The organism is Brachybacterium sp. p3-SID957, assembly GCF_025144775.1.
GTDB lineage: Bacteria > Actinomycetota > Actinomycetes > Actinomycetales > Dermabacteraceae > Brachybacterium > Brachybacterium epidermidis.
Genome location: NZ_JALXKT010000022.1, coordinates 1 through 43,711, shown reverse-complemented (window position 1 = coordinate 43,711; position 43,711 = coordinate 1). Strand labels below are relative to the sequence as shown.

37 protein-coding genes, 1 tRNA gene and 1 pseudogene are annotated in these 43,711 nt (G+C 71.5%); 25 read left to right on the top strand and 14 right to left on the bottom strand.

What is annotated here, in order from left to right; genetic code table 11:
- Window positions 1-438: 438 nt before the first annotated feature.
- The 6 genes from M3B01_RS06690 to M3B01_RS06665 all read left to right on the top strand — a co-directional run bounded on the left by M3B01_RS06690 (window position 439) and on the right by M3B01_RS06665 (window position 4,847).
- Window positions 439-1,440 carry a hypothetical protein gene (locus tag M3B01_RS06690; RefSeq protein WP_259790438.1) on the top strand — a complete coding sequence of 334 codons (1,002 nt, stop codon included), beginning with the start codon at window positions 439-441 and terminating at the stop codon, window positions 1,438-1,440.
- Window positions 1,437-2,666 carry a TadA family conjugal transfer-associated ATPase gene (locus tag M3B01_RS06685; protein ID WP_259790435.1) on the top strand — a complete coding sequence of 410 codons (1,230 nt, stop codon included), beginning with the start codon at window positions 1,437-1,439 and terminating at the stop codon, window positions 2,664-2,666. The genes M3B01_RS06690 and M3B01_RS06685 overlap by 4 nt, the downstream gene beginning before the upstream one ends.
- A complete protein-coding gene (locus M3B01_RS06680; RefSeq protein WP_259790432.1) occupies window positions 2,666-3,766 on the top strand; it encodes a type II secretion system F family protein in 1,101 nt (366 codons plus the stop codon). Before M3B01_RS06685 ends, M3B01_RS06680 begins: the two co-directional genes overlap by 1 nt.
- A 156-nt stretch (window positions 3,767-3,922) precedes the next feature.
- On the top strand, window positions 3,923-4,123 hold the full coding sequence (locus tag M3B01_RS06675; protein WP_193865283.1) for a DUF4244 domain-containing protein: 201 nt from the start codon (window positions 3,923-3,925) through the stop codon (window positions 4,121-4,123).
- A complete protein-coding gene (locus M3B01_RS06670) occupies window positions 4,120-4,518 on the top strand; it encodes a TadE family protein (RefSeq protein ID WP_259790429.1) in 399 nt (132 codons plus the stop codon). Before M3B01_RS06675 ends, M3B01_RS06670 begins: the two co-directional genes overlap by 4 nt.
- The gene (locus M3B01_RS06665) at window positions 4,515-4,847 is read left to right on the top strand and encodes an Rv3654c family TadE-like protein (protein WP_259790426.1); all 333 of its coding nucleotides are present in this window, start codon (window positions 4,515-4,517) and stop codon (window positions 4,845-4,847) included. The genes M3B01_RS06670 and M3B01_RS06665 overlap by 4 nt, the downstream gene beginning before the upstream one ends.
- 141 nt (window positions 4,848-4,988) lie before the next feature.
- Here M3B01_RS06665 and M3B01_RS06660 read toward each other — a convergent pair whose 3' ends face one another.
- Window positions 4,989-7,511 (bottom strand): DEAD/DEAH box helicase, encoded by a 2,523-nt coding sequence (locus M3B01_RS06660; protein ID WP_259790423.1) that lies wholly within the window; start codon window positions 7,509-7,511, stop codon window positions 4,989-4,991.
- Between the two features lie 39 nt (window positions 7,512-7,550).
- Between M3B01_RS06660 and M3B01_RS06655 the strand changes: the two genes are divergently transcribed.
- The 10 genes from M3B01_RS06655 (at window position 7,551) to M3B01_RS06610 (ending at window position 20,951) form a co-directional block, all read left to right on the top strand.
- A complete protein-coding gene (locus M3B01_RS06655; RefSeq protein ID WP_259790420.1) occupies window positions 7,551-9,194 on the top strand; it encodes a methyltransferase in 1,644 nt (547 codons plus the stop codon).
- Window positions 9,191-10,087: a phosphatase PAP2 family protein gene (locus M3B01_RS06650; RefSeq protein WP_259790417.1), complete on the top strand. Its 897-nt coding sequence runs from the start codon at window positions 9,191-9,193 to the stop codon at window positions 10,085-10,087. Before M3B01_RS06655 ends, M3B01_RS06650 begins: the two co-directional genes overlap by 4 nt.
- Window positions 10,088-10,187: 100 nt before the next feature.
- A complete protein-coding gene (topA, locus tag M3B01_RS06645; protein ID WP_259790415.1) occupies window positions 10,188-12,911 on the top strand; it encodes a type I DNA topoisomerase in 2,724 nt (907 codons plus the stop codon).
- A gap of 276 nt (window positions 12,912-13,187) precedes the next feature.
- Entirely contained in the window at window positions 13,188-14,537 is a 1,350-nt protein-coding gene (locus M3B01_RS06640) for an ABC transporter substrate-binding protein (RefSeq protein ID WP_259790412.1), read from the top strand.
- Window positions 14,522-15,703, top strand: coding sequence for a carbohydrate ABC transporter permease (locus M3B01_RS06635; RefSeq protein ID WP_259790408.1), 1,182 nt, complete (start codon window positions 14,522-14,524; stop codon window positions 15,701-15,703). Before M3B01_RS06640 ends, M3B01_RS06635 begins: the two co-directional genes overlap by 16 nt.
- The gene (locus M3B01_RS06630; RefSeq protein ID WP_259790406.1) at window positions 15,700-16,563 is read left to right on the top strand and encodes a carbohydrate ABC transporter permease; all 864 of its coding nucleotides are present in this window, start codon (window positions 15,700-15,702) and stop codon (window positions 16,561-16,563) included. The genes M3B01_RS06635 and M3B01_RS06630 overlap by 4 nt, the downstream gene beginning before the upstream one ends.
- 162 nt (window positions 16,564-16,725) lie before the next feature.
- Window positions 16,726-17,946 carry an RtcB family protein gene (locus tag M3B01_RS06625; protein ID WP_259790404.1) on the top strand — a complete coding sequence of 407 codons (1,221 nt, stop codon included), beginning with the start codon at window positions 16,726-16,728 and terminating at the stop codon, window positions 17,944-17,946.
- A 50-nt stretch (window positions 17,947-17,996) separates the two neighbouring features.
- A complete protein-coding gene (locus tag M3B01_RS06620) occupies window positions 17,997-19,073 on the top strand; it encodes a Gfo/Idh/MocA family protein (RefSeq protein ID WP_259790403.1) in 1,077 nt (358 codons plus the stop codon).
- Entirely contained in the window at window positions 19,070-19,798 is a 729-nt protein-coding gene (gene tmk, locus M3B01_RS06615; RefSeq protein ID WP_259790401.1) for a dTMP kinase, read from the top strand. The genes M3B01_RS06620 and tmk overlap by 4 nt, the downstream gene beginning before the upstream one ends.
- Before the next feature lie 13 nt (window positions 19,799-19,811).
- Entirely contained in the window at window positions 19,812-20,951 is a 1,140-nt protein-coding gene (locus tag M3B01_RS06610) for a DNA polymerase III subunit delta' (protein ID WP_259790400.1), read from the top strand.
- A gap of 12 nt (window positions 20,952-20,963) precedes the next feature.
- Here the strand turns inward: M3B01_RS06610 and M3B01_RS06605 are convergent, their stop codons facing one another.
- The 4 genes from M3B01_RS06605 to nth form a co-directional block, all read right to left on the bottom strand.
- Window positions 20,964-21,842 carry a DUF3027 domain-containing protein gene (locus M3B01_RS06605; RefSeq protein WP_259790398.1) on the bottom strand — a complete coding sequence of 293 codons (879 nt, stop codon included), beginning with the start codon at window positions 21,840-21,842 and terminating at the stop codon, window positions 20,964-20,966.
- A gap of 2 nt (window positions 21,843-21,844) precedes the next feature.
- The gene (locus M3B01_RS06600) at window positions 21,845-22,231 is read right to left on the bottom strand and encodes a cold-shock protein (protein WP_017823275.1); all 387 of its coding nucleotides are present in this window, start codon (window positions 22,229-22,231) and stop codon (window positions 21,845-21,847) included.
- Between the two features lie 186 nt (window positions 22,232-22,417).
- On the bottom strand, window positions 22,418-23,122 hold the full coding sequence (locus tag M3B01_RS06595) for a CoA pyrophosphatase (RefSeq protein WP_259790396.1): 705 nt from the start codon (window positions 23,120-23,122) through the stop codon (window positions 22,418-22,420).
- The gene (gene nth, locus M3B01_RS06590; RefSeq protein WP_259790394.1) at window positions 23,122-23,766 is read right to left on the bottom strand and encodes an endonuclease III; all 645 of its coding nucleotides are present in this window, start codon (window positions 23,764-23,766) and stop codon (window positions 23,122-23,124) included. Before nth ends, M3B01_RS06595 begins: the two co-directional genes overlap by 1 nt.
- Before the next feature lie 333 nt (window positions 23,767-24,099).
- Between nth and M3B01_RS06585 the strand changes: the two genes are divergently transcribed.
- On the top strand, window positions 24,100-24,777 hold the full coding sequence (locus M3B01_RS06585) for a Crp/Fnr family transcriptional regulator (RefSeq protein ID WP_311199685.1): 678 nt from the start codon (window positions 24,100-24,102) through the stop codon (window positions 24,775-24,777).
- Between the two features lie 130 nt (window positions 24,778-24,907).
- On the opposite strand, the gene M3B01_RS06580 is transcribed toward M3B01_RS06585, so the two are convergent.
- The 4 genes from M3B01_RS06580 to M3B01_RS06565 are packed head-to-tail and all read right to left on the bottom strand — an operon-like array spanning window position 24,908 to window position 26,782.
- Window positions 24,908-25,729: an MBL fold metallo-hydrolase gene (locus M3B01_RS06580; RefSeq protein ID WP_259790393.1), complete on the bottom strand. Its 822-nt coding sequence runs from the start codon at window positions 25,727-25,729 to the stop codon at window positions 24,908-24,910.
- Between the two features lie 3 nt (window positions 25,730-25,732).
- Window positions 25,733-26,242, bottom strand: a complete 510-nt coding sequence (locus tag M3B01_RS06575) for a RidA family protein (RefSeq protein ID WP_193865268.1) — start codon at window positions 26,240-26,242, stop codon at window positions 25,733-25,735.
- 3 nt (window positions 26,243-26,245) lie between these two features.
- Window positions 26,246-26,416, bottom strand: a complete 171-nt coding sequence (locus M3B01_RS06570) for a DUF4177 domain-containing protein (RefSeq protein WP_017823269.1) — start codon at window positions 26,414-26,416, stop codon at window positions 26,246-26,248.
- 42 nt (window positions 26,417-26,458) lie between these two features.
- Window positions 26,459-26,782 (bottom strand): WhiB family transcriptional regulator, encoded by a 324-nt coding sequence (locus M3B01_RS06565; RefSeq protein ID WP_259790386.1) that lies wholly within the window; start codon window positions 26,780-26,782, stop codon window positions 26,459-26,461.
- Between the two features lie 260 nt (window positions 26,783-27,042).
- Here M3B01_RS06565 and M3B01_RS06560 point away from each other — a divergent pair, with 260 nt between their 5' ends.
- The 6 genes from M3B01_RS06560 to M3B01_RS06535 all read left to right on the top strand — a co-directional run bounded on the left by M3B01_RS06560 (window position 27,043) and on the right by M3B01_RS06535 (window position 34,437).
- Window positions 27,043-29,460, top strand: a complete 2,418-nt coding sequence (locus tag M3B01_RS06560) for a penicillin-binding protein (RefSeq protein ID WP_259790383.1) — start codon at window positions 27,043-27,045, stop codon at window positions 29,458-29,460.
- A gap of 2 nt (window positions 29,461-29,462) precedes the next feature.
- Window positions 29,463-30,398, top strand: a complete 936-nt coding sequence (locus M3B01_RS06555) for a metallophosphoesterase (RefSeq protein ID WP_259790380.1) — start codon at window positions 29,463-29,465, stop codon at window positions 30,396-30,398.
- A gap of 111 nt (window positions 30,399-30,509) precedes the next feature.
- A tRNA-Pro gene (locus M3B01_RS06550) sits at window positions 30,510-30,583 on the top strand.
- Window positions 30,584-31,072: 489 nt separating this feature from the next.
- Window positions 31,073-32,209 (top strand): peptidoglycan-binding protein, encoded by a 1,137-nt coding sequence (locus M3B01_RS06545; protein WP_259790377.1) that lies wholly within the window; start codon window positions 31,073-31,075, stop codon window positions 32,207-32,209.
- Between the two features lie 217 nt (window positions 32,210-32,426).
- A complete protein-coding gene (locus M3B01_RS06540; protein WP_259790376.1) occupies window positions 32,427-33,836 on the top strand; it encodes a beta-N-acetylhexosaminidase in 1,410 nt (469 codons plus the stop codon).
- A gap of 1 nt (window position 33,837) precedes the next feature.
- A complete protein-coding gene (locus tag M3B01_RS06535) occupies window positions 33,838-34,437 on the top strand; it encodes a LytR C-terminal domain-containing protein (RefSeq protein WP_259790374.1) in 600 nt (199 codons plus the stop codon).
- 57 nt (window positions 34,438-34,494) lie between these two features.
- On the opposite strand, the gene M3B01_RS06530 is transcribed toward M3B01_RS06535, so the two are convergent.
- The gene (locus tag M3B01_RS06530; RefSeq protein WP_259790372.1) at window positions 34,495-36,441 is read right to left on the bottom strand and encodes an Ig-like domain-containing protein; all 1,947 of its coding nucleotides are present in this window, start codon (window positions 36,439-36,441) and stop codon (window positions 34,495-34,497) included.
- A 64-nt stretch (window positions 36,442-36,505) separates the two neighbouring features.
- On the opposite strand from M3B01_RS06530, the gene M3B01_RS06525 reads away from it, so the two are divergent.
- Entirely contained in the window at window positions 36,506-38,005 is a 1,500-nt protein-coding gene (locus M3B01_RS06525; protein WP_259790371.1) for a phosphotransferase, read from the top strand.
- Here M3B01_RS06525 and M3B01_RS06520 read toward each other — a convergent pair.
- From M3B01_RS06520 to M3B01_RS06510, 3 genes are all read right to left on the bottom strand, one after another.
- The gene (locus M3B01_RS06520; RefSeq protein ID WP_259790370.1) at window positions 37,968-38,477 is read right to left on the bottom strand and encodes a hypothetical protein; all 510 of its coding nucleotides are present in this window, start codon (window positions 38,475-38,477) and stop codon (window positions 37,968-37,970) included. The two genes, M3B01_RS06525 and M3B01_RS06520, sit on opposite strands and share 38 nt — an antisense overlap.
- A 147-nt stretch (window positions 38,478-38,624) precedes the next feature.
- Window positions 38,625-42,011: an ATP-binding protein gene (locus M3B01_RS06515; RefSeq protein WP_259790368.1), complete on the bottom strand. Its 3,387-nt coding sequence runs from the start codon at window positions 42,009-42,011 to the stop codon at window positions 38,625-38,627.
- Between the two features lie 51 nt (window positions 42,012-42,062).
- A complete protein-coding gene (locus M3B01_RS06510; RefSeq protein ID WP_259790367.1) occupies window positions 42,063-42,587 on the bottom strand; it encodes an aldehyde dehydrogenase family protein in 525 nt (174 codons plus the stop codon).
- An 86-nt stretch (window positions 42,588-42,673) separates the two neighbouring features.
- Here M3B01_RS06510 and M3B01_RS06505 point away from each other — a divergent pair.
- A pseudogene (locus M3B01_RS06505) lies at window positions 42,674-43,083 on the top strand (transposase); the annotation flags it as partial.
- A 33-nt stretch (window positions 43,084-43,116) separates the two neighbouring features.
- Here M3B01_RS06505 and M3B01_RS06500 read toward each other — a convergent pair.
- A partial coding sequence (locus M3B01_RS06500; RefSeq protein ID WP_259790366.1) for a transposase occupies window positions 43,117-43,711 on the bottom strand: 595 nt, incomplete at its 5' end.

Below are 43,711 nucleotides of genomic sequence, written 5' to 3'. Positions count from 1 at the left end.
ACGGGATCAGGCGTGCCATGTGTGATGGTTGCGGTGGCGCTTTCGACGCCTCGCAGCCGGTCCGTTGCGGGGACCAGTCGCACGTGGGTTCCGTTGACGGTATTCGTCGTTGTGCAGATCACACTACGTCGCGCCGGGCGAGCGCGCAAGGGGTGTGCGTGACCTCGGGTTCCTCCCCAATGCTGGGTTGTCCACGATCGGCGCGAAGCACTGTCGCCCTCCACGGGATGCAGCAACGATGGCTGCATGACCAGCACTTTCGCTCCATCGCAGGCCGCCGGCACCACAGCGGCGACCTCGGCGTGGGCCACCGGCGCGGCCAGGGACCTTCGTCCTGGATCACGGGGGCCCCGACCCCGGTCCCGCTTCCCCCGCCCGCATGCACCGCAGCGCCCCGTGGACGGCAGCGTCCAGGAACGGGGCACGTGCGCTCTATGGGTGGGGCCGGCTGGCCCGCTGCGCGAACTCGCCCACGACCATGCCACCGCCGTCGGCCTGGAGCTGGTGGACGCCGGATCGACCAACGTGAGCACGGTCGCCGTCGTGCTCGCCCAGGCGGAGCCGCCTCTGGCCGATGATCTGCCGACGGTTCCCGAGGCCGCACTGGTGATGCTCACGGACGCGCCCACCATCAGCCAGGAGCAGTGGCGCTCCGCTCTCGAGAACGGGGCACGAGCAGTGCTGCGGCTGCCGGCGGAGTCCGACTCCCTGCTCACCCATCTGGCCCGTGCCGCCCGCCCCCGACGCCGCTCCCTGCTGCTGGGCGTGGCCGGTGGCTGCGGGGGTGCCGGCGCTTCCAGCCTGGCGGCCCGCCTGGCCGCGGCCGCCACACGCCACGGGAACGCGCTGCTGGTGGATGCGGATCCGCTGGGTGGTGGGCTGGACCTGCTGGTGGAGGCACCCCAGCACCCGGATGTCGGCTGGCAGGACGTGGCCACCGTCGGCAGCACCGACGGCGAAGCACTGCGCCAGGCGCTGCCGGTGGTGGACGAGGTGCGTCTGCTGGTCGCCGGCGACGGCCCTGGCCCGGACCCCTCGGGGCTCGAGCACGCACTCCACGCCCTCGAGCCCGCTGGAGGCACCGTGGTGGTGGACCTCTCCCCCGCTCTGGTTCCCGTCGCCGCGACGCACCTCGACCGTCTGCTCATCGTGGTTCCCGCAACCGATCACGCCGTCCGGGCCGCCGCACGTCGTCTTCGCCAGTGGGCGCTCCCGCACGGACTCTCCTCCGTGGCGGTGCGCAGGCGCGGGCCGCTCTCGCCCTCCGAGGTGGCAACCGATCTGCGCCTCCCCCTCGCCATGTCGTTCCGAGACAGCGCCCCGGGCGCCGTCCCGCTGCTGGACGTGCGCCGAGGCGGCGCCGATCGGGCCTGCCGCTCCTTCCTGACCTCCCTGCTCGAGGCAGGCGGGAACGGGAGCACAGGAGGGCTGCGCTCATGACAGCTCCGTCCCTCACCCCGCCGCCGGCTCCCCCGGAGCTCGACCACCTGCTGGAACTGGTGCGCGAGGACCTGGTGCAGCGCCCCGGCACGGTGGACGTTCCCCGCGTCGCACGGCTGCTGCGTCAGGACGGACGAGTACTGGGCGCGGCCTCCACTCTCGAGCTCACGGCCAAGGTGCGGGACCACATCGACGGGCTGGGGCCACTGCAGTCACTGGCGGGCCCCGGAGTCACCGACATCCTGGTCAACGACGACGGCCGGGTCTGGGTCGACGGCGAGCACGGACTGCGGGAGGCAGCGGTCCAGCTCGGCCCCGCCCAGGCGCGCGATCTCGCGGTGAGACTCGCAACGGCCGGGGGTCGGCGCCTGGACGACGCCGTGCCATGGGCGGATGCCCACCTGCCGTCAGGGATCCGGTTCCATGCGGTGCTGCCACCGCTGTCCACCGGCGGGGCGATCATCTCGCTCCGCCTGCCGGCGGCGCACCGTCTGGATCTGGATGGCCTGCAGCAGCTGGGCGCCTTCGGCCCGGCATTGCGAGCGGTCCTCTCCGCTGTGATCAAGGCACGGGTGCCTTTCCTGGTGACCGGCGGCACCGGGACCGGGAAGTCCACCCTGCTGGCAGCCATGCTGAGGGAGGTCCCGGTGAGTGAGCGGATCATCGTGGTGGAGGACGTCCTCGAACTGGCCGTGGATCACTGCCATGTACTGCACCTGCAGTCCCGTCATGCCAACAGTGAGGGCGCTGGGGCCGTGGACCTGGCCTCCCTGGTGCGGCAGTGCCTGCGGATGCGTCCGGATCGCATCGTGCTGGGCGAGTGCCGCGGAGCGGAGATCCGGGAGCTGCTGCAGGCGCTGAACACCGGGCACGAGGGCGGCTGCGGCACCGTTCACGCGAACACCGCACAGGACGTACCCGTACGTCTCGAAGCCCTCGGCGCTCTCGGCGGGCTCGACCGTGGCGCACTGGCGGCGCAGGTGAGCAGTGCCCTGGAGGTGGTGCTGCATCTGGGGCGCGACGGTGCACAGCGCAGGGTCGAGGAGATCGCTCTTCTGCACCGCGGCAAGGACGGTCTTCTCACCAGCACCACGGCACTGCGCGCCCACGCCGATGGCCTGGTGGAGGGCCCCGCCGCCGCCGCCCTCGCGCGACGGCTCGACGCGGGCCGGGCATCCGTGTCCCCGTCACCGGCCGCCGCCCCTGCTCGCAGGAGGGCCGCCTGATGGGAACGGGTCTCGGCCCGGGCTGGCTGGTGGCACCCCTGGTACTCCTGCTGGTGTGGGTGCTGGCGCCACCGGTGCCGGGCAGATCGCGCGGCCCCTCCTCCGGCGGGCTCACCCGCGCCGTGCGGCCAGGGGCCTTGGACATCGCCCTGATGGTCGAACGTCTGGCGGCCGTGATCGGGGCAGGATCCGGGCTGCGGCAGGCCTGGAGCGCCGTGGCCCGGTCCCTTCCCGACGGGGAGCTGGCGGACCTCGCGCGTGCCGTCGCGGCAGGCGGGGATCCGCGACGCGTGGCGAGCGGGTCCCTGAGGGGGTCGCCAGCCGTCGGCTCCCTGGGAGCGGCACTGGCGGTGTGCGAACGGACAGGAGCTCCTACCGCGGGGGTCCTGCAGGGACTGGCCACCGCGGTGCGAGACCTGCACGATTCCGCCCTGGCCCGTCGCACCGCGTTCGCGGGGCCCCGGTCCACTGCCCGGATCCTGCTGGTCCTTCCCCTCGCCGGGCTGGGCCTGGGCATGCTGCTGGGAGGGGACCCGCTCCGCCTGCTGCTCACCCCTGGAACGGGCACGCTGCTCGGAGGCGCGGGACTGCTGCTGACCGGAACGGGCTGGTGGTGGATGCATCGGCTGATCCGCCGAGCCGATCCACCCGCGGCCCAGGACGTCGACCCGTCCGTGGTGCTCGAGCTGATCGCCGGAGCCCTCGATGCGGGGTCTCCTCTGCCCACCGCGATCGAGGCGGTCGCGGCGTCCCTCTCCCCCGGTGCCGATGCCGAGGCCCTCGCGCGGGCGGCGGGATCACTGCGCGCCGGAGTGCCGGCGGCGATCGCCACGGCCCAGCTGCCCGCGGAGTTCGCGGCGCTGGGGCAGTCCGCCGTGCTGGCCCAGGCCGCCGGGGCCGACCTCGCCGGAGCGCTGCGCTCCTCCGCCCAGGATGCCCGCCGAGGCAGGTCCCGCGACGCGGAGGAGCGTGCCGCCCGGCTGGCCGTGCGCCTCGTACTGCCCACCGGTCTCACCCTGCTGCCCGCGTTCGTGGTGCTGGGGATCATCCCCACCGTCATGTCGCTGCTGGGCGGTGCCATCACCCTCACCGGGACGTGACCGCCACGTCCCCTCGCACCCCGGTCCCGCTCACCCGGGCCCGGTCGGGCTCCCCGCATCCGCGGGGGGTCCCCGGCAGCACGACGCTGCCCCGATCCGGCGACACCCGTCGCCTCCATCGGACGGCACCCGCCGTCCCTGACCGAAGGAGACACCATGTCCACGACGATCCGCACGATGCACCGCCGTCTCCGGCGTGCACTCAGCGACGAGACCGGCGCTTCGACCGCCGAGTACGCCATCACCGTGCTGGCGGCCTGCGGCTTCGCAGCGGTGCTGGTGGCCCTGCTGGCGTCCGGGGAGGTGCGCGAGCTGCTGCTCGGCATCATCACCTCGGCGCTCGCCTCGGGCTCGTGACCGCGCGGTCCTCCCGGTCGTCCCGTCTGTGGGACGACCGGGGGTCCGCCACCGCGGAGACCGCCGTCGTGCTCCCCGTGATCGTGGCGATGGTGCTGGTCATCCTGGTGGTGGGAACCGGCATCAGCACGCAGGTGCGACTCGAGAGCGCCGCCCGTGGGGCCGCCCGCGAGCTCGCCCGGGGGGAGGACGAGGCCACGGCCACCGCGACGGCGCGCCGCATCGGCGGAGAGGACGTCACGGTCTCGATCGGCGGGGACGGCCACTGGGTGCTGGTCACCACCTCCCGCACCCTTCACGTCGACACCGGCCCGCTCGCCGGTGCCCGGTGGGAGCTGAGCGCCGATGCCACGGCCCGCCGGGAACCGCACCTGACCGGCGAGGGGACACCATGAGCACGGGAGCGGCCGCTGTCCTTGCCTGGACCGGAGCGGCGAGCGCGGTGGTCGCCGGCGCGGGCCTGCTGGGCAGCGGGATGCTCGCCCAGGCCCGGGCTGCCACCGCCGCAGATCTGGCCGCCCTGGCTGCGTCCGACGCCCTGGCCGTCGGCGCGAGTGCGCCGTGCCAGGTCGCCGCCGAGGCCGCAGACCGCAACGACGCGCTGCTCAGCTCCTGTCAGGTGCAGGGGCAGGACGTCCTGGTGCAGGTGGAGGTGACGGCCGCTCCGCTGCCGGCGGTCGGGGCGCGGGCGCGGGCCGGCCCCTCCCCCACGGACGTGCCGTGATCGTGAACCTGTCCCGGCGAATCCACGACGGTCCAGCCCACAGCCTCCGACGTTCCTGCGCAAGGAGCGGGCGCCGGAGCGGGAGATGGAGCTGAGTGCCTGGTCACGGGCCCGTCGGCCGCAGGGAGGCCCGCGCGCTGATCACCCGGCCGGGTGCAGCAGTCCCAGCAGGCGCCGCGCCTGCGCCTTGGACAGCGGCTCATTGCCGTTGCCGCACTTCGGTGAGACCACGCAGGCCGGGCATCCCGCCTCGCAGCCGCACTCCCCGATCATGTCGGCCGTGGCCCGCAGCCAGGCGGCGGCGTCATCGGCCCCGCGCTCGGCGAAGCCGGCACCGCCGGGAGCCCCGTCGTACACGAAGATCGTGGGCTCACCGGTGTCCTCGTGATGGGCGGCGGAGACCCCGCCGATGTCCCACCGGTCGCAGGTGGCCAGCAGCGGCAGCATGGAGATCGAAGCGTGCTCGGCGGCGTGCAGTGCCCCGGGCAGCTCCTCACCGGGGATCTGCGCACCATCGGTGGTGGCACGAGGGATCACCCACCACACGGCCTTGGTAGTAAGGGTGCGCGGTGGCAGGTCCAGGGGGTGCTGGGCCAGCACCGCCTGGGTGTACACGTCCCGCACCTGGTAGCCGGTGACCTGGTCGGTGACGTCCACGGTGCCGAAGCACAGGCGCACCCCGCTGGCCCATGCGGTCTCCCGGTCGGTCTGCCGGATGCGGATGGTGGAGGCGGACTGCGGATGGGTGGAGTGCAGCGGGTCCTCGCGGTGCACGAGCGCCACCGCACGCTCCACGTCCAGCTGGTCCACCACGAAGCTCCTGCCCTGGTGCAGGTAGACGGCCCCGTCGTGCACCTGGGTGTGGGCGCTGGCGGCGTCCACCGTGCCCAGCAGGGTGCCGCTGCCCTTCTCCACGATCCGCACCGGCTCCCCGCCGCTGCCACGCAGATCGGTGAGGTGGTGCGCGGATTCGGTCATGGTCCAGTACCAGCCGGTGGGGCGGGCGCGCAGCACACCGCGCGCCGCCAGGGTGCCCAGCAGCTCCCGTGCCGAGGGGCCGAAGATCTCCTCCTGGCCCACCTGGATGGGCAGCTCGGCGGCTGCGGCGCACAGGTGCGGGGTCATCACGTACGGGTTCGCCGGATCGAACACGGAGGCCTCCACCTCGGCCCCGAACACCGTCTCCGGATGATGCACCACGTAGGTGTCCAAGGGATCCTCACGGGCCACGAACAGCGCCAGGGCGGCCCCACCCGCGTCCTGCCGGCGGCCCGCGCGACCGAACTGCTGCCACAGGGAGGCGCGGGTGCCGGGCCAGCCGGCGATCACCACGGCGTCCAGTCCCGCGATGTCGATGCCCAGTTCCAGGGCGTTGGTGGAGGCCAGTGCCCGCAGCTGCCCCGAGCGCAGGTCATCCTCCAGGCGGCGGCGCTCCTCGGCGAGATACCCGCCGCGATAGGCGGCCACCCGCTGCGCCCGATCCGCCAGGGCGGGCGAGGAGGTCTGCTCGGCCTGCTGGTTCAGGATCCGGCGAGCGCCGCCGGCGACCAGCTCGGCACCGCGACGGGAACGCGCGAACACCAGGGTCTGCACATCCTTGGCCACCAGGTCGGCCAGCAGGGCCGCGGACTCGGTGGTGGCGGAGCGACGCAGCGGCTCCTCGGTGCGACCTCCACCGGCCGCACGCGAACCCTCGACGGCATGGCCCAGGTCATCGGCGGCCTGGCCCAGCGGGCCGTGCTCAGAGCCTCGGGATCCGGGGGCGGAGCCGCCGGCGCCCGCGTGACCGTCGGCCGGGCGGTGCCCGTCGTCACCGGCTGGACGGCGCCCGTCGACGACCGCCCGCGTGCCCGGTTCCCACAGCCCCACCGTGAGCCCCGCACGTGGCGAGCCGTCCTCCGTGACGGCCTCGACGTCCAGGCCCACCAGGCGGGAGGCGGGCAGCTCCGGGTTGGCGGTCGTGGCGGAGGCCAGGATGAAGGTGGGCTCGGCCCGGTAGTGGCCGGCGATGCGCCGCAGCCTGCGCATCACCATCGCCACGTGGCTGCCGAACACGCCGCGGTAGCTGTGGCACTCGTCGATGATCACGTACCGCAGGGCCCGCCAGAAGCTCGCCCACTGCTCGTGGCCGGGCAGGATGCCGAAGTGGAGCATGTCCGGGTTGGACAGCACCACGGTGGCGTGGCGGCGGATCCAGCGGCGCTGCTCGATGGGGGTGTCCCCGTCGTAGACCGCGACCCTGGCGTCCCGCAGCCCGGCGCCCTCGGTCATGGCGGTGATGTTGGTGAGCTGATCGGCGGCCAGCGCCTTGGTGGGGGCGAGGTACAGGGCGGTGGCGCGGCGGGCCGCGGGATCCAACTCCCGGGCGCCGATGTCGCTGAGCACCGGCAGCAGGTAGGCCAGGGACTTGCCGGAGGCGGTGGCGGTGGACAGCACCACGCTGCGACCGGCGTGGGCAAGCTCGGCGGCCTGCTGCTGGTGGGTCCACGGAGCGGTGATGCCGCGGGCGCCGAGATGCTCCACCAGGCGCGGATCGGTCCAGGCGGGGAAGCTACCACGACGGCCCGTGCGGGCGGGGATCCGCTCCACGTGGGTGAGGCAGCCGCTGCGCAGTGGGGGTGCACTGAGCGCGGCGAGCAGATCCTCCGCCCTCCCTGCGCGCATCCGGCACCGCCTCTCGACTGCTGGTGCACAATCGTAGCCATGCGCTCCGACACTCCTGCGGCGGCCCCGCAGCTGCTTCCCGACCTGGTGGAGGCGCTGCGTGGTGACCTGAGCCGGGCCCGGTACACCGTCGAGCGCACCGAACAGCTGCTGGGCGAGGTCGCCGTGGCGGCCCTGCACCGGGAGGACCCCCTGCCTGCGCGGCGAGCGCTGGCCGGGGCATCGGATCCGGCGGCGATCCTGTTCTCCCTGTTCACGCTGGGCGCGGAGCTGCCTGCCGCACGTGTGGCCGAGGTGCTGCCCACCCTCGGTACCGAGGGCGCGCAGGAGCTGGGGATCCTGGCTCCCGCCGCTGGCCGGGCCGCAGCCGGCGGGGCCCCCTCCCTGCTGCACGCGACGATCGACCTGTCCCCCTACTCCGCGCAGGACGACCACGGCCACATCGACTGGTGGATCGCCTCGGACCGTTCGGAGCTGGCCACCGGGGCAGCTCTGCGGCCCGACCACGTGCTGGGCGTGGGCGGCGCCTCCCTCACCCTGGCGCGCATCACCCCGCGCGCGAGGGTGCGCCGGGTGCTGGACCTGGGCTGCGGCAGCGGCATCCAGGCGCTGCACGCGACCCGCCATGCCACGCACGTGATCGCCACGGACCTCTCCGAGCGGGCACTGGCCTTCACCGCCTTCAACGCCGCCCTGAACCGGGCGCAGGTGGAGGTGCGTCAGGGCTCGCTGCTGGACCCGGTGGCCGGAGAGACGTTCGACCTGATCGTCTCCAACCCCCCGTTCGTCATCACCCCGCGCACACCCGGCGACGACGCCGACCGCTTCACGTACCGCGACGGCGGCAGGGCCGGGGACTCGCTGCTGGCCGAGCTGCTGGAGGCGCTGCCCGCGCACCTCGCGCCGGGCGGCACCGCCGTGATGCTGGGCAACTGGGAGCGCTCGGGCAGTCAGGAGTGGGACCAGCACCCGCGGCGCTGGCTCGCTCGCGCGCAGGCCGAGGGCCTGGACTGCTGGGTGATCCAGCGGGAGAGCGAGGACCCCGCCCAGTACGCCGGCACCTGGGCCCGCGACGGGGGCATCACGCCCCGCGACCCGCAATGGCCCTGCCTCATCGACGGCTGGCTGGACGACTTCGAGAGCCGCAACGTGCGCGACATCGGCTTCGGCTACGTGCTGATGCGCCGCCCCTTGCCCGCTGCCCCGACCGACGCCGTCGCTGCCGAGGGATCGGGCCCGACTCCCGGCGCGCCCGCACCCGCCCCGGCGGGCGGACCCGCCGGCACCATGCGCATCGAGCAGGCCACCGGCACCGGCAGCGGCTCCCTGGGCGGGCACCTCGCAGCCGGACTGCGCATGATGCAGCGCCTGCGCGCCCTGGACGATGCGCAGCTCGCCCGAACCCGGCCCCGACGCGCCGCGGATCTCATCGAACGGCGCCACCTGGTGCCCGGCGCCTGGGACCCCAGCCTGATCGAGCTGGTCCAGGGCGCCGGTCTGGCCCGCACGATCCCAGCGGATCAGGTGCTCGCAGCAACGGTGGGGGCTCTCGACGGCACCCTCACGCTGGGGCAGACCATCGCCGCGGTGTGCGCCCTGACCGGGGATGACCCCGATCAGGTCGAGGAGCGCCTGATGCCCCAGCTGCGCGAGCTGCTGCTCACGGGGATGCTCGAGCTGTGAGGCGCAGGCCCGCAGTTCCGGTCCGCCCGGTCGTCAGCGGCCTGCTGGCACTGGCGTTCGCCGCGATGGTGGTCCTGCTGGCCAGGGTGGCGGTGGGCACTGCATCCGGGCAGCGCCTGGACCAGCTCACCCTCAGCGGCGCACAGCTGGACACCGGCCTCGTCTCCCAGGCAGTGGGTCTGGCGGCCGGAACCGTCAGCCTGCCAGTGGTGCTCGCGGCCCTGGCCTGCGTCGCCGTGATCGCGGTGCTGCGACGGCGCGTGGACCTGCTGGTGCCCCTCGGCGTGCTGGTGGGCGGTGCGAACCTCAGCACCCAGGTGATCAAGCACCTGGTGGTCACCCGGGACGTCCTGGGGCCGGGCATCGACATCACCCCCAACTCCTTCCCCTCCGGACACACCACGCTGGCGGCTTCCACGGCGGTGGCGCTGGTGCTGGTGGCCGGCAGGGCACGGGGCCCGGTGGCGGTGCTGGGGACGGTGTGGACCGCGGGTGCGGGCATCGGCACCCTGGCCCTGGGCTGGCACCGCGCCAGTGATGTGGCCGGGGCCATCGCGGTGGTGGCCGCCTGGACCTTCCTGATGCTGGCGGTGGACGGCACGGTGCAGCAGCGCCGGGCCCCCTCCCCCGCCGATCGGGGCCCCCTGCCGCCCGGCGAGGCGTTCATCGCGCTGCTGCTGGCGGTGGCCGGGTGCACTGCGCTGGCCCTGGGCGTGGTGGCCCTCACCGCACTGGAGCTGCCGCTGGTGCTGCACGAGCCCGCCCATCAGCAGGCCGCGTACCGCACCACGGTGGCGGTGATCTGCGGCGGGACGGCACTGTGGATGGCGCTGGTGCTGCTGCTGCGCGCCCCGGAACCGCGCAGGAGGACTGCATCGGAGCGTGTACCGTGAACCATCGCCGGGCGGGGAACCCCTCGCCGGCGACCCTGGTCCCGGTGGCGGACCACGGCGGACGGGCCGCGACGTGCGCGGCGAGGAAGGACGAATCAACGTGACTGGCGGACGGCATCTGGTGATCGTCGAGTCCCCGGCCAAGGCTCGCACCATCGGCCGGTACCTCGGCGACGACTTCGTGGTGCAGGCCTCGGTGGGGCACATCCGCGACATCCCGGTGCCGCGCGACCTGCCGGCGGAGATGAAGAAGGGCCCGTTCGGCCGCTTCGGGGTGGACGTGGACGGCGGCTTCGAGCCGTACTACGTGGTCAGCCCGGAGAAGAAGAAGACGGTCGCCGAGCTGAAGAAGGCCCTCAAGGACGCCGACACCCTCTACCTCGCCACCGATGAGGACCGCGAGGGCGAGGCCATCGCCTGGCACCTGCTGGAGACCCTGAAGCCCAAGAAGGCGCTCCCCGTCAAGCGCATGGTGTTCCACGAGATCACCAAGGACGCCATCCTCGAGGCCCTCGAGAACACCCGCGACATCGACTCCCACCTGGTCGACGCGCAGGAGACCCGCCGCATCCTGGACCGCCTCGTCGGCTTCGAGCTGTCCCCTGTGCTGTGGCGCAAGATCGGCCCGTCGCTGTCCGCCGGGCGCGTGCAGTCCGTGGCCACCCGGCTGGTGGTCGAGCGCGAGCGGGAGCGGATGGCCTTCGTGGCCGCCGACTACTGGGACGTCACCGGTTCCTTCGCCACCGACAGCGCCGCCTTCTCCGCCAAGATCGCCACCGTGGACGGCTCCCGCGTGGCCACCGGCAGCGACTTCGCCGACGATGGCACGCTCACCTCGCGCGCCACGAGCGCCACGGTGCTGACCGAGCAGTCCTCCCGGGAGCTGATCGAGGCCCTCACCGGTGCCCCGGCGGAGGTCACCAAGCTTGAGTCCAAGCCCCACACCCGCCGGCCCGCCCCGCCGTTCACCACCAGCTCCCTGCAGCAGGAGGCCTCCCGCAAGCTGCGGCTCGGGGCCCGCCAGGCGATGCGGGTGGCGCAGTCGCTGTACGAGAACGGCTACATCACCTACATGCGCACCGACTCGGTGGCGCTGTCCAAGGAGGCCATCGCCGCCTCCCGCGGGCAGGCGGCCGAGCTGTACGGCTCCGAGTTCGTGCCCGACAAGCCCCGCTTGTACCGCTCGAAGTCGCAGAACGCGCAGGAGGCCCACGAGGCGATCCGTCCGGCCGGCGACCGCTTCCGCACGCCGGCAGAGGTGGCCGGGCAGCTCAGCGGGGACGAGTTCCGCCTGTACGAGCTGATCTGGAAGCGCACCGTGGCCTCCCAGATGGCCGATGCCAAGGGCACCACTTCCACCGTGGAGCTGGCCTTGGAGCAGAACGGCCGGTCCGCCACCTTCCGCGCGGCCGGCACCGTGATCACCTTCCGCGGCTTCCTGGCCGCGTACGAGGAGGGCCGCGACGCCTCCCGCTACGCGGAGGACTCCGACGACAAGCGTCTGCCGCAGATGAGCGAGGGCCAGCGCCTGCAGACCCGCGAGCTGACCAGCGACGGCCACACCACCACGCCGCCCCCGCGGTACACGGAGGCCTCCCTGGTGCGGGCGCTCGAGGAGCGCGGCATCGGCCGGCCCTCCACCTACGCCTCCACCGTGGCCACCATCCAGGACCGCGGCTACGTGCTGCGTCGGGGTACCGCCCTGGTGCCCAGCTGGACCGCTTTCGCCGTGGTGCGCCTGCTGGAGGAGCACTTCGGCACCTTCGTGGACTACGACTTCACGGCCCACATGGAGCAGCAGCTGGACCGCATGGCGCGCGGCGAGCTGGGACGGGCGGACTACCTGCAGGACTTCTACCGCGGCGACGGCACCTCCGGCCCCATCGGCCTGAAGCCGATGGTGGACGACCTGGGTGACATCGACGCGCGCGAGATCAACTCCATCGCCATCGGCGAGGGCATCACCCTTCGGGTGGGCCGCTACGGCGCCTATGTCGAGCGGCCCGCCCGGGACGAGAACGGCCAGGAGATCGAGGGGGCGGATCCGCAGCGCGCCTCGGTGCCCGACGACATCGCCCCCGACGAGCTCACGGTCGCCAAGGCCCTGGAGCTCCTGGAGCGGCAGAAGGACGACGGCCGGGTGCTGGGCACCGACCCGGAGACCGGGCACGAGCTGATCGCCAAGGACGGTCGCTTCGGCCCCTACGTCACCGAGGTGCTGCCGGAGCCCGAGGCAGCGGAGACCACGAACGGTGCGAAGAAGACCGCCAAGAAGGCGGCGAAGCCCAAGCCCCGCACGGCGAGCCTGCTGAAGTCCATGGACCTGGCGACCGTCACCCTCGAGGACGCCCTGAGGCTGCTGAGCCTGCCCCGCGTGGTGGGCACGACCGAGGACGGCACCGAGATCACGGCCCAGAACGGCCGCTACGGCCCGTACCTCAAGAAGGGCACCGACTCCCGCTCCCTGGAGACCGAGGAGCAGATGTTCACCATCACGATGGAGGAGGCGGAGAAGCTCTACGCCCAGCCCAAGACCCGGGGCCGGGCCGCCGCCAAGCCGCCGCTGAAGGAGCTGGGCACCGATCCAACCAGCGGCAAGCCGATCGTGATCAAGGACGGCCGCTTCGGCGCGTACATCACCGACGGCACCACCAACGTGTCGCTGCGCTCCGGGGAGTCCGTCGAGTCCATCACCGAGCAGATCGCCGTGGGCAAGCTGGCCGAGAAGCGGGCCAAGGGGCCGGCCAAGAAGCCCGCCCGTCGCAGCACCGCCCGCAAGACCCCGGCGAAATCGACCACCCGGAAGTCCGCTCCCCAGAAGTAGCCCGCTCCACGACGACGCACAGGTGGCACCGGCCCCGAGGCGGGCCGGTGCTCCCCCTGCGGACGCGCCCCAGCACGGCCGGAGCATTCCTCCTCGTCCGCACCTTGAGACCGATCGAGACCACTGGATGATCGGCTGTGCAGGATTCACCGTGACGACGCTCATATTCATGCATCCGGGTCACGAGGGGGCATCGTTCCGTCAGGCGTTCCATGGTTGGTCACGAAACGGCCGTACGATGGCGGGGACCCCATCAGTGTTGATCAAGGAGTTCACATGCGTCTGAATCCGACTCGTCGCGCCCTCATGGGTGGTGCCGCAGCTGCTTCCGCCCTCGGGCTGGCGAGCTGCCTGCAGAATCCCGACTCCGGTGGCAGCGGCGGTGGTGGCAACGGCAGCGACGGCGGCTCCGCCGGTGGCAGTGGCGATGGCGTCGTCACCATCCTGGGCAACTTCGGCGGTCAGGAGGCCGACGGCTTCAACTCGGCCCTGGCAGCCTTCACGGAGGAGACGGGGATCCAGGTCGAGTACACCTCCGACCAGGACTTCGTGAACACCATCCGCACCCGCGCCGGCGCCGGTGACGCCCCGGACATCGCCCTGTTCCCCCAGCCGGGCGGCCTTCTCGAGCTCGCCGCCGAGCACATCGCCCCGATCGGCGACTACCTCGACGAGGCCGCACTGAAGGAGAGCCTGATCCCCGGTTTCCTGGAGTCGGCCACCCTGGACGGCACCGTCTACGCCGCACCGGTGCGCCTGGCCGTGAAGTCCCTGGTCTGGTACCCCACTGCGGCGTACACCGAGGGCGGGTACAGCACCGAGCCGGCCACCCTGCAGGAGCTGCTGGCCATCGGTGACGAGATCAAGGCCTCCGGCATCGCCCCCTGGGCGGATGCCTGGAACGCCGATCAGGCCACGGGCTGGGTGGGCACCGACTGGCTGGAGGAGTTCATGCTCCGCATCCACGGCCCCGAGGTGTACGACCAGTGGACCAAGCACGAGATCCCCTTCAACGACCCGAAGGTGGTCCAGGCGCTGGACGAGCTCGGCACGCTGCTGAAGACCGAGGGCAACGTGCTGGGCGGATCGCAGACCATCCTCAACACCCCGTTCTCGGAGGCCGCGCTGCCGCTGTTCGAGGATCCGCCGGCCGCGATGCTGCACCGCCAGGGCAACTTCGTCACCGGCTTCTTCCCCGAGGACATCCAGTCCGACCTCGACAACGCCGTGGGCGTGTTCGCCCTGCCCAAGTGGGAGGGCGGCTTCGACGGCCAGCCGATCCTGGGCGGCGGCGACCTCGCAGCCCTGTTCGCCCGGGACGACGAGGAGGCCATCCAGGTGATGGAGTTCATCACCTCGCCGGACTTCGGCGGCGAGTGGGCGAAGGCGGGCGGCTGGCTGAGCCCGCACTCCACCTTCGACAACTCGCAGTACGCCGATGAGACCACCCGCTCCGTGGCGGACATCGCCTCCAATGCCGAGGTGTTCCGCTTCGACGGCTCGGACCTGATGCCGGGCTCCGTGGGCGGCGGCAGCTTCTGGACCGCGATGGTCGAGTGGATCGGCGGTGACAAGGACTCCCAGACGGTCCTCGACGAGGTGGAGGCCTCGTGGCCGGCGGAGTGACCGCGCCCTCACGCACCGGAGAGCCCGCGCCCGCCTCGGGTGCGGGCTCTCCCGCGCGGTCCCGCAGCGGTTCCCCCGCTCGTCCCCTGAGGATCCTCGTCGGGGTGGTGGGCCTCGCGGTCACCGCGTGGGTGGTGTGCACCGTGTTCCTTGCCTTCGCCTGGTATCCGCAGGCGTTCGGGGGCAGCGACATCCTGATCGGCCTGCTGGGCCTGGTGCTGGGCATCGGCGGCGCGATCGTGTTCTTCCTGTTCCTCAACATGGCGATCGAGGGGCTGCCCTCCCGGCTCAGCGGCGGGGTCATCCCCTACGCCTTCCTGCTGCCGGGGCTGAGCCTGATCGGCCTGATGCTGATCTACCCCACCGCTCAGACGGTGATCTACTCCTTCGCCAACGACCGCTCCACGCAATGGGTGGGTTTCCAGAACTACCAGCGGATCTTCGCCTCCGGTGCGTTCTGGCAGGCACTGCTGAACAACGTGCTGTGGGTGCTGGTGGTGCCGGCGATCACCGTGGCCTTCGGACTGGCGGTCGCCGTCCTGGCGGACAAGCTCTCGGCCCAGGGGGAGAAGACCTCGAAGTCGATGATCTTCCTGCCGATGGCGATCAGCTTCGTGGGGGCCTCGACCATCTGGGGCACGCTCATCTACGCGTACGACCGGCCCGGTACCGCCCAGACGGGCCTGCTCAACGCGGTGGTCGTCGCTCTCGGGGGCGAGCCGCAGACATGGCTGCAGATCTCCGACTACCGGCTCAACTCGCTGCTGATGATGGTGATCCTGATCTGGCTGCAGACGGGTTTTGCCATGGTGCTGCTGAGCTCGGCCATCAAGGCCGTCCCGGAGGACACCGTGGAGGCCGGCCGCATCGACGGTGCGAGCGAAATGCGGATCTTCTGGCAGATCATCTTTCCGCAGGTGCGGGGCACGGTGATCGCCGTGTTCATCACGATCCTGATCGTGGTGCTGAAGGTGTTCGACATCGTCTACGTGATGACCAACGGCCGCAACAACACCGACGTGATCGCCAATCTGTTCTTCCGCAAGCTGTTCACCGAGCAGAAGGCAGGGGAGGCCTCGGCGGTCGTGGTGGTGCTGCTGATCCTGGTGATGCCGGTGCTGATCTTCCAGGTGATCAGCTTCAAGCGACAGGAGGAGGGCCGATGACCGGGCGCATGAAGGACGGCCGCCGCCGTTCCCCCTTCGCGATCGTCACCATGATCCTGCTGGCGATCCTGTGGACGGTCCCCACGCTGGGACTGCTGGTGACCAGCTTCCGCACCCGTGAGGATGCCGCCTCCACCGCGTGGTGGACGGCCCTGTTCAACCCCTTCGGCTCCGGCTGGACGATGGACAACTACACCCGGGTGTTCACCAACACCAATCTGGGCCCCACCCTGATCAACTCGATCGTGGTGGCGGTCCCGGCCACCGTGCTGCCGATCATGTTCGCGGCCTTCGCGGCGTACGCGTTCACGTTCATCAAGTTCCGCGGCAAGGAGATCCTGTTCATCCTGATCGTGGCGCTGATGGTGGTGCCGATCCAGGTGGCGTTCCAGCCCATGCTGAACCTGCTGGGCCCGCGCGGCCTGGGCATCTCCGGCGAGTTCGTGGCGGTGTGGCTGCTGCACACCGGGTTCGGCATGCCGCTGGCGATCTACATCCTGCGCAACTACATGACGGGCCTTCCCGGTTCGCTCATCGAGAGCGCGAAGATCGACGGCGCCTCGCACTACCAGACGTTCTGGCGCCTGGTGGCGCCCCTCTCCCTGCCGGCGATCGCCGCGTTCGCCACCCTGCAGTTCCTGTGGGTGTGGAACGACCTGCTGATCGCCAAGCTGTTCCTGGGCGGCGGTTCCAACACCACGATCATCGTGGCGCTGCAGAACCTGCTGGGAACCCAGGGCCAGGGCGCCGAGCTGCTGACCGCCGGTGCGTTCATCTCCATGCTGGTCCCGCTGATCGTGTTCTTCTCGCTGCAGAACTTCCTGGTGCGAGGCATGACCGCGGGCTCGGTGAAGGGATGACCTGACCAGGAATAATCCCGTGCGCTCGCATCGGGGACCCTCTAGGGTTCCCGATGCGCGCTGCTGTGTGCGCACGACCGCCGGGCCGTTCCCCGTCCTGCACCGTCACCGGCCCCCCGCCCGGGCGCGGCGAGTGGACGGCCACGAGAGCATGAGAGGACCATGACCGTCCAGCGCATCACCGACGAGCTCTACAACTGGGCCAGCGTCCTGGACGAGGCCACCCTCGAACAGGCCCGCACCACCGCGGGCATGCCCTTCGTGTCCCCGCACCTGGCGTTGATGCCGGATGCCCACCTGGGCAAGGGTGCGACCGTCGGCTCCGTCATCCCCACCGATGGGGCGATCATCCCGGCGGCCGTCGGCGTGGACATCGGCTGCGGGATGATCGCGGTGCGCACCCAGTGGACCCAGGAGCAGGTGCGCGAAGCCGGCGCCCTGGTGGGGCTGCGCACGGGAATCGAGGATCGCGTGCCGGTCTCGGCGGGGAAGCACAACCGGCGCCTCACCGCGACGGCGACGCGCCGTGTCGAGCTGCTGGAGGCGCGGTACCACCAGCTGTTGGAGGAGTACCACGCGACCTGGGTCTCGAGCGCGCCGGTCATTCCCGGTCCGGACGGCCACGCCGAGAACTGGCGTCTGCAGCTGGGCACCCTCGGCTCCGGCAACCACTTCATCGAGATCACGGTGGACGAGGAGAACAGGGTGTGGGCGTTCCTGCACTCGGGATCCCGCGGCGTGGGCAACCGGATCGCCCAGCACCACATCAAGGTCGCCACCCAGCGCTGCCGCAGGGAGGGCATCGAGCTGCCGGACCGCGACCTGGCTCACCTGGCCGAGGGGACCGCGGAGTTCGACCACTACATCGCCGAGCTGCTGTGGGCCCAGGACTTCGCCCGGGAGAACCGTGAGGAGATGATGGACCGCACCCTGGACGCCCTGGGCGAGCACATGGGCGCACCCGCCGAGAGGTTCGAGGAGGTCAACTGCCACCACAACTTCACGCAGCGCGAACAGCACTTCGGCAAGGAGCTGTGGATCTCCCGCAAGGGGGCGATCTCCGCCCGTAAGGGCGAGATGGGCCTGATCCCGGGATCCATGGGCACGGCGTCCTACGTGGTGCGGGGACTGGGCAACCCCATGGCCTTCCACTCCTCGCCTCACGGTGCGGGACGCAGCTACTCGCGGTCCCGGGCCAGGAGGACCTTCACCCTCGAGCAGCTGCGCGAGGCGATGAAGGGCATCGAGTACCGCGACACCGACGTGTTCATCGACGAGATCCCCGCGGCCTACAAGGACATCGATCAGGTGATGGCCGATGCCGCCGATCTGGTCGAGGTGGTGCACCGCTTCGCCCAGATCGTGAACGTCAAGGGCGACTGACCGGGACCGGTCCGTGCCCGCTTGTCGGAGCCGGTCGGTAGATTGGGGGCATGACTTCCACCTCCGGTCACGGGGACCCCGGCTCCGAGGGCACGCTGCGCCTGCCGGAGCCGCTCAGCCCCGATCCGTCCACCGCGCCCGGCCTGCGGTGGGGGCTGATCTCCCCCGGTCACATCGCGGATCAGTTCACCGCGACGGCGCACCGGGCCACGGCCTCCCGGGTCGTCTCGGTCTGCTCCCGTTCGCAGGAGCGCGCCGAGGCGTTCGCCGCCGAGCACGGGGCCACCGGCGCCTTCGACTCGCCCCGGGCGATGCTGGAGGCCGGTGGGATCGACGTGGTCTACGTGGCCTCCCCCCACGCCCAGCACCACGCGTACGCACGCGCGGTGCTGGAGGCCGGCGTGCCGGTGGTGGTGGAGAAGGCCTTCACGCTGAACCGCCCCGAGGCCGAGGATCTGCTGGAGCTGGCCGCGCAGCACCGGTTGTTCGCGATGGAGGCGATGTGGGCGCGCTTCCTGCCCCAGTACGACGTGCTGCGCCAGGTGCTCTCCTCCGGTCTGCTGGGCACGATCGTCGAGGTCTCGGCGGAGCACGGCCAGTGGTTCCCCGAGGATGCACAGCACCGCCTGTACGACCCTGCCCTGGGGGGCGGCGCACTGCTGGACCTGGGCGTGTACCCGCTCTCCTTCGCCCAGATGGTGGTGGGGGACCTGACGGACCCGGTGATCCAGGGTGATCTTGCCTTCACCGGTGTGGACGCCTACGTGGGCCTGCTGGCCCGCGGCGCACGCGGCGGTCGAGCCCGCGTGGCCACCACCCTGAACGCCCGCATGCCCAACGAGGCCGTGGTCACCGGAACGGAGGGCACGGCGCGGCTCACCGGTCCGTTCTACGCCCCGGGCACCCTGGCCGTCTCGCTGCGGGACGGCCGCAGCGCGCGCTTCGAGCATCCCGGGGCGCCGGGTGACGGCATGGCCTACGAGATCGCCGAGGCCGCCCGCCGGATCAGCGCGGGCGAGCAGCAATCCCCCTGGATGAGCTGGGAGGACACCCTGTCGGTGATGGGAACCATGGATGCCGCCCGCGCCGCGCTCGGCGTCACCTACCCCGGAGAGGTTGCCTCATGAGCGTCCTGGACTCCACCTCGCTGCGGATCCCCCAGCCCCACCCGCCCCGTCGCGGGGTGTTCATCTCCTTCGAGGGCGGTGACGGCGCCGGGAAGACCACGCAGATGGCGATGCTGGGACAGCACCTGGTGCAGGAGCGGCACGTCTCGGAGGACCTGGTGCTCACGACCCGGGAACCGGGGGGCACCGAGCTGGGCGAGCAGATCCGCCAGCTGCTCCTGCACGGGGAGCACGTCGACGAGCGCGCCGAGGCCCTGCTGTACGCCGCCGATCGCGCCCACCACATCGCCACTGTGGTGCGTCCCCACCTGGCCCGCGGCGGCCTGGTGCTGAGCGACCGCTACCTGGACTCCTCCATCGCCTACCAGGGTGCCGGCCGGGATCTGGACCCCTCCCAGATCGGGGCACTGTCCCTGTGGGCCACCGAGGGCCTGCTGCCGGACCGCACCATCCTGCTGGACCTCCCCCCCGATGTGCTGGACCAGCGGCGGGACGCCCAGGACCAGGACCGCCTCGAGCTGGCCGGGCTGGAGTTCCATGCGGCGGTGCGCTCCACTTTCCTGGACATGGCCCGGGCAGAGCCGGAGCGGTTCCGGGTGATCGACGGCACCCAGCCCCGGGAGGCGGTGCACGCACAGGTGCTGGAGGCCGTGGCCGAGGTGCTCGCCCGCTTCGACCCCACCTTCGAGCCTGCTGACCCACCTGCCCACCGTGACGAGCAGTGAGGGCAGGCCCCCGGTGAGCGTCTGGGACGACGTAGTGGGCCAGGAGCAGGCGGTCGCGCAGTTCCAGCGCGCCGCCTCCCCGGAGGGCTCGCTCGCGCAGGCATGGCTGATCACCGGACCGCCCGGATCGGGCCGCTCCACGGCGGCCCGCGCATTCGCCGCCACCCTGCAGTGCGAGCACGCCACCGGGTGCGGGGCCTGCCAGGCCTGCCGCACCGTGCTGGCGAACACCCATCCCGACGTCACGGTGGTGGCCACGGACAAGCTCTCGATCTCCAAGGACGACGTGCGCGCCCTGGTGCTCACCGCGCAGCGCGCCCCCGCCACGGGTCGTCACCGCGTGATCGTGGTGGAGGATGCCGACAGGATGAGCGCAGGCACCTTCAACGTGCTGCTGAAGTCGATCGAGGAGCCTCCCCCGGCCACGGTGTGGATGCTGTGCGCACCGTCGGCGGAGGATCTCGCCCCCACCATCAGGTCGCGCTGCCGGTTGGTCACCCTGGCAGTGCCGTCTGCGCAGGTGGTGGCGGAGCTGCTGGTGCGTCGGAACGACGTGGAGCCGCAGCTGGCGGAGCGCTCAGCACGTGCGGCCCAGGGGCACATCGGGCTGGCCCTGCGCTATGCCACGCAGGAGGGCGCCCTGGATGCCCGGGAGGAGTCCGCGCGCTCCCTGCTGGGGCTGCGGGGCGCCGGGGAGGCGGTGCTGGCGGCCCAGGCGCTGGTCGAGCGCGCCACCGCGGAGGCGAAGACCCACGCCGACGCGGTGGCCGAGGAGGACCGCGCGGCCTTCCTGCGCTCCGCCGGTATCGAGGACGGCAAGGTCCCGCCGTCACTGCGCTCGCAGATGAAGCAGCTGGAGGAGGATGCCAAGCGCAGGCAGACCCGCCTGGTCCGCGATGTTCTGGACCGCTACCTGCTGGATGCCCATTCCGTGCTGCGGGATGTGCTGACCGTGCAGATCGGCTCCGGCGGTGAGATGGTCAACCCGGGCGTGGAGGCGGAGATCCGTCGCGCGGCCGGAACCGGCGAGGGCCGCATCACGCTGGGGCTGCTGGAAGCGGTGCAGGAGGCACGCGCGCGCATTGCCGGCAATGTGCCGCCGCTGCTGGCCATCGAGGCGCTGCTGGCGCGGGTGGCGGTGTCCCAGCGCTGAGCGCGCCGGGGCTCAGTCGCCCTTCGGCCCCTCGTCCGTCGGAGCCTCGGCAGCGCCGATCGCGCCTTCACCGGCCCCGGCCGTCGGGGACTGCGCCTGCTTCTGGTACTCGACGTCGAGCTCATCGAGGACCACCCCGGTGGCTCGCGGGATCTCGCGGTCGCCGTCGTCCTTGCCGGTCTCCGAATGGGCGCCGCAGCCGTAGCCGAGGTGGACGACGCGGCCGTCGGCGGGGGACCACTCGTTGGTGCACACCCCGAACTCGTGGCGCAGGGATCCATCCAGCTTCGAGAGGAACCCGCAGCTGGCGCAGTTCGCGGTCACGGTGCCACGACGACGGCGCTGCGAGGTGGGCCGGGGCCCGAACTCCCCCTCGGCCCACCGCTCGGCTGCATCGGCCCGGCCCGCAGGCGAGAGCACGCGCACCCGGCCCAGGCCCAGCTCCCAGTTCGCCACGCGGTCGGCATCCTCGTCGCCGGTGCTCTCGTAGCCGTGCTCGAGGCGCTCGTCGTACTCCTTGTACGGCATGAGGTCGTCGGCACCGACGTCCTCCGGCTTCAGACGCTCCGACCAGGGCTCCCAGTCAGGGGCCAGCAGCGCACCCTCACCGGGCAGCAGCGCAGTCTCGGCCACGGTCGCGCTCTTGGCGCGCGGGGCACGAACCAGGATCGCCACCCACGACCAGCCGCGGTACCCGGGCATCATGCAGTCGAACACGTGGGTGACCACGCGATCGCCGCTGGCCTCCGCCCGCAGGTGCTCACCGACCTGACCGGGCTCGGTGACCTCCTCGAGAGCCGCACGCGCGAGGTCGACGGCCTCGGCGGCGATCGCATCGAGCTTCGGGCGGGCACTCCTGGAGCGGCGCGGGGTGCTGGTGGCGGAGGTCATGCTCAGGCCTCGAAACTGTCGGCGACGGCTCGCAGCACGGTGGAGATCTTCTGCGCGTGACCGCGATCGGGGTAGCGGCCCTTGCGCAGGCCGTTGGAGGCATCGTCCAGCAGGCGGATCAGATCCTCCACCATCACCGCCATGTCGTCCGGCTTCGGTCGACGGGCGCGGCTCACCGAGGGAGCCGGCTCCATCAGCTGCAGGGAGAGGACCTGGGGGCCGCGACGACCGTCAACCATGTCGAACTCCACCCGGGCACCGGGGCGCAGGGTGGCCACCCCGTCCGGCAGGTTCGAGGCATGCACGTAGACGCTCTGGCCGTCCTCGTCATCGAGGATGAAGCCGAAGCCCTTCTCGGCGTCGTAGAACTTCACCTTGCCGCGTGGCACGTGGATCCCGCCTTGTCTGCTGTCGTGGAGCTGCTGGTCCTGAGGGAACCGGTGGGCAATCGCCTCGCACTGCGCACGGGTGCGCGGATGCGGGCATGCTCGCCGGGCGCCGGGGGTCCGGCGACGCTCAAGTCTACAGCCCGCCTCCCACGATCGGGGGGCGGTGATGGGAGCGAGGCCGGGCTCTCAGTTCCTGCGGCGCTCCGGCGGGATCTGCCGCACCGGGGCGTCCCAGGGCACGGGGTCCAGTCCCAGGCCCACCAGCATCTGCTCGATGATCATCGCGGTGAAGCCCCACACGAACGCGTCCTCGGGCAGGTCGAACACCGGACCGACGGGTCGGTCATCCAGCAGTCCTCGGTAGCGACGGGCGGGATCGGTCAGGGAGCCCTCACCGGTGAGTCGGGCCCACACCACGCGCTCCACCTCCACCGGGTCCTGCGCGCGCAGCGGGGGCCTGGTGGGCGTCCACGCCAGCACCGGGGTGACGTGCTGGGAGCGCCACGGCATGGGGATCCCGGCGAAGGCACCGAGCACAGTCACCTCCCGCGGGTCCAGCCCCGTCTCCTCCTGCGCCTCGCGCAGCGCGGTGTGCACCTCGTCGCGATCACCCGGGTCCGCCCCTCCGCCGGGGAGGGCGAACTGGCCGGGCTGGGAGCGCAGGCAGTGCCCCCGCTCCTCCAGCACCAGCTGCGAATCCTCCAGATCGGTGCCGGCCACGAGCAGCAGCACCGAGCTGCGACGAGGGGGCCGGGACGCAGCCAGCTGCGACCGGGCGTCACGGGAGCGGTCCAGCAGCACCTCTCCCCCGCGACCGGCGCGCGCGGCGAGCTCGCTCAGGAACCCGGGGTGGCCCACCCGGGCAGCCGCGCGCTCCTGACCCTCCCCCATCAGGCCACCTCCGCGCTGGGGCAGATGTCGGCCAGCACGCAGCGGCCGCACTGCGGCGCACGCGCCAGGCACACGCGGCGCCCGTGCAGGATCAGCCGCAGGTGCAGGGCCGTCAGGTCGGTCCGCTGCCCGTCGGCGCCCTCTCCGCCTGCGGCGGCTTCCTGCTCCACCCGGGCCACCACGGCGGTCTCCACCTTCACCGGGTCCTTCGCCTCGGTCCAGTCCAGTCGCCGGGCGAGGCGGCCGACGTGGGTGTCCACCGCCAGCAGGGAGTGGCCGAACCAGGCACCGCGCACCACGTAGGCAGTCTTCCTGCCGACGCCCGGCAGCGCCTCGAGCGCTTTCTGGTCATCGGGCACCTCGCCGGCGTGATCGCGCACGAGGTCCTGGGCCAGCCCGATGATGCGGCCGGCCCGGGTGCCTCCCATGCCGAGCGGGCGCAGCAGGGCGGCCACCTGCTCCTCGTCGGCACCCGCGAGTGCAGCGGCATCGGGCCAGCGCGAGAACAGCTCGGGGGTCAGGGAGTTGACCCGCACGTCGGTGGTCTGGGCCGAGAGGACTGTGGCGACCAGGAGCTCGAATGCGTCGCGATGATCGAGCTCGGTGCGAGCTGCGGGGTACTCCTGGCCAAGCCGGGCATGCACCTCGGCGACGGGGGCCGGCGCCTTGGCAGCGGGCGCCTTCCGCGCGGGCCGCTTCCGCGTCGGCACCTTCCGCGCGGGCCGCTTCTGCAGGCTCTCGTCCTGCGCGTCCGGGCTCGCGGACCCGCGAGAGGCACGCCTGCCCGTTGACGACATGGTGATCAGTGCTCCTGGGGTGTTTCGAGGGCCCGTGTCGGCGGGTGAACCGGAACCGGACCCGAAGGCGCGGTAGCCTGTGAGCATCGTGTGATCACTGCCACCGTGCGCGACGGCAGCGGTCACGATGAGTAGACCAGATCGGCCCCGGCGCCCGGGGCCCCACCCTCAGGAGGTTCCGTGGACGAGAACATCGTACGGTCGTCGCCGCTGTTCGCCGCGCTCGACGAGGACGGCAAGCAGGCCGTGCTCGCGTCGATGTCGCAGGAGGACTACCACCGCAGCGCCGTCATCTTCCGCGAGGGGGATCCCGGCGATCGCCTGTTCATCATCGGCACCGGAAAGGTGAAGGTGGGCCACGCCTCCGGCGACGGCCGCGAGAACCTGCTGGCCGTGCTGGGCCCGGGCGAGACCCTCGGCGAGCTCTCCCTGTTCGATCCGGCTCCCCGCAACGCCACGGCCACCGCGGTGGCCGAGTCCACCCTGTACTCGCTGACCCAGCAGGACCTGTACCGGGTCCTGGCCCAGCGCCCGGAGGTGGGCCGCCACCTGCTGGCCTCCCTCGCGCGGCGTCTGCGCAAGACCAACGAGTCGCTGGCGGACCTGGTCTTCGCCGACGTGCCGGGTCGCGTGGCCAAGAACCTGCTGGATCTCGCGCAGCGCTTCGGACGTCAGACCGACGACGGCGTGATGGTGGCCCACGGGCTCACTCAGGAGGAGCTGGCGCAGCTGGTCGGCGCTTCCCGCGAGACCGTGAACAAGGCCCTGGCGGACTTCGCCTCCCGCGGCTGGATCCGCCTGGAGGCCCGCGCGGTGCTGCTGCAGGACATCGAGCGCCTGCGCCGCCGCGCCCGCTGATCCCCACGAGCACGACGACGGCGCGTCCCCGGCATCCGGGGGCGCGCCGTCATCGCATCCGGTGGCGAAGCGAGCTCAGGCGCTGAAGCCCACCGGTGAGCCCACCAGGGCCGCGCGCGGACCGGGCTCCTCAGCCGTTCTGACCCAGGTGGTCGAGCGTGGCCCGGAGGTTCCAGCGGGCAGCCTTCTCGAGCTGAGCAGGCAGGTCGGCCCCGTACACGACGCGCAGCAGACGGTCCATCGTCAGGATCCCCGCGGTGCGGGCACGGCGCACCTGCTCGATGCGCTCGTGGCGGTGAGCGATGGCCTGCTCAATGGCCTCCAGCGCCTCGAGCGGCGAGAGGTACGGCTCGCCGTGGCCCGGGTACAGGGACGAGACGCGCCCGTCCGATGTCATCGCACGCAGGATCGCGAGGGACTGCAGGTACTCGCCCAGGTCCCCGCCGTGGTCAGGGACGATCACGGTGGAGGAGCCCCCCAGCAGGGTGTCACCGGTGAGCATCCTGCCGCCCTCCACCAGCACTCCGACGGAATCGGCGGTGTGCCCGGGAAGATGGATCACGTGCCCGGCGGTGCCCCTGTCACCGTCCAGCACGGCCGGCAGGGGCCGTGACCCGGCCACGGTTCGCTGATCGGCCGCCCACAGGGGGACGTCCCGACCGGTGCGGGCGGAGAGCTGCCGGGCCAGGGTGGCGGCACCGGCGGCGTGGTCGGCATGGTGGTGGGTGACCAGCACACCCATCGGCTGTGCGTCGGCCCCGCAGGCCAGCAGCACATCGGCCAGGTGCTCAGGGTCCTTCGGGCCCGGGTCCACGACCCACACCTGGGCGCCGTCCCGCAGCACGTAGGTGCAGGTGCCCGTCAGGGTCATCGGGCCCGGGTTGGGCGCCCGCAGCGTGATCAGCTCGACGCCGGGGGCCTCCGGGTCTCGGTCCGGGTACTGCTCGGACACGGCTCAGGTGGTCCGCTGGATCTCGACCTGCAGCTCGAGCTCCACCGGGGCATCCAGCGGGAGAGCGGCGACCCCCACGGCGCTGCGTGCATGGGAGCCGCGCTCGCCGAACAGCTCGCCCAGCAGCTCGCTGGCGCCGTTGATGACGGCGGGCTGAGCGGTGAACGAGGGATCCGAGGCGACGAAACCGGTCAGCCTCACCACCTGCGCGATCTGGTCCAGCGATCCCACCAGGTCCTCGATCGCGGCCAGAGCGTTGAGGGCGCAGGTGGCGGCGAGCTCGGCCGCCTGCTCCGCAGTGACCTCCGCACCCACCTTGCCGGTGCGCGGCAGCTCGCCGTCCACGAAGGGCAGCTGGCCGGAGGTGAGCACGTGGTCACCGGTGCGCACGGCCGGCACATAGGCGGCCACAGGCGCGGCCACGCCGGGAAGCTCCAGGCCCAGCTCGGACAGGCGCTGGCGGATGCGGGAGCCGTCGGACGCGGCGGAGGGGGGCGTGGCGGGAACGGTCATCGATCAGCCCTCCGAGAGCGGCCGCTTGAGGTACGCGACCAGGGACTCGGGGTTGGGGCCGGGCACCACCTGCACCAGCTCCCATCCCTCCTCGCCGTAGTTGTCGAGGATCTGCTTGGTGGCGTGGATCAGCAGCGGAACGGTCAGGTATTCCCAGCGGGTGTAGGTGCTCATGGGGCGAAGCCTACCGGCCGTGGAGCTCCTGGGCGGAGGCGGTCACATGCCGCCGGCGGCGGCGCGACGTGCGGCGAAGGCGAGCGCGGCACCCCAGTCGCTGACGTCGGGGTGGCGGCGCAGCAGGCGCCGGCGCTCACGCTCGGTCATCCCGCCCCACACACCGAAGTCGATGCGGTTCTCCAGCGCGTCCACCAGGCACTGGGTGCGCACCGGGCAGCCACCGCAGGCCGTCTTGACGGCATGCTGCTCGGCCCCCTGGACGAAGAATTCGTCCGGGTCCATGGTGGCGCAGGCTCCGCGAGCAGCCCAACTGCGGTCCTCGGCCTCCCCGAGTGCCCGCGCAGTCGTCACCCCTACGGTCATGTCAGTCCCCTTCCGAATCCTCGTCGACCCGTGAGTTCCTCCCACATGGTAGGGACCAGGTGCGACACTCGCCAAACCTCCATGCCACGCCGGGGATCCTGTGGTATGCCGCAGCGCTCTCGGCGGCTGGCTCCGCGTGGCGTTCCGGGGGTGCCCCCTTGCTCGACCTCGCGTGCCGACAGCCATGGGCTTCGTGAAGATTTCGCCAGGACGTGTCCTGCTTCATGGAACCGGCCCGGGCCTGCCCGTACTGTGGGTTCATGGCCACTTCCTCGCCCAGCCGCCCCGCACAGCGGCGCTCACTGCCCGCCGCGCTGGCGCAGACCCTCTACCTGCTGCTGGGGATCATCGCCGTGGCAGGCCTGGGCGGCGTGCTGCTGGCCGCGTTCTTCCTGCCGGCGGTCTCGGCCACCTCCGCCGTGGCCGAGGACGGCGTGGCCCTGTTCGAGTCCTACCCCTCCGAGCTGGAGGTGGCACCGCTGAACGAGGCCAGCCGCATCGAGGCGGCCGACGGCTCCCTGCTGGCCACCTTCTACACCGAGAACCGGATCATGGTGCCGCTGGAGGAGATCTCCCCGCACATGCAGCACGCGGTGATCGCGGTGGAGGACCGCCGGTTCTACGAGCACGGCGGCGTGGACCCGCGCGGCCTCACCCGCGCCTTCCTGTCCAATTCGGTGGGCGGCGCCACCCAGGGCGGCTCCACCCTCACTCAGCAGTACGTCAAGAACGCCCTGCTGATGGACGCCGTGCAGCGCGGCGACCAGGAGGACATCGAGGCCGCCACCGAGACCACCTACGGGCGCAAGCTGCGCGAGGCCAAGCTCGCCATCTCGCTGGAGAAGAAGTGGGGCAAGGACGAGATCCTCAACGGCTACCTGAACGTCGCCCAGTTCGGGCCGTCCCAGTACGGCGTGGAGACGGCCTCGCAGCACTACTTCTCCAAGAGCGCGAAGGATCTCAACCCCGGCGAGGCCGCGATGCTGGCGGGCATCACCAACGGCCCCAACCAGTACGACCCGGTGGCCCACCCCGAGGCGGGGGAGAAAAGACGCAACGAGGTGCTGGGGGACATGCACCGCGAGGGCTACATCACCGATGAGGAGTACGAGCAGTACCGCGCCCAGCCGGTCGAGGAGATGCTGCAGATCCAGGAGGTGCGGGCCGGCTGCGCCGACGCCGGCCGCAGCGGGTTCTTCTGCGACTACGTCACCCGTACCCTGCTGAACGACCCGGAGTTCGCCCCCACCTACGAGGAGCGCCGCAAGCTGCTCTACGGCGGCGGGCTCACCATCCGCACCACGCTGGATCCGGCCAAGCAGAAGGCCGCCGAGGACATCCTGCAGCGCAGGGTGCCGGCCGATGCCGGACACGGCTTCGGCCACTCGATCGTGACGGTGGAGCCGGGCACCGGCAAGATCCTGGTGATGGCGCAGAACCGCACCTTCAATCCCCACCAGGAGATCGGTCCGGGCGAGACGGCCATCAACTACAACGTGCCCAACGCCCTGGGGGGCTCCAACGGCTTCCCCGTCGGCTCGACCTTCAAGCCCTTCGTGCTCCAGGAGTGGATCAAGAGCGACCACAGCATCTACGACACCGTCGGCACGAAGCGCGAGGTGATGACCGAGTTCCCGGGAAAGTGCCTCGGCGGCGGCGCGTGGCGCGAGACCTCCCCCGGCTGGAACCCCGACAACGCAGTCTCGGTGACGCTGCAGCCGATGGAGACGGTGCTGAACTCCACCAAGTTCTCCGTCAACACCAGCTACGCCAACATGGCCCGTCAGCTGGACCTGTGCGACATCGCCGAGACCGCCCGCTCCGTGGGCGTGGTGCCGGCCACGTACAACCCCTACGACCAGTCCACCTGGGACATGCCGATCGAGGACATGTACGGCACCGAGCTCGCACCGTCCGTGGTGGTGCTCGGTGAGCTGCGGATCTCCGCCCTGGACATGGCCGGGGCCTACGCCACCTACGCCTCCGGCGGTGTCTACTGCCGCCCCCAGGCGGTCACCGAGGTGATCGATCGCAACGGTGAGCCGATGCCCATCACCGGCGCCGAGTGCGAGCAGCGCATGGACAAGGCGGACGCCGACTCCATGGCGTGGGTGCTCCAGCAGGACCTCGAGGACCCCCGCGCCACCGGCAAGGGCCGCACGATCCCCGGCCACCCCGCGGGCGGCAAGACCGGAACCTCCAATCAGCAGTTCCACACCTGGTACGTGGGCTTCACCCGCCAGATGTCCACCGCCGTGTGGTTCGGCCACCCCCAGGAGAACATCCGCCCCCAGGGCTTCAACGTCGACGACACCTACCTGCGCCAAGGCAAGGTGTGGGGCAACACCGTCTCCCTGCCCACCTGGCAGGAGTACATGACGGCGGTCCACGAGGGCCTGCCCGCCGAGGCCTTCCCTCCGGCTCCGGCGCGGCCCACTCCCCCGGGCCCGGGCCAGGTGGGAGAGGTGACACCTGGCACCGTGCCCAACGTCGCGGGCATGTACCTCTCCCAGGCACAGACCGCGGTCGAGCAGGCGGGCTACCGCGTGGAGGTGCGTCGAGAGCCGTCGGACTCCGTGGACCAGTGGTTCGTGATCGGCACTGATCCTGCCCCTGGCACCGACCTGCCCGAGGGCAGCACCGTGACCATCCGCCAGTCGACTGGCCGGGAGGGCTGAGCGTGCGCGCAACGACGGTCGCGGCGACGCTGGGCGGGCTGAGTGCCGTGGGCGCTGCGGCCGCCCACGTCTGGGCTCGGCACATCGAGATCCACCGGTACACCCTGCGCGAGGTGGAGCTGGGCATTCTCCCGGCCGGGGCGCGCACGATCCGGCTGCTGCACATCAGCGACATCCACCTGATGCCGGATCAGGAGCGCAAGCTGGCGTTCCTGCGGCACCTCGAGACCCTGCGCCCGCATCTGGTGATCGACACGGGCGACAACATCGCCTCGGCGGCCTCGGTGCCGGTGCTGGCCGAGGCCATCGAGCCGCTGCTGCGCCGCCCCGGAGCGTTCGTGATGGGCTCGAACGACATGTACGCGCCCTCCCCCAAGAACCCGCTGCGGTACTTCCTGCCCGATGCCCGCCCTGAGGGCTTCACCGAGCGCGAGGACGTGGAGCTGCCCACGGAGGAGCTGGCCGGCCGACTCTCCGCCTTCGGCTGGAAGGACCTCACCAACAGCCGTGGCCGGATCGAGCTGGGCGGTCTCGAGGTCCAGCTGGTGGGGGTCGACGATCCTCACCTCGAGCGCGACGAGATGCCTCCCCCGCAGGACGCCTCCCCGCCCGAGCACGGCCGGGTGCTGCGCCTGGGCGTGGCCCACGCCCCCTACCGCCGGGTGCTCGATGCCTTCGCGCGCGACGGCTCCGATCTGATCCTGGCCGGTCACACCCACGGCGGGCAGCTGCGCATCCCCGGCGTCGGCTCTCTGGTGACCAACTGCGACCTGCCGCGGTCGCAGGCGCGGGGACTGTCCACCTGGCGCGGGGTGCCGCTGAACGTGAGCGCGGGCATGGGCGCCAGCCCCTATTCGAACTACCGCTTCGCCACCCCTCCGGAGGCGAGCTTGATCACGTTGAGGGCCCCGCGCGCAGGATCGCCTGACCAGCGGTAGGAAACGCCTGTTAGAGTTGCTCCTCGGTGACGCGCTCATCGCGTCGACCTGACAGCCCCTCCCCTTCGAGCAGGAGCCGAACTGGTCGACCGCAGCAGAGCGGGGAGCTCTCGGGGTGTGGCGCAGCTTGGTAGCGCGCTTCGTTCGGGACGAAGAGGTCGCAGGTTCAAATCCTGTCACCCCGACCGGTCGACGGCTCCGGTGCAGATCTGCACCGGAGCCGTTCTGGTTCTCTCGCGGCACCGACCATCCAGCGGCATCCACCATCCAGCGGCATCCACCATCCAGGGATGGAGCTCACCGGGATCGCCGCCGCATGCCTGGTCGTGACCGCAGCATCAAGCCACCTCGCTGCCGGGCCCGCGCCCCACCGAATGACATCGCTGTAACTAGCACAGCAATGTCCGATTCGCGAGCACGACACGTCGAAAACTTGTCCAAACGAGCAAAACTTTGACAAAGAGCCAGGCCTGTGCATGCAAACTGCCCTGTTCAGGCCGCTGACCTGCACTTACATTGGTGCCGGTGCCGCTCGTACCTGGGGCACTGACCGGGGCGCCGCCAACCCGTCACCGGCTCGGTCGCTTCCTCCACTTCCCTGGGTGACGGGCACCTGTCCCGCAGCGCATGCCGTCGCGGGTCGCGTGTGGCGACGGAGAAAGAGATATCCGGACATGATCCGTACCGTCCCCCGCGGCACGCACCGGGCTCCCGGTGCCGCCGTGATCGACTACCGGGGCCTCGCCGCTCCTGTCGGGCGTGGTGTGGGAGGTGCCGCCCTGCTGGGTGCGGTCACCGCCACCGCCGCTCTGCAGGGAGCCGAATCGGCTCGCGCACAGGCCCCCGCCCCGGCCGCGCTCGGAAGCATCAACGGTGCTGCCGCAGCCGCTCCGGTCACCCTCCCCGCCGTGGCCCCCGCGGCCCCCGACCAGTTCGCCGGCGTCAAGCTGCGTACTGGCTCCCGTGGCGCAGCGGTGGAGCATCTGCAGACCCTGCTCAATCAGCGCGGTGCGTCGATCGCGGTCGACGGCGTCTTCGGACGCAACACCGCCAGTGCTGTGCGCGCCCTGCAGTCCGCTGCCGGGATCGGCGTGGACGCCGTGGTGGGCCCGAAGACCTGGAACGCCCTGGCGGGCAACATCCAGATCTCCTCGAGCGCTCCTGCCCCGGCCGCCTCGGCGGCCTCCTCGCAGCCGAAGCTGCGTCAGGGCAACCGCGGCGATGCCGTTCGCACCCTCCAGTCCCAGCTCAACGAGCGCGGTGCGTCGATCGCGGTCGACGGCATCTTCGGCAGGGGCACCGCGGCTGCGGTGCGCGCACTGCAGTCCGCCGCCGGCATCGGCGTGGACGCCGTGGTCGGCCCGAAGACCTGGAGCGCGCTGTACTCGAACGTGCGTATCAGTGACGCCCCGCCCTCGCGCGACTCCGGGCGTGCTCCGGTCGCCTCGGTGGGCTCGTTCAACGGTCAGGCGATCGTTAATGCGGCCCGGGCCCAGAAGGGCGTGCGCTACACGTGGGGCGGCTCCTCCCCGGCCAGCGGCTTGGACTGCTCCGGGCTGGTGCACCACGCCTACAACCAGGCCGGCATCAACCTGCCTCGCAAGACCGCCAAGGGCTACACCTTCGGCGGCCGGATCATCTCCCAGGCCGAGGCCCAGCCCGGTGACCTGGTGGCCTTCACCAGCAACAACTACGGTCACATCGGGATCTATGCCGGCAACGGCCGGGTCATCGATGCCTCCAGCTCGCGCGGGCGGGTCATGGAGCGCATGATCTGGAACGCCCCGCACGTGTTCGTCACCTACCGCTGAGCTGAGGCGACGACACCTGAACACGGCGGCCTGCTCGACGCGTGAGCGTCATGGGAAGGAGCAGGGCGACGTGCAGGAGCCCGGTCGGGACACCCCGGCCGGGCTCCTTCATGCCCGGTCACGGCCCCGGTGAGACATCGGAGGTCTTCCCCGCACCCTGATGTGACGTGGCAGACTTGGGGGGATCCACGACCCGCGTCACCCCTCAGGAGAGACCATGCCCGACCCGCTCGCCCTCGTCCCGCTCCCGCAGTCCGTCATCTACTCCCACGGGGTCTGGGAGACGACGGATCCCTGGGCGGGGCTCTCGATCGGCATCAACGAGGACCTGCCTCGCACCGAGTACTCGCTGTCCATCTCCCCCGAGGGTGCGAACCTCTCCGCCGGCAGCGAGGCCGCCCTGGCCGATGGCCGCAACACCTTCGCGCAGATCGTCGCCGGCAGCGGCGGCTCCATCCCCTGCGTGACCATCGTGGACCGCCCCAAGCACGCCTGGCGCGGCATGCACCTCGACGTCTCCCGCCACTTCTTCACGGTGCAGGAGGTGGAGACGATGATCGATGCGATGGCCCTGCACCGCCTGAACGTGCTGCACCTGCACCTGACCGACGACCAGGGCTGGCGCATCGAGATCAAGGGATACCCGAAGCTGACCGAGGTGGGCGCCTGGCGCGATCAGAGCCTGGTGGGTCACATGGGCGCCGACGAGGCCGACTGGCAGTACGACGGGGTGCGCCACGGCGGCTTCTACACCCAGGACGACCTGCGCGGCCTGGTGGACTACGCCAGCAAGCGCGGGGTGATGATCGTGCCCGAGGTGGACCTGCCCGGTCACATGCAGGCCGCTGTCGCCGCCTACCCGGAGCTGGGCAACAACCCTGCTCAGCAGATCGGGGTGCGCGAGGTGTGGGGCATTTCCGATCACGTGCTCGGCGTCTCGGACCAGGTGTTCGAGTTCCTGCGCGACGTGCTCACCCAGGTGGCCGACATCTTCCCGGCCCCCTTCTTCCACATCGGCGGGGACGAGTGCCCGACCGTGGAGTGGGAGCGCTCCACCGAGGCCCGCACCCGCATGACCGAATGGGGCTACACGCGGGTCTCGGAGATCCAGGGACGCTTCACCCAGTTCGCGTACGACGTGCTCACCGCGAAGGGCAAGCGCGTGATCGGCTGGGACGAGGTGCTGGAGACCCATCTGCCCGACGACATGGTGATCATGAACTGGCGCCACGGCAACGGGGTGAAGACCTCCACCGAGCGCGGCTTCCAGACGGTCATCGCCAACAACGAGCATCTGTACTTCGACCACTACCAGGCCAGGAGCGAGGCAGAGCCCCTGGCGATCGGCGGGCACACCACCGTCAAGGACGTCTACACCGCCACCTTCTCCCCCAAGAAGCTCAGTGCGGACGAGGAGAAGCTCGTGATCGGCCTGCAGGGCCAGCTGTGGACGGAGTACATCCCCACCCTGGAGCACCTGCAGTACATGGCCTTCCCCCGGATGTGCGCCGTCGCCGAGCGTGCCTGGGGCTCCCCCGAGCAGAGCTGGGAGGAGTTCGAGGAGCGGCTGCGAGGCCACCTTCCCCGACTGGACGCCTTCGGCATCCGGTACCGCCCCCTGGACTGACATGCCGCCCGAGCGCGAGGTCCACCCCTACGGGCGGTCTGCCGACGAGGTCCGCCGTCGTTCGCTGAGGACACGGCGGACCCGTCGGCTGCGCATCACCCAGCTGATCGTCTTCTCGCTGCTGCTGGTGACGCTGGTGGCCATCGGTGCCTACGCCCTGCGCGAGCTGCGGGAGCCGCTGGCGGAGCCCGGGATGATCGCCCCGAAGACCCTGCGGTCCGCGGGTGCGGAGCTGGTGTGCCCGGGCGCCGATGCAGTCCCCCTCTCCCCGGCCGAGGTGCAGGTGACGGTGCTCAACGGCACCGGGCGCAGCGGCTTCGCGGGGTCGATCACCGCGGAGCTGGCTGAACGGGGGTACGCGACCGGGGATCCCGGCAACACCAGTCAGGCCAGCGGGCCGGCCGTCATCGTCCACGGGCCCGAGGGATACCTGGCCGCCCAGTCGCTGCTGGCGCAGGTGCCCGGGGCGCAGTTGCGCATGGACCAGCGGGAGGGAACCGGAGTGGACCTGCTGCTGGGCGACGGCTTCCCGGGGCTCGCGGCCCCGGAGGCGGCGCAGCAGGCGCTCGAACAGCCGGTGCAGCCACCCGAGGGCTGCTGAGTCCGGCGGTGCGCTGACTCCCGTTCGATCCGACGACGGCTGCAGCCTGCGTCCCGATCAGTCCTCCCAGAGGCGGCGGTCCTGCTCCATGCGGACCCCGATCCACATCGCCACCGCCCCGGCGAACAGCAGCAGCAGGACGACCGTCCCGAACACGATGGACGTGTCGCGGGAACCGGGCAGCAGCCCCGCCAGCAGGCTGTTGATGCCGCTGGGGTCGGTGCGGGGCTGCCCGCTCGCGGCAACGGCCGGATCCACGTCGATGGTCAGGGATGCCTGGGTGGGGATCCCGGTGCTGTCCCACACGATGTAGATGATCGGGGAGGTGCGCCCCACGAATCCGTCCTGCGGGGTGAAGGTGATGGAGCCGTTCGGCGCCACGGTGAACTCCCCTTCCGAGGGGATCACCAGACGCTCCCCGGTGGCGTCCCACAGCTCCCCCAGGTTCGTGGCGGACATGGAGCGGATCTGCACGGACTCCGGCCGCAGGGGCTGGGAGCCGCTGCCTGCGGTGTCGTTGGCCAGCACGTCCACCGTGATCGGCACGCCGGGCGCGGTGCGCTCCTCGTCATCGCGCGCCGTGGCGATCACCGGTGCGACCACCGCGGTCAGGGCCGCCTCCACCGGGTTGTCGGCGTACACGCCCTGCCCGACGATGCCGACCGGGGTGGACTCCCCCCGGAATGCGGCATCCGGCGTCATGGTGATCGTGCGCGCGTCCTCCTCGATCCTCCAGGTGCCCTCCCCCGGCTGGCGCAGCGTCAGCCCGTCGTTGGAGACGATCGCCTCGGCCGAGAGCGGCTCGGGATCGAAGCGGATCGAATCGGCGCGCACGTCCCTGACCCCCACCGTGAGGTCGAAGACCAGCGGCTCACCCGGCGGGGCCGACTGCGTGCGGTCCACCAGGATCGGATAGGCGGTGCTGAGCAGGGCGGGCGCGGCCTGCGCGCCCTCGCCATCGCCGCCCCGGATGCCCATCGGTGCCGCCTGGTCCACCAGCTCGCTCTCCGGGGAGAAGCGCACGGTGGCAGCATCGCGGTCCAGGGTCCAGGTGCCCTGCCCGGGCACCACCACCTCGGTCTCCGAGACAGCCTCGGCGTCATCACCGGGGGGCGGGTCCAGGACCAGGGTGGCGGGATCCACGAACTGCTGGGCCTCGCCCACCGAGTAGACGATGTCCTGGCCGAAGGGCGCCGAATGGTAGAGATCGGAGATCACGGGCACCGTGATCTCGACGCGACCGGTGGCCACCGGCCCGCCCTCCTCGTCGACCACCAGGTAGCGCACCGGATCGGGCTGCCGCCCCAGGCGCACCCCCAGGGGCTCGTAGGTGAGGGTCTCCCCGGACTCGGAGGTCAGCCATCGCCCCTGCTCCGGGATCATCAGACGGCTGCCGTCCCTCGTGGTGGCTGATCCGGGCGGAAGGCCGTCGAGCTGGAGCCGCGTGGCACCGCCCTCGGGGACCTCGTGGCCCAGAGGAACCTCGACCGGCTGCCCCGCCGAGCCGCGCCCCTCGTCGTCGACGGACTCCAGCAGGGCCGGCGTGAGCTGCGCGGGCTCGGAGCGGTGCCCGTGGATGCTCTCGATGGTCAGCGTCACGGGCTGCTCGGCGCCCGTCACACCGGGGTCCGGCGTGAACACCAGGTCACCGCCCACGAGCCCCCATGTGCCCTCGCCGGCCACGGTCAACGTGCGCGCGTCCTCCCCCAGGGACATCCGGGACGTCTGGGCGGCGGGGAGGTCGGTGGGGATGCCGAGCCGGGCCGTCCCGAGATCCAGCTCGTCCTGCTGCTGATCCTCCAGCAGCGCGATCAGGGGCATGGCCGTGGCGGCGCCGGGCGCGATGCTGACGGTGCTGGTCTCCAGCGGCAGCTCGAAGGGCCCGCTCTCGCCGATGGCCGAGGCCGGAGCCGCGGGGCCGACCAGCAGCACGGCGCTCATCAGCAGCGTCGCGGCCCGCAGGGACAGGGCGCGACGGCCACCGGACGGCCTGGGCTCGAGCACCCGGCCAGCGTAGCAAGCAGCTCCTCGGGCCCTCCTGCTGCAGCGCACGCCATACAGTGGTCACATGGACGAGCACCGCTCCCCCGCACCTGAGCACTCCCTCGATCTCACCGACCTGCCCCCTCTCGGCGAGCTGCTGCCCTCCCTCGCCGAGCACCTGGCCGCCTGGATGCACTCCCAGCGCTGGTACGCCCACAAGGGGACCGGGGTGCCGACGGTCCGCCTGCTGGGGTGGGCACCCCTGCACGTGGCCGGTGACCATGTGGTGGTGGCCACCGTGATCGGCGCCGGGACCGAGACCGGCAGCGAGGCCCTGTACCAGGTGCCCGTCGTGCTGCGTCGTCCCGGTCAGGGGGCCACCGGCGAGGAAGGGGCGCAGATCGGTGTGCTGGCGGTGCCGGGCGGGCCGCTGCGAGCGGATGACGCCACCCGTGATCCCGACGGTCGCGCCGCCATGCTGCGCATGCTGGCGGCCGGCGCTGGCGCAGCGGGACCGGATCTGCGGCTGAGCTCGCGCACCGTGGCCGGTGGCCCGTCGCAGGCCGATGGGGCGGCTGCGCCCGCGCAGGACGACGGAGCGCGCGGCTTGCCCGTCGGACCGGGTGCCTCCTCCCGCCTGCTGTCCGGGGAGCAGTCCAACACCTCGATGATCTTCGAGGCCGAGGGGGCGCGACCGGTGATCGTGAAGCTGTTCCGGGTGCTGCAGGACGGCGAGAACCCTGATGTGGTGCTGCAGGGGGCGCTCACCGATGCCGGCTCCACGCGGGTGCCGCCGGTGGTCGGCGAGACGCACCTGGCCCTGGGCGAGCTGCGGGCGCACGCACTGTTCGCACAGGAGTTCCTGCCGGGCGTGGAGGACGCCTGGCGCACGGCCCTGCGGCAGGCCGTGGCCGGGGAGGACTTCTCCGCTGCGGCCCGCAGGCTGGGCACCGCTCTCGCGGAGGTGCACCGGGACCTGGCCGCCGCGCTCGGCACCGTCCGCACCGATCGGGACGTCGCCGCCGCGATGGTGCAGCAGATGCGGGAGCGGCTGGACGAGGTGGCTTTGCAGGTGGCGGAGGTCGATGAGCACCGTGCTGCTCTCGAGTCCCTCCAGCGAGCGGCGCTGGATGCTTCCTGGCCTGCGATGCAGCGCATCCACGGCGATCTGCACCTGGGCCAGGTGCTGGCCGCGCCGGGACGGGGCTGGGTGCTGTTGGACTTCGAGGGCGAGCCGCTGCGGCCGTTGGCCCAGCGCTCCCGCCCGGACTCCCCGCTGCGGGACGTGGCAGGGATGCTGCGCAGCGTGGACTACGCGGCCGGTGCCGTGGCGCTCGAGCACGACAGGGACGTCACCGACTGGTCGAGCAGGGCCCGGGAGGCGTTCCTGGCCGGGTACACGCAGGGGGCGGGGATCCGCGCGGATGACGCGTCGCTGCGGGTGCTGCTGGCGGCGTTCGAGGCCGACAAGGCGGTGTACGAGGCGCTGTACGAGGCGCGCAACCGCCCGGACTGGCTGCCGATCCCGCTGGGCGCCCTGGAGCGGATCAGCGCAGCGGCTGCGGCGGCGGGGTCAGCGGGCTGATCGGCGAGGCGGGGCTGGTGGTCCGCAGCGGCCGCAGGGAGCCCGGCAGGAAGGGCATGCTGATCGCCCGCACGGCCACTCGCACCCCGATCACCACCTCCAGGCGCACCCCGTCAGGGTCCCGCCACACGACGGTGCGCACGCCGCTGTCCTCGCGGTCGTCCTGACGCGTCAGGCGCAGAGGTGCCACGGCGGAGTCCACGGCGTCCAGGAGGCGCTGCGATCCGCGCTCGCTCAGGTCCGGGGAGCGACCTGCGACCAGCAGGGCGCTGACGTGGCACATCGTCTCCAGGCCGTTCCATGCCTCCCCCGAGGGGCGGTCGCGCTGGGGGCGATGGTCCTCGAACGTGCCGAGGCCGGGCTGCTCGTGCAGCAGGGCGTGGGTGGCCGCGGTGAGCAGCTCGTGGATGTGGAGATGGGTCTCGTCCTGGGAGGCGATGGCATCGGGCGTCTTCGCCGGCAGAGCTGACATCCGTGTGCCCCTCCCCACGTGTGTCCCGGTCCGTCGATGCTTCCCCGTCCGGCCCGTCGGGCGCGCGCGAAACGGTTGGCGTCCAGGGTAGGCCCGCGGCCGCGATCTGCCGATGGGGAGAACTCCCCATCGGCGACCGCGGACCGCTCACGCGGGGACCGGCACGAACTCGATCGGGGCGACGGAGGAGTAGCGGTCCTGCCGGATCGAGACCACGCCGACACCCCCGATGAACGGGGCCAGGGCCTGCGGGTTCTTGCCGGGATTGGCGAGCACCACCTGGAATCCGAAGTGACGGAAGGACTCCATCGCGGCGGTGATGAACTTCCCGGCGCCCTTGGAGAAGGCCTCGTCGATGATGATCGGGGCGTAGCGGGGCACGTCCTGCCCGGTACCGGCCAACTGGTAGCGCAGCGCTGCCGCGAGGCAGAAGGTGGCCAGGCGCTCGTTCTGGCCGCCTGAGAGCGGGCCGCCGGACTCGTGGGCGTGGACCACGGTGCCGGCGGCGTCGACCTCCTCGGCGTGGAAGTGGACGTGGCGGCGAACGTCGAGGATCGCGCGGGAGACCTGGTCGTCCTTGGTGCGGGCCGCGGAGATCAGGTCCATCAGGTGGCGCAGGGACAGGAAGCGCTGCTCGGCCAGCTCCCGGTCGCGGCTGATGTCGTTCTGGGTGGTGTCCACGACCGCGTCCTCGAGAGCGCGCTTGAACTCGTCCAGCGCCGCCAGGTGCACGGGCCGCATGGACAGCTGCAGGTAGCGCCCCGCGTGGAACTCCACCTGGGCCAGCAGCGCGTTGATGCGCTGCAGCCGCTTGCGGATCTCGGCGGGTTCGCGGGCGATGGCGGTGGCCAGTGCCTGGACGTCGCCGAGGGTGTTACCGGTGAAGAACTCGAAGAAGCGGTCCTCCACCTCGGGCAGCTTCTCCTCCTCGATGCGCTGCAGGATGGCCAGGAAGTCGTCGGCCGCCTCGAGGCTGGTGTCGGTGTCCCCGGCCTGGGCGGGCCAGCGGCGGGCGAACTCCCGCATGGCCGTGCGCATGTCCTCCTCGGCGCGGGAGGTGCGGCGGGTGAGGTCCATCAGCTCCGCGTCCAGGGTGGCCGAGGCGTCCTTGGTGACCTGGTCGATGGTGGCCAGCACCAGGGTGGGGGCGATCGCGGTGAAGCGCTCGGCGAGCTCCGCCTCCACCTCGGGGGTGAGGGTGCGCTCAGCGAGGCGGGAGCGGGCCTGGGTGAGGCGCTCGGCGGCACGCTCGGCCTGCTCCCCGAGCTTGCCCGCGGTGCGCACCACGTCGAGCAGCTCCTCGTCGGCATCGGCGATGGCCTGCTCCACGTCGTCGATCTGCCGCGCCAGCTCGGTCAGCGCCGCAGAGCCGTCCTCGGCGGCGCGCACCATGTCGCGCAGGTTGGCGATGCGCCGGGCCACCGAGGCGGCATCGATGTCGTCCCAGGTGACAGTGCTGATGGACTGGAGTGCGTAGAGGTGCTCGCGGCGGCGACGGCGCGCGGTCTCCACATCGGCGCGGCGGGCCTGGGCCTCGAACAGGGCCTGCTCGACGCGGGTGCGCTCGGCCTCGAACACGGCGCGCTTGGCACGGTTGTCGAAGCCCAGCACCCACTGGGAGCGGTCGTTGATCTGCCGGTCGGCGTTCTTCTCGTGGCGGGTGGCGGAGTGCTTGATCTGCCCGGAGCGCAGCACCGCGCGGGAGAGGCGGGTGAACTCCTCGAGGGTCTCCGCGCAGGTGTAGTCCATGCGCGAGGCGATCTCGTGGCTGAGCCACACGTGGAACTCGCCGTCCTTGACGTCGAGCTTGGCGGCCAGGGAGCGCTCGTCGATGTTCTTGGCGGGCCGGCGCAGGTCGGTGTTGACGCGGTTGTAGGAGATGCGGCGGCGCAGCTTGGTGCGGTCGATGACCGCGGCCACGTCCCGGTATGCGCGTTCGGGCACCAGGATGGAGCGGGCAAGGCCCCTCAGGGCCTGCTCGGCGGCGGCGGTCCACTCCTCCTCGCCGGCGCGCACCTGCAGCAGTTCGGCGGCGAAGGGCAGCTCGGTGGGGGCGATTCCCACCTCGGCGGCGATGTGGTCGCGCAGCGCTACGTCCTCGGAGTGCAGGTTGGAGGCGCGAGCGGTGAGGGACTTCAGCTCCTGGCGGGTGTTCTCGAGGGTCGTCGCGAGGTCGCGCACCGCGGCCTCGGCGTCCCAGCGGACGGTATCGGAGTCCTTCTCCTCGGCCTCGAGCTGCTCGCGGCGGGCGGTGACGTCCCGCTGGAGGGAGAGGAACACGTCCTCGCTGACGGGGGTGCCCAGCTCCACGGTGGCCAGCTGGGCGGCGAACTCGGTGCCGCGCTCGCGGCGCCGTTCCCGCTCCACCTCCAGGCCGGCGATCTGCTGCTTCCAGTCGTCGATCTCGCCGCCTCCGGCCCGCTTGCGCTGCTCCTTGAGCTGGGCGAGGTCGGCGCGGGCCTCGGCGACGTCCTGGGTGAGGCGGCGCTGCTGGGCGCCGAGCCGGTCGCGCTCGAGCTGGAGGCGCTGCTCCTCGTCCCCCAGCAGGCGCACCAGGTGCTGGGCGGCGTACACGTCGATGTCGGAGCGGCGGTCCACCAGTTCGCCGCCGCGGGTGCGCATGGCGGTCCATGCCTCGTGGTTCTCCCGCAGCCCCCGCAGCAGGTCGCGCTGCTCACGGGCGGTCACCAGCGCCTCGTACACCTCGGAGAGGTTGTGGAAGTTCGCCAGTGCCTGATCGGCCAGCTCGAAGGTGCGGGGGGCATCCAGCATGTAGTCGCGCAGCAGGGCGTTGACGTCACCGAGCTCCTTGGCGGACTGGATCTTGTGCAGCAGCCCCAGGGCCTTCTCGTCGGGGATGCCCAGCAGCTGGCAGAACGCGGCGCGGTACTCGCGGAACTGGCGGAAGGTCTCGGTGCCGGGGTGGGCGGCCTCCAGGGCCTTGCCCTCGATCTGGGTGGAGACGAACTGGCGCAGGTCGCTCACGTCCAGGGGCGTGCGGGCGATGACGTACAGGCTCTTGACGTCCGAGTCGGAGGTGTGCCCGGCGTGCAGCAGCAGCAGGCGGGACAGCTGCACGGTGCCGCCCTGGCCGTCGGAGTAGCGCAGCGTGATCACGGACAGGGTGGTCTTCTCGCGCAGCACCTCCTGGCTGAACTCGCCGGTGGCCTGGTCGTAGTGCATGGCCCATGCGCCGCGCACGTAGCTGGACACCGTGCGGCGGTACTTGGAGCGGGCCGGGCCCGCATCGGAGGCGGCGGCGTTGAACTGCAGGGTGCGCGGCGGCGTGAGCAGGGCGCTGATGGCGTCCAGGAGCGTGGACTTGCCGGTGCCGGGGCCACCGGTGAGGAAGAAGCCCTTGGGGGAGATCGCCAGGTCGTGGGTGCCGTGGAAGGTGCCCCAGTTGGAGACCTGGACGTGGGTGAGGCGCCACTGGCCGGGGTGCGGGTGCTCGGGGTCCGGTGCGACGGCGTCGTCGGGACCCTCGGCGGGGGTCACGCCGGGCAGGTCGAGGGTGTCGGGTGCGGATGCCACCTGGACAGGGTAGCGGGGTGGGGTGGGGGTGGCGGGGTCAGCTGAGCTCCCTCAGTATCCGAAGGCCAGCGGCGCCTGCGGGTCGGTCTCGACCCAGATCGCCTTGGGCTGGGAATACTCCATGAGCCCGTCGTGTCCGCTGGAGCGTCCGTGGCCGGAGGCTCCGAACCCGCCGAAGGGCGCCATCACGTCGATCGTCTTGTAGCTGTTGACCCAGATCGTGCCTGCTCGCAGCTGGCTGGCCAGTCGATGTGCACGGTCAGACCGCCCGGTCCAGACAGCGCCCGCGAGGCCGAAGCGAGTGGCATTGGCCAGCGTGACGGCTTCGTCTTCGGTGTCGAAGGGGATGACGGAGACCACCGGGCCGAAGACTTCTCGCTGCGCGATCGCGTCGGTGTTGTCCACTCCCGCGAGGATCGTCGGAGGGTAGAAGAATCCGGGCCGGTCCAGCTGCTCTCCTCCGGTGACCACCTGTGCGGTGTCGGTAGCCTGGTCCACCATTGTGCGGATCCGATTGAGCTGGGCCCGGTTCTGCACGGGCCCGATCTGGGTGTCCTCATGCAGGGGGTCACCCACGGTTGGGCTGACCCCGTTTTTTAGGTCCGGTGGTTCTGGGAGTCGTCCTGTCGCCCGTGGTTGCGGGCAGGGAGACTGGTCAGATCATGTCGAACAGCAGGAAGCGTCACACCCCGGAGCAGGTCGTCCGCAAGCTCGGGCAGGCCGACAGGATGCTCGCCGACGGCAGCGACATCGCCGCGGTGTGTCGGGAGCTTGGGATATCCGAGCAGACGTATTACCGGTGGCGTAACCAGTACGGCGGACTGAAGGCCGACGACGCGAAGCGCCTCAGGGAGCTGGAGAAGCAGAACGCCACGCTCAAGCGGTTGCTGGCCGAAGCGGAGCTGGAGAAGGCTGCGCTCAAGTAGCTGGCCGAGGGAAACTTCTAAGCCCGGGCAGGCGCCGCGCCGCCGTCTCGCACCTGATCAGGACACTGCAGGTGAGCGAGCGGATGGCGTGCCGTCTGGCCGGGCTGAGCAGGTCCGCGTACCGTCGCCCGCTCAAGGGCGACACGGGGCCTGTCAATTTGTCTGTGTAAGCGGGGTGTTCACAGGTAGGGGGTGATCCGGTCGGGATAGGCGGCGGCGAGTTGGGCGAGGGCTTGCTTCCAGTTCGTGACGATCTGGCCCTCGACGAGCCGGCCCTGGGCCTTCCGCTGGTTCGCGGGCTTGCCGCGGTCTCGGGCTCGATCGGCGGCGCGTTTGTCCTCGATGTTGCAGATCGCGAGCCAGAGCAGCTTCACGGCCGCGTCCGTCGAGGGGAAGTGTCCGCGGTTCTTCGTGACCTTCCGCAGCTGGTAGTTCAACGACTCGATCGCGTTGGTCGTGTAGATGACCTTTCGCAGCATGGGCGGGAACTGGAGGAACGGCACGAACCGATCCCACGAGTTCTTCCAGGTCATGACGGTCGAGGGGTACTTCTGCCCCAGCTCGGAGGTCTCGAACTCGACCAGCGCCGCCCAGGCCGCGTCCTCGCTCGGCGCGGTGTAGATCGGCTTCAGTGCGGCGGCGACCTTCTTGCGGTCCTGGTAGGCCACGAACCGCATCGCTGCCCGGATCAGGTGGACCACGCAGGTCTGGACCATCGAGTCCGGCCACGTCGCCTCGATCGCCTCCGGCAGGCCCTTGAGCCCGTCGCAGCAG

What these genes read in the sequence shown, in the direction of transcription:
- M3B01_RS06685 (WP_259790435.1), top strand. Translation starts at nt 1,437, where the DNA reads ATGACAGCTCCGTCCCTCACCCCGCCGCCGGCTCCCCCGGAGCTCGAC.
- M3B01_RS06680 (WP_259790432.1), top strand. Translation starts at nt 2,666, where the DNA reads ATGGGAACGGGTCTCGGCCCGGGCTGGCTGGTGGCACCCCTGGTACTC.
- M3B01_RS06675 (WP_193865283.1), top strand. Translation starts at nt 3,923, where the DNA reads ATGTCCACGACGATCCGCACGATGCACCGCCGTCTCCGGCGTGCACTC.
- M3B01_RS06665 (WP_259790426.1), top strand. Translation starts at nt 4,515, where the DNA reads ATGAGCACGGGAGCGGCCGCTGTCCTTGCCTGGACCGGAGCGGCGAGC.
- M3B01_RS06660 (WP_259790423.1), bottom strand. Translation starts at nt 7,511, where the DNA reads ATGCGCGCAGGGAGGGCGGAGGATCTGCTCGCCGCGCTCAGTGCACCC.
- M3B01_RS06655 (WP_259790420.1), top strand. Translation starts at nt 7,551, where the DNA reads ATGCGCTCCGACACTCCTGCGGCGGCCCCGCAGCTGCTTCCCGACCTG.
- M3B01_RS06640 (WP_259790412.1), top strand. Translation starts at nt 13,188, where the DNA reads ATGCGTCTGAATCCGACTCGTCGCGCCCTCATGGGTGGTGCCGCAGCT.
- M3B01_RS06630 (WP_259790406.1), top strand. Translation starts at nt 15,700, where the DNA reads ATGACCGGGCGCATGAAGGACGGCCGCCGCCGTTCCCCCTTCGCGATC.
- M3B01_RS06625 (WP_259790404.1), top strand. Translation starts at nt 16,726, where the DNA reads ATGACCGTCCAGCGCATCACCGACGAGCTCTACAACTGGGCCAGCGTC.
- M3B01_RS06620 (WP_259790403.1), top strand. Translation starts at nt 17,997, where the DNA reads ATGACTTCCACCTCCGGTCACGGGGACCCCGGCTCCGAGGGCACGCTG.
- tmk (WP_259790401.1), top strand. Translation starts at nt 19,070, where the DNA reads ATGAGCGTCCTGGACTCCACCTCGCTGCGGATCCCCCAGCCCCACCCG.
- M3B01_RS06605 (WP_259790398.1), bottom strand. Translation starts at nt 21,842, where the DNA reads ATGACCTCCGCCACCAGCACCCCGCGCCGCTCCAGGAGTGCCCGCCCG.
- M3B01_RS06595 (WP_259790396.1), bottom strand. Translation starts at nt 23,122, where the DNA reads ATGGGGGAGGGTCAGGAGCGCGCGGCTGCCCGGGTGGGCCACCCCGGG.
- M3B01_RS06575 (WP_193865268.1), bottom strand. Translation starts at nt 26,242, where the DNA reads ATGACCGTTCCCGCCACGCCCCCCTCCGCCGCGTCCGACGGCTCCCGC.
- M3B01_RS06570 (WP_017823269.1), bottom strand. Translation starts at nt 26,416, where the DNA reads ATGAGCACCTACACCCGCTGGGAATACCTGACCGTTCCGCTGCTGATC.
- M3B01_RS06565 (WP_259790386.1), bottom strand. Translation starts at nt 26,782, where the DNA reads ATGACCGTAGGGGTGACGACTGCGCGGGCACTCGGGGAGGCCGAGGAC.
- M3B01_RS06560 (WP_259790383.1), top strand. Translation starts at nt 27,043, where the DNA reads ATGGCCACTTCCTCGCCCAGCCGCCCCGCACAGCGGCGCTCACTGCCC.
- M3B01_RS06545 (WP_259790377.1), top strand. Translation starts at nt 31,073, where the DNA reads ATGATCCGTACCGTCCCCCGCGGCACGCACCGGGCTCCCGGTGCCGCC.
- M3B01_RS06540 (WP_259790376.1), top strand. Translation starts at nt 32,427, where the DNA reads ATGCCCGACCCGCTCGCCCTCGTCCCGCTCCCGCAGTCCGTCATCTAC.
- M3B01_RS06535 (WP_259790374.1), top strand. Translation starts at nt 33,838, where the DNA reads ATGCCGCCCGAGCGCGAGGTCCACCCCTACGGGCGGTCTGCCGACGAG.
- M3B01_RS06525 (WP_259790371.1), top strand. Translation starts at nt 36,506, where the DNA reads ATGGACGAGCACCGCTCCCCCGCACCTGAGCACTCCCTCGATCTCACC.
- M3B01_RS06520 (WP_259790370.1), bottom strand. Translation starts at nt 38,477, where the DNA reads ATGTCAGCTCTGCCGGCGAAGACGCCCGATGCCATCGCCTCCCAGGAC.